The 57,671-nt window shown below is 62.6% G+C and carries 42 protein-coding genes and 4 pseudogenes (1 of these 46 running past the window's edge); 30 read left to right on the forward strand and 16 right to left on the reverse strand.

Features of this window, described 5'->3' with window-relative positions; genetic code table 11:
* Nucleotides 1-355 precede the first annotated feature (355 nt).
* Nucleotides 356-477 (forward strand): annotated as a pseudogene (locus tag ILT44_RS31010) (IS110 family transposase); the annotation flags it as partial.
* A gap of 350 nt (nucleotides 478-827) precedes the next feature.
* On the opposite strand, the gene ILT44_RS19760 reads toward ILT44_RS31010, so the two are convergent.
* The 4 genes and pseudogenes from ILT44_RS19760 to ILT44_RS19770 all read right to left on the reverse strand — a co-directional run bounded on the left by ILT44_RS19760 (nucleotide 828) and on the right by ILT44_RS19770 (nucleotide 3,001).
* A complete protein-coding gene (locus ILT44_RS19760) occupies nucleotides 828-1,031 on the reverse strand; it encodes a hypothetical protein (RefSeq protein ID WP_204241336.1) in 204 nt (67 codons plus the stop codon).
* A 231-nt stretch (nucleotides 1,032-1,262) separates the two neighbouring features.
* Nucleotides 1,263-1,514, reverse strand: a pseudogene (locus ILT44_RS31015) (IS110 family transposase); the annotation flags it as partial.
* Nucleotides 1,515-1,997: 483 nt separating this feature from the next.
* Nucleotides 1,998-2,588: pseudogene (locus ILT44_RS19765) on the reverse strand (IS110 family transposase); the annotation flags it as partial.
* A 134-nt stretch (nucleotides 2,589-2,722) separates the two neighbouring features.
* Nucleotides 2,723-3,001 carry a LexA family protein gene (locus ILT44_RS19770; RefSeq protein ID WP_204241337.1) on the reverse strand — a complete coding sequence of 93 codons (279 nt, stop codon included), beginning with the start codon at nucleotides 2,999-3,001 and terminating at the stop codon, nucleotides 2,723-2,725.
* Between the two features lie 58 nt (nucleotides 3,002-3,059).
* Here ILT44_RS19770 and ILT44_RS19775 point away from each other — a divergent pair, with 58 nt between their 5' ends.
* On the forward strand, nucleotides 3,060-4,199 hold the full coding sequence (locus ILT44_RS19775) for an IS630 family transposase (RefSeq protein ID WP_204241338.1): 1,140 nt from the start codon (nucleotides 3,060-3,062) through the stop codon (nucleotides 4,197-4,199).
* A 215-nt stretch (nucleotides 4,200-4,414) separates the two neighbouring features.
* Here the strand turns inward: ILT44_RS19775 and ILT44_RS19780 are convergent, their stop codons facing one another.
* From ILT44_RS19780 to ILT44_RS19800, 5 genes and pseudogenes are all read right to left on the reverse strand, one after another.
* Nucleotides 4,415-4,804: a hypothetical protein gene (locus ILT44_RS19780; protein ID WP_204241339.1), complete on the reverse strand. Its 390-nt coding sequence runs from the start codon at nucleotides 4,802-4,804 to the stop codon at nucleotides 4,415-4,417.
* 614 nt (nucleotides 4,805-5,418) lie between these two features.
* Nucleotides 5,419-6,414, reverse strand: a pseudogene (locus tag ILT44_RS19785) (IS110 family RNA-guided transposase).
* An 83-nt stretch (nucleotides 6,415-6,497) separates the two neighbouring features.
* Nucleotides 6,498-6,947: a PACE efflux transporter gene (locus ILT44_RS19790; RefSeq protein ID WP_204241340.1), complete on the reverse strand. Its 450-nt coding sequence runs from the start codon at nucleotides 6,945-6,947 to the stop codon at nucleotides 6,498-6,500.
* Nucleotides 6,948-7,007: 60 nt separating this feature from the next.
* A complete protein-coding gene (folE, locus tag ILT44_RS19795; protein WP_204241341.1) occupies nucleotides 7,008-7,673 on the reverse strand; it encodes a GTP cyclohydrolase I in 666 nt (221 codons plus the stop codon).
* A 26-nt stretch (nucleotides 7,674-7,699) separates the two neighbouring features.
* The gene (locus tag ILT44_RS19800; RefSeq protein ID WP_204241342.1) at nucleotides 7,700-7,885 is read right to left on the reverse strand and encodes a hypothetical protein; all 186 of its coding nucleotides are present in this window, start codon (nucleotides 7,883-7,885) and stop codon (nucleotides 7,700-7,702) included.
* A gap of 1,083 nt (nucleotides 7,886-8,968) precedes the next feature.
* Between ILT44_RS19800 and ILT44_RS19805 the strand changes: the two genes are divergently transcribed.
* A complete protein-coding gene (locus ILT44_RS19805; protein ID WP_204241343.1) occupies nucleotides 8,969-9,274 on the forward strand; it encodes a hypothetical protein in 306 nt (101 codons plus the stop codon).
* Nucleotides 9,275-9,783: 509 nt separating this feature from the next.
* Here ILT44_RS19805 and ILT44_RS19815 read toward each other — a convergent pair.
* Entirely contained in the window at nucleotides 9,784-9,921 is a 138-nt protein-coding gene (locus tag ILT44_RS19815; RefSeq protein ID WP_204241344.1) for a hypothetical protein, read from the reverse strand.
* A 570-nt stretch (nucleotides 9,922-10,491) separates the two neighbouring features.
* Here ILT44_RS19815 and ILT44_RS19820 point away from each other — a divergent pair.
* The 23 genes from ILT44_RS19820 to ILT44_RS19930 all read left to right on the forward strand — a co-directional run bounded on the left by ILT44_RS19820 (nucleotide 10,492) and on the right by ILT44_RS19930 (nucleotide 33,999).
* Nucleotides 10,492-10,677, forward strand: a complete 186-nt coding sequence (locus tag ILT44_RS19820) for a hypothetical protein (protein WP_204241345.1) — start codon at nucleotides 10,492-10,494, stop codon at nucleotides 10,675-10,677.
* Between the two features lie 389 nt (nucleotides 10,678-11,066).
* Entirely contained in the window at nucleotides 11,067-11,387 is a 321-nt protein-coding gene (locus ILT44_RS19825; protein ID WP_204241346.1) for a hypothetical protein, read from the forward strand.
* A gap of 579 nt (nucleotides 11,388-11,966) precedes the next feature.
* A complete protein-coding gene (locus ILT44_RS19830) occupies nucleotides 11,967-12,341 on the forward strand; it encodes a hypothetical protein (RefSeq protein ID WP_204241347.1) in 375 nt (124 codons plus the stop codon).
* A gap of 1,064 nt (nucleotides 12,342-13,405) precedes the next feature.
* Nucleotides 13,406-13,885 (forward strand): TlpA family protein disulfide reductase, encoded by a 480-nt coding sequence (locus ILT44_RS19835; RefSeq protein ID WP_204241348.1) that lies wholly within the window; start codon nucleotides 13,406-13,408, stop codon nucleotides 13,883-13,885.
* Nucleotides 13,886-13,904: 19 nt separating this feature from the next.
* Complete coding sequence (locus tag ILT44_RS19840; protein WP_204241349.1) at nucleotides 13,905-14,423, forward strand: copper chaperone PCu(A)C; 519 nt, start codon at nucleotides 13,905-13,907, stop codon at nucleotides 14,421-14,423.
* 389 nt (nucleotides 14,424-14,812) lie between these two features.
* Nucleotides 14,813-15,211 (forward strand): hypothetical protein, encoded by a 399-nt coding sequence (locus ILT44_RS19845; RefSeq protein WP_204241350.1) that lies wholly within the window; start codon nucleotides 14,813-14,815, stop codon nucleotides 15,209-15,211.
* A gap of 1,152 nt (nucleotides 15,212-16,363) precedes the next feature.
* Nucleotides 16,364-17,121, forward strand: a protein-coding gene (locus ILT44_RS19850) for an IS5 family transposase (RefSeq protein ID WP_204241351.1) whose coding sequence is annotated in 2 segments (ribosomal slippage) — nucleotides 16,364-16,697 and nucleotides 16,697-17,121 — 759 coding nt in all. Because the reading frame shifts where the segments join, the coding sequence is not laid out codon by codon here.
* 961 nt (nucleotides 17,122-18,082) lie between these two features.
* Nucleotides 18,083-19,495, forward strand: coding sequence for a sensor histidine kinase (locus ILT44_RS19855; protein WP_204241352.1), 1,413 nt, complete (start codon nucleotides 18,083-18,085; stop codon nucleotides 19,493-19,495).
* A 350-nt stretch (nucleotides 19,496-19,845) separates the two neighbouring features.
* On the forward strand, nucleotides 19,846-21,123 hold the full coding sequence (locus ILT44_RS19860) for a multicopper oxidase domain-containing protein (protein WP_204241353.1): 1,278 nt from the start codon (nucleotides 19,846-19,848) through the stop codon (nucleotides 21,121-21,123).
* Between the two features lie 43 nt (nucleotides 21,124-21,166).
* The gene (locus tag ILT44_RS19865) at nucleotides 21,167-22,360 is read left to right on the forward strand and encodes a multicopper oxidase domain-containing protein (protein ID WP_204241354.1); all 1,194 of its coding nucleotides are present in this window, start codon (nucleotides 21,167-21,169) and stop codon (nucleotides 22,358-22,360) included.
* A gap of 8 nt (nucleotides 22,361-22,368) precedes the next feature.
* Nucleotides 22,369-23,067: an SCO family protein gene (locus ILT44_RS19870; RefSeq protein ID WP_204241355.1), complete on the forward strand. Its 699-nt coding sequence runs from the start codon at nucleotides 22,369-22,371 to the stop codon at nucleotides 23,065-23,067.
* Nucleotides 23,064-23,657 carry an SCO family protein gene (locus ILT44_RS19875; protein WP_204241356.1) on the forward strand — a complete coding sequence of 198 codons (594 nt, stop codon included), beginning with the start codon at nucleotides 23,064-23,066 and terminating at the stop codon, nucleotides 23,655-23,657. The genes ILT44_RS19870 and ILT44_RS19875 overlap by 4 nt, the downstream gene beginning before the upstream one ends.
* An 18-nt stretch (nucleotides 23,658-23,675) precedes the next feature.
* The gene (gene gspG / locus ILT44_RS19880) at nucleotides 23,676-24,221 is read left to right on the forward strand and encodes a type II secretion system major pseudopilin GspG (protein WP_204241357.1); all 546 of its coding nucleotides are present in this window, start codon (nucleotides 23,676-23,678) and stop codon (nucleotides 24,219-24,221) included.
* Nucleotides 24,221-25,318, forward strand: coding sequence for a PilN domain-containing protein (locus tag ILT44_RS19885; protein WP_204241358.1), 1,098 nt, complete (start codon nucleotides 24,221-24,223; stop codon nucleotides 25,316-25,318). Before gspG ends, ILT44_RS19885 begins: the two co-directional genes overlap by 1 nt.
* Nucleotide 25,319: 1 nt before the next feature.
* On the forward strand, nucleotides 25,320-25,874 hold the full coding sequence (gene gspM / locus ILT44_RS19890) for a type II secretion system protein GspM (protein ID WP_204241359.1): 555 nt from the start codon (nucleotides 25,320-25,322) through the stop codon (nucleotides 25,872-25,874).
* Nucleotides 25,875-25,966: 92 nt separating this feature from the next.
* Entirely contained in the window at nucleotides 25,967-26,398 is a 432-nt protein-coding gene (locus ILT44_RS19895) for a SctD/MshK family protein (protein ID WP_204241360.1), read from the forward strand.
* A gap of 173 nt (nucleotides 26,399-26,571) precedes the next feature.
* The gene (gene gspD / locus ILT44_RS19900) at nucleotides 26,572-28,821 is read left to right on the forward strand and encodes a type II secretion system secretin GspD (protein ID WP_204241361.1); all 2,250 of its coding nucleotides are present in this window, start codon (nucleotides 26,572-26,574) and stop codon (nucleotides 28,819-28,821) included.
* A gap of 51 nt (nucleotides 28,822-28,872) precedes the next feature.
* Nucleotides 28,873-30,612: a GspE/PulE family protein gene (locus ILT44_RS19905; protein ID WP_204241362.1), complete on the forward strand. Its 1,740-nt coding sequence runs from the start codon at nucleotides 28,873-28,875 to the stop codon at nucleotides 30,610-30,612.
* A 9-nt stretch (nucleotides 30,613-30,621) separates the two neighbouring features.
* Nucleotides 30,622-31,842, forward strand: coding sequence for a type II secretion system F family protein (locus ILT44_RS19910; RefSeq protein ID WP_204241363.1), 1,221 nt, complete (start codon nucleotides 30,622-30,624; stop codon nucleotides 31,840-31,842).
* Complete coding sequence (locus tag ILT44_RS19915; RefSeq protein ID WP_204241364.1) at nucleotides 31,839-32,282, forward strand: GspH/FimT family pseudopilin; 444 nt, start codon at nucleotides 31,839-31,841, stop codon at nucleotides 32,280-32,282. The genes ILT44_RS19910 and ILT44_RS19915 overlap by 4 nt, the downstream gene beginning before the upstream one ends.
* Nucleotides 32,263-32,691: a prepilin-type N-terminal cleavage/methylation domain-containing protein gene (locus ILT44_RS19920; protein ID WP_204241365.1), complete on the forward strand. Its 429-nt coding sequence runs from the start codon at nucleotides 32,263-32,265 to the stop codon at nucleotides 32,689-32,691. Before ILT44_RS19915 ends, ILT44_RS19920 begins: the two co-directional genes overlap by 20 nt.
* Nucleotides 32,688-33,323 carry a hypothetical protein gene (locus tag ILT44_RS19925; RefSeq protein WP_204241366.1) on the forward strand — a complete coding sequence of 212 codons (636 nt, stop codon included), beginning with the start codon at nucleotides 32,688-32,690 and terminating at the stop codon, nucleotides 33,321-33,323. The genes ILT44_RS19920 and ILT44_RS19925 overlap by 4 nt, the downstream gene beginning before the upstream one ends.
* Before the next feature lie 463 nt (nucleotides 33,324-33,786).
* Nucleotides 33,787-33,999, forward strand: coding sequence for a hypothetical protein (locus tag ILT44_RS19930; protein WP_204241367.1), 213 nt, complete (start codon nucleotides 33,787-33,789; stop codon nucleotides 33,997-33,999).
* A 420-nt stretch (nucleotides 34,000-34,419) separates the two neighbouring features.
* On the opposite strand, the gene ILT44_RS19935 is transcribed toward ILT44_RS19930, so the two are convergent.
* The 3 genes from ILT44_RS19935 to ILT44_RS19945 all read right to left on the reverse strand — a co-directional run bounded on the left by ILT44_RS19935 (nucleotide 34,420) and on the right by ILT44_RS19945 (nucleotide 36,707).
* Nucleotides 34,420-34,950, reverse strand: coding sequence for a prepilin peptidase (locus ILT44_RS19935; protein ID WP_204241368.1), 531 nt, complete (start codon nucleotides 34,948-34,950; stop codon nucleotides 34,420-34,422).
* A 26-nt stretch (nucleotides 34,951-34,976) separates the two neighbouring features.
* Nucleotides 34,977-35,972 (reverse strand): type II secretion system protein GspK, encoded by a 996-nt coding sequence (locus ILT44_RS19940; protein ID WP_204241369.1) that lies wholly within the window; start codon nucleotides 35,970-35,972, stop codon nucleotides 34,977-34,979.
* A 63-nt stretch (nucleotides 35,973-36,035) separates the two neighbouring features.
* Complete coding sequence (locus tag ILT44_RS19945) at nucleotides 36,036-36,707, reverse strand: LuxR C-terminal-related transcriptional regulator (RefSeq protein WP_204241370.1); 672 nt, start codon at nucleotides 36,705-36,707, stop codon at nucleotides 36,036-36,038.
* A 1,347-nt stretch (nucleotides 36,708-38,054) separates the two neighbouring features.
* On the opposite strand from ILT44_RS19945, the gene ILT44_RS19950 reads away from it, so the two are divergent.
* The 3 genes from ILT44_RS19950 (at nucleotide 38,055) to ILT44_RS19960 (ending at nucleotide 42,442) form a co-directional block, all read left to right on the forward strand.
* A complete protein-coding gene (locus tag ILT44_RS19950) occupies nucleotides 38,055-39,902 on the forward strand; it encodes a type I secretion system permease/ATPase (RefSeq protein WP_204241371.1) in 1,848 nt (615 codons plus the stop codon).
* Nucleotides 39,899-41,209, forward strand: a complete 1,311-nt coding sequence (locus ILT44_RS19955) for an HlyD family type I secretion periplasmic adaptor subunit (protein WP_204241372.1) — start codon at nucleotides 39,899-39,901, stop codon at nucleotides 41,207-41,209. Before ILT44_RS19950 ends, ILT44_RS19955 begins: the two co-directional genes overlap by 4 nt.
* Before the next feature lie 783 nt (nucleotides 41,210-41,992).
* Nucleotides 41,993-42,442, forward strand: coding sequence for a MarR family winged helix-turn-helix transcriptional regulator (locus tag ILT44_RS19960; protein ID WP_204241373.1), 450 nt, complete (start codon nucleotides 41,993-41,995; stop codon nucleotides 42,440-42,442).
* On the opposite strand, the gene ILT44_RS19965 is transcribed toward ILT44_RS19960, so the two are convergent.
* The 3 genes from ILT44_RS19965 to ILT44_RS19975 all read right to left on the reverse strand — a co-directional run bounded on the left by ILT44_RS19965 (nucleotide 42,439) and on the right by ILT44_RS19975 (nucleotide 45,936).
* Nucleotides 42,439-42,807, reverse strand: a complete 369-nt coding sequence (locus tag ILT44_RS19965) for a response regulator (protein ID WP_204241374.1) — start codon at nucleotides 42,805-42,807, stop codon at nucleotides 42,439-42,441. The genes ILT44_RS19960 and ILT44_RS19965 overlap by 4 nt on opposite strands.
* Complete coding sequence (locus ILT44_RS19970) at nucleotides 42,782-45,130, reverse strand: ATP-binding protein (RefSeq protein ID WP_204241375.1); 2,349 nt, start codon at nucleotides 45,128-45,130, stop codon at nucleotides 42,782-42,784. Before ILT44_RS19970 ends, ILT44_RS19965 begins: the two co-directional genes overlap by 26 nt.
* Nucleotides 45,131-45,726: 596 nt before the next feature.
* Nucleotides 45,727-45,936 (reverse strand): hypothetical protein, encoded by a 210-nt coding sequence (locus tag ILT44_RS19975; protein WP_204241376.1) that lies wholly within the window; start codon nucleotides 45,934-45,936, stop codon nucleotides 45,727-45,729.
* A gap of 224 nt (nucleotides 45,937-46,160) precedes the next feature.
* Between ILT44_RS19975 and ILT44_RS19980 the strand changes: the two genes are divergently transcribed.
* Nucleotides 46,161-57,671, forward strand: part of the annotated coding region (locus ILT44_RS19980; protein ID WP_307826591.1) for a hypothetical protein (this coding region is incomplete at its 3' end). 3,914 nt of the annotated region lie beyond the right edge of the window; 11,511 of its 15,425 annotated nt are in view.

Here is a 57,671-nt window from a genome sequence, read left to right on the forward strand (position 1 = left end):
ACCTGCATGTCATTGCTCTGGTCTGTATTATGCTACGACAGGCCGTAAACTACATCGCGGTCCATAACAGCCTCTAGGTTGGCGTGTCATTCACGGATCGCAAGTCAGAAAAGGTTGGCCGCGTGCACAGCAACCCCGTAGTTCCAGTAAATGGCAGTATGTAGCTGCTCTGTAACAGGCACGTATAATTTACTTTGGCCGTTCAAAGACAGGTGCAACGGGCTCATTGTGTATCAGCCCGATCGAGGTGGGGTTGTTCCGTTCTCCGCACCGCCTCGGCTGAGGTTCAAGAACTCCCTTGGCCAGAGGCACAGGCGCCCTAAATCCTGCGAATGGCAGGTGGAGGTCACGTTCCAGGACGCCCGGCCGCATCCGTAAGATCAATGCCGTTGCCCTCGCCCGCAAACTTCTGGTGGCCTTGTGGCGGTATCTCACCACCGGTGTGGTGCCGAGGGAGCCCGGCTCAAGGCTGTCTGACCAAGGTTCGGCCGGCGCATCAGCATAGGATGCACCGGTCGGGCGGGTGGTGTGTGACCGGAGCTCGACAGGACTTGCTGCCGTCGCTAAAGATGGGTCCCACCTCCTCAAGCCGGCTTGCCTGAATGACGCATTATGGTCAGGGACAGCTGTTCCGCCGGTTACGAGCGGAAGACGCGAGCAACATGCTCGCCTTGCCCAGCTTCCCCACCCGACTGCTGCATCCCACAAGAGGGATTGTGATGGCACTTGACCTTTCGCCTCATACGAGTCGGGCAAAAGCATCCGCTGCCTCGGACGGTGGGTTAGACAACGGCCGCGGCAACGAACGGAGGCGTCACTGACAGATGTCAGGCAGCCACAGACAGGCTGCCCAGCATTGATTCAACGGCTGCATCCGATTTTTGCAGTTGCAGCTGGGAATGGAGCATAATGGCCTCACGGGCGTAGAGCCGGAACTCCTCCTTGATGTTTTCGGGTGCTTGCTCCCATGACTGACCATCGTCTTTGGCGTCATAGAACGCACGAGCAACATTCTCAACTTGAGAGATCATTTAGTGCCCCTACCGTTAGCGCAGATTTGCTCTGCTTCAGCCATGATTGTACTGGCTATTTTTTTGGAAAATGACTTTACGAAGGAGGATGAACGCCTTCGCGAACAAGCTTATACGGCCAAGATTTGGAGATTCGCGATGATCCAAAAGGGGTAATTATAAAGGGGTATGGTGCCATCCTGCAGTGGTGGAGCTCGCTATGACCGGGTTCAGGCCCTGTGTGGTGATGGGGGGCCGGCCCATCGCTTCATACAGCGCTCCAGCGTCAGCTGCATCGTTCTTCCCACGTTTTTCGTAAGCTTTGATGTATTGCGGTGGGATAAGCTTCACCACATCTCTCCATGTGCTCAGTAATCTGGCCAGGTAATGAGATCCACCATATGTCTCGATCTTGATAACTGTTGGAGCCAAGCTCTCGAAGCACTGGATTATTTCCTTGCGCTGCAGCTTCTTGCACAGGATCGGCTCCTGGGCAGCGTTTACAGAACGCTGTGCGGTTGGCCGCCACCATGGGCCTACTGACCGTCAAGGAGCGGCGCCGCGAGTGCCGGATGAATCTCCTGAACGTGGTCTGACTCATGGCCAGGGAATGGCAGCTCTGGGTAAACCGGGGAGGGCGGAGGAACAGCTCCCAAGGATCTCGCGGTATAGGTTACGAAAATCAGACCTCACGGACAAAAGACTCAAGAGAGAAGGAGAAAACGGCATTTGGACTTGCATCGAAAAAGATACTGCAGGCGAATTCAATATTGCCACACCGTTTGCAACCGGAGGGCTGACCCGCAGCGCTCAGACGCAGAGCGCCGACTGCCCATTCCGGAAGCTTAGCAGCCGCCTCGGCAGCCCTGAATCGAATTGCGCAAGGCACTGCTCGCGATAGGGGGCAGGCCCATTCCATCTGATGATCCAGCAAGCCATCGGACGTGTTGTACCGATTGCAATTTCGCTCCCGTGCCCGGAGGGAAACAGCACGGCGCGATGCAACCTGGCAAACTCCGTCTGCAGAGCCTCTCTGGCCCGCAACTTCGCCTCGGCGATCTTCACCAGCATCGCATGACCGGCGATCAGTGTGCGCACCCGGGCGGCGAACCGGCCCTTGCTGATCTCGCCGATCTTCAGGCCGAAGCCGCGCAGCAGCCCACGCAGGCTGAGTTCGACATCACGCATCTTGGCCTGCAGCTGCTCGCGGGCCGTGAGCAGCGCCCGCAGTTCCTGCGCCGGTGGCGACTTACCGTGGACACGTCGGAACCAGCCCATGCGCAGCAGCTGGGCGATGCCCCGCGCATTGCGGCGGTCGGTCTTGACGATCATGGCCGAGAGCGCCGCCTTAACATGCCGGGTCTCCAGCAGCACGACCTCAAACCCCGCCTGCATAAGGCCGGCATGCAGCCACTGAGAAAGTGGGCCGGCCTCCAGGCCGACGCGGGTGAGCGGCAAGTTCAGACTGACCAGAAAGGCCGTCAGTGCCTCTAGCTCACTGGCGACCTTCGCCTCACGGATGATCTGTCCTGAGGCATCGAGGATGCAGATGCTGCTCAGTTCCAACGACACATCAATTCCGGCATACTAGTCCATGGCTGTCCCTCATGATGCTTGGCGCCGATCCGCTCGGACCCCGGTTCAACACACATCACTCTGAGGGACAGCCACCCCGTTCCGCTACTGCGTCAGCGGCAGGCCCATTACGGCATCTAGATCCTCGGCCCAGAGGATTTGACGGGTTGGGGATGGCGGAGGAGGGGCAGGCCTTCAGGGGCGACCAGCACCTCGATGCTTCGCGCCACTCCGGGCTGACGGCGGATCAAGCCGGCCCGTTCCAAGGTCAGGATCATCTGGTGCACGGAAGGCGGAGTGACCTGGAAATGGCGCTGCATGTCGGTCTCGGCCGGGGGGCGGCCATGAACGCGCGTGTAGGCATCGATGAAGGCCAGGTATTGGCCCTGCCGGTCGGTAAATCTTTGTTCGCGCATTGGCCACACGCTCGATTCAGGGGCTGATTCAGCTGGGCCTCTCATGCGGGAGGCCGAGATGAACATATGCTACCGGGTCGAGCTGAGCGAGGCCGAGCGCGCCGAACTCCAGACGATGCTTAGCGGCGGCAAGCCTGCGACCCGCAAGCTCAAGCGAGCGCAGATCCTGTTGGCGGCCGATGCCGGGGTGCCAGACGAGACGATTGCCCAGAGTGTCGCGGTGGGCGGCTCGACCGTGTATCGCACCAAGCGCCGCTTCGTGGAGGGCAACCTGGAGCGGGCCCTCAGTGAGGAACCCCGTCCCGGCGCCGCCCGCAAGCTCTCAGGCCCGGAGGAGGCGCTGCTGGTGGCGACCGCCTGCGCGAGGCCGCCCGCGGGCCGTGCCCGCTGGACGCTGGAACTCCTGGCCGGCGAGATCGTGCGGCTTACCCAACATGAGAGCCTGTCGCGGGAGACGGTGCGCCGGCGTCTGGCTGACAATGCGCTCAAGCCGTGGCAGCAGAAGATGTGGTGCGTGCCCAAGATTGATGGCGAATACGTCGCCCGCATGGAGGACGTGCGTGATCTCTACGCCGAGCCGTCCGATCCGCAGCACCCGGTGGTGTGCTTCGATGAGAGCCCGGTCCAACTCATCGGTGAGACGCGCCCGCCGCTCCCGGCCACGCCCGGGCAGATCGAGCGGGTTGATTATGAGTATCGCCGCTGCGGCACGGTGAACCTGTTCGTATTCTTGGATGCGCATCGACCCTGGCGCAAAGTGAACGTCACGGATCGCCGGACGGCAAAGGACTTTGCTGTGTGCATGCGCGAGCTGGTGGAACTCCACTATCCGCAGGCCGAGCGGATCCGGGTGGTGATGGACAATCTATCGACGCACACGCCCGGGTCGCTCTATGAGGCCTTTCCGGCTTCGGAAGCGCATCGCCTCCTGCAGCGGCTGGAATTCCACTTCACCCCCAAGCACGCGAGCCGGTTGAACATGGTCGAGATTGAGATCGGGGTGCTCAAGGGCCAGTGCCTGGACCGGCGGATCGACACGCGCGAGGGGCTTGAGCGGGAAATCGCTGCCTGGGAGCGCGAGCGTAACGCCGGCGGCGCACGCATTACCTGGATGTTCACGACCGAAAAGGCCCGGGTCAAAATGAGCCGTGCCTATCCTAAACTCGCCCCTCTCGAGCCACTCGCCAAAAGGTCATAATCACTGTGCCGAGGATCTAGTTACCTCAATAGCCCACGAGCTTTGGGGAGGGCCCATTACAGACTGTCATTCTTGGTCGCTAGAGGGCGAAGTACCTCCAGCCCCAAGATTGCCGCCAATGCGGTTAGGGAGCGCCCGCAAAGGGACATCCTGAAGCGAAGACGACCTCTATCGAGAGCCAGCTTTAGGAAGGACCCAACAGAGCCGGAGCCGCATTAGATGTCAGTGCGGTCTTGAGATTTGAGCGGCTGCATCGCGGTGTTCTTCGGGATTCTGTACACATCGAGAAACCTACCAGTGGCGGGTCCGCCGATCCCAAAGCCTATCGGCTCTTCCTCGGTTTGGGTCGCAAGAGACAGGTCAGGCATGGTATCAACGATAGCGGCTTGAATCTGATCTATTGCCGCTTGCGAATGCAGAGAAAACCGAAGATGGACATGTGAGCCCTCAGCTTCGGCATCCAATGACCAGTGCTTGCCACGCAAGAGCCCAGACTGATCAAGACTGTCGCTTACATCTGCTAGGAACTTTGCTGCTGATTCAACAGGAACAGTGACTGTGATCGGGAAGGGATGCTCAGTCGTTGCGTCAACCAGAACTACCAAGAGACACTCCACACAAGGTACTCTGGCAAATAGCTAATCCGTGTGAAATCGCAGGCAAGGTAAGTAGAACTGATGAGCCCTAACCATAGAGGAGGCCCAGAGCGTCGCTAAGGGGGTAGGGCAGGTGGTTAGTGGGTGAACAACTAAGTGATCAGCGAGGCCACGGACCGAGCCGAAACGCTGATGAGGGCAGTCAACATGGGGTAATCGCGGCAGCGAGTCACCATGGATCTGCAGTCACGCTCATGGAAGCCGGTGGGGCCGGCCAACTCCCCTCGGCTGAGGTGTTTCTATTTAGTGACACGCAGTTCCCGACCAGCATGTGTGGACGGCGCCTGCGTGGCAAGGGGATTTTTAGCGTTTTGACGATCTGGTCTTGGGCAGCCATGTGTCCGGCCTTGTTATGCGGCCTACCTAACCGCGGGCCTTGATGAAGTTCGCGGATCAGGTCCCCAACATTTATGCTGCTTCGGAGCGCAACGGCCTATCACGGGTTTGTCTGATCCTCGGCTCGACCGGTCCGTCATCACACCATCACCTCCACCAACCTTGCAAACTTCTCATCCCGCTTCAGAGGCAGTTTATGCAGCCACTGCGGTTGGAGCCCGATAGCCCTAGTTACCCTGCAAAACGGCCCAAGCGACCCGGGCCAATTTGTTGGCGATTGCAATCTTGACGATGCCAGCGGGGCGGCGAGCCAGGAGCGCGTTGATCCATCCCGCAGCCGCTGAGGCATTGCCGCGGGCATGCCGCAGGAGTGTCGTGGCCCCGAGCACCAGAAGCCGGCGCAGATAACGATCGCCTTGTTTGGAGATGTGCCCCAGCCGCACCTTGCCGCCTGTCCCGCTCTGGCGTGGCACCAGCCCAATCCAGGCGGCCGAGCGGCGGCCCGAGTGGAAAGAGTTCGGATCCGAAATGGTGGCTGCAAGCGCGCTGGCCGTGATGATGCCGACGCCGGGGATCGTCTCGAAGCGCTGGCTCACCTCATTCGTGCGATGCCAGACCAGGATCTCCTGCTCGGCCTCAGCAACCCGGACTTGGGCCTCCTCGAGTTGGGCGATGATCAGGCGCACACACCGCCATGCCAGCTCCGGCAAGGCAGCCCCTCGTACCTTCTCGGCCACTTCCCTGAGCTTGGGAACGCTCGGCAGCCCTTGAGGAGCAATGATGCCGTATTCGGCCAGATGACCCCGCAGAGCATTGACCAGCATGGTCCGCTTCCGCACGAGCAGCTCGCGAGTGCGGTGGAGCATCAGCACGGCCTGCTGCTCTGGGCTTTTGATGGCCACATAGCGCATGGTCGGGCGGGTCACGGCCTCGCAAATACCCGCAGCATCAAGCGCATCGCTTTTGCCGCGTTTGATATAGGGCTTCACGTAGGCTGCGGGCATGAGCCGAACCTCGTGCCCAAGGGCCGCCAACTCTCGCGCCCAGAAGTGGGCGCTGGAGCAGGCTTCCATCCCAATTAGGCAGGGCGGCAAGCGTCGGAAGAAGCCGATGAGCTCACCGCGGCGGAGCTGCCGGCGGATCAGAACCTGTCATGCATCATCAATGCCGTGGACCTGAAAGACGTGCTTGGCAATGTCAAGGCCGATTACAGTAACTTGCATTGGAGCGGCTACCTGTCTGGCGCTGAGGCAATCACCCTACCCCATAGGGCACTGCCGGGGGCAGGAGCCGTTCACTCCATCATTTATGGAACTACATGGCTTGTTCGAACGGGCTCCTGCCAGGCCGGCAGGGGGAATGCAAGGTCGTAAGCCCAGTTGAAGACAAACGTGTAGACCACGTAGAAAACGGCAAAAGCCACATCCATCGTGAGGGCGAGCAGAAGACCTATGCCAAGGTACCATGCAATGAAGGGGGTCAGGATGGCCATCAGCCCTGCCTCGAACAGAACAGCATGCAGAACTCGGGCCGGAATACTCTTGCGCGTTCCGCCGGTCACGCGCTGCATGGCGATGTCAAAGATGAGATTGTAGACGTAGTTCCAGACCGTTGCGATGGTGGCGCCAGCGACCCCGACAACACCGATGTCGGTCATGGGTATGCCAAAGACCCAGGCCCCGAAGGGGACGACAAGGGCAAGGCCGATGAGTTCAAAGCTGATGGTGTGACGGATCCGGTCACCGGTCGTGCGCATACTTAAAATCAATCTCCAGCAGCCATCATATCCGTGTTTGGATCAGCAGGCTTATTCTGCTCATGCACGATCCAGCGTGGCGCATTCCTGCAGGAACTGCTGCTTGAGTTCAGGGCTGCTGGCCATCTCGCCCCAGCAATAGGTGTTGACCATGCGGCTGAGGTGGCTGGCGCGCACGCCGCGCTGGGTCTTGCACATGTGCACGGCGCTGATGCGCACGGCCAGCCCACGCGGCTGGGTCATGTCCATGATGTATTGGCCGATCTGCTTGACCAGTTCCTCCTGGATCTGCAGGCGTGAGGCGAAGTAGTTCACGATCCGATCATACTTGGACAGGCCGATGATCTTGCCGTCAGCAGGGGGCAGGATGCCGATGTAAGCCTGGCCATAGATCGGCATCAGATGGTGCGCGCACATGGAGCGCAGCTCGATGGGGCCGGTGACAATCAGCTGATCGTAGGCCTGGGCGTTATCGAACTCCGTAATGCGCGGCGGGGCCGTGTAGCGGCCCTCCAGGAGTTCTTCCACGAACATCCTGGCCACCCGCTGGGGCGTTTCACGGGTGTTGTGGTCGTTCAGGTGGTCGATGCGCAGGATGTCGAACAGCTCCTCCAGCTTCCGGGCGGCCGCCACGCTCATAGCCTCGCGCTCGGCCTCGGTCAGCGGCTGGTCGAGAGCCTCGTTGCACTTGCGTGCGAGGTTCAGATCACGCGAATGGAAGTTCATCATGCCCCTGCAGATTGATGTTGTGTTTAGTTTGAACGGTCGATGAGATGGGTAGCCAGGAGAGCGAGGGTCAGCCCACCCAAGATCAGAACCAGGACCAGGATGATGCGGGTTATCTTCTCGTGGCGCGCCAGCCGGGCATCGATGGCTTCCAGGCGTCGTTGCTTCGCCTGGTCCTGCTTTGCCTTGTCAGAATAGTCATAGGCGTTCATCTAGGCCCCCATAGATGAGGTTTTTATCCTCCGCTGCTCTACCAGCCTCCTGCAGTCATGGGAAGATGATCCGCGGAGCGCGCGTCGAATTGCGCTCAGGTGCCTTTTTGATAAGCGGCTGAGCCTCGGGTGACTGCCGTTGACGCCACTCGGCACCAGGCGCGAAATCAAAGCCTTTGATGGTTGAGCGGGGTGCTTGGACCCCCGAGGCTGCCCGTCGCTCCCCGCAGGCAAGGCCTCGGATCCCACGAGGCCTTCGCCATATCTGGGCGCAAATTTCGCAGAAGGCCATGCATGGAACCGCTTTGAAGCAGCTACGGAATTCTTACTTTAGTCGTTGCAGGATGCGTGCGCCGGGCGTGTTGCGTATTAGCTCGATCTAATGCGGAGTCGCCCCTCCGCTGACGCCCTGGCTGAGATCCGTGTACTCCCTTGGCCGGAGCGTGCTATTGTGGCCGTCGGCGAATGTCCGAGGAGCCTCTACCGAGCCAAGCCTCACACCAGCATCTAGGCCTAAGAGGGTTCGGTCGAACCGCCGTGCCTATGCTGCCCTGCAAGGCTCCGCGAGCGCCAAGGCTCCTAACTTTGGGCCGCTGGACGCAGCGGCCTTTCCTGCCCCGCAAAAGAAACGACGGATTCGCACGCCACTCAGCATGGAATGTAAGTAGAAGTTTACGACAACCAAGAAAAAGCGCCTGTCCGAAGAGGGCGCTTTAAGTTTTTGGATCCGCAGGGGCAACTACGGTTCAAAGGGTCGCGAATACGGTCATAAGACCGGGCGCGCCCTTTTTTGTGGGCGCTCTCGGACGATCACGGGCGCGCGCGTGAAAACCGCAGCGCGGTTTCGCACAAGCCGCAGTATCGAACGCGATTTGAAGTGTTCGGACAGTGTTCCGGCCGCCTTATCGAACGCTGTAACGCCTATTCAGTAAAACGAGCTCCCGAGAGACCGTCGGCGCCGGCGAATGTACTGACGATAACTATCCGGCCGAGCCAAGCAATCCCCCATTGAAAATCGTCCTCGGATTGACCTGATCGGGCCAACAGCCTCAAGTTTGGACGACGAATGAGGATCCGATCAAAATGACTGACTCCCGCTGGCTCCAATGTGTAACGCCGGCTCCTGGCGATTTCTCAATTCGAGACCGCTTCGTCGATTTACACATGGCGGCGGGAGCTCTCGAGGGCTGTGCCCTGTTCTACAGGACAAGTGACGACGGCGAGTCCGAGATCTTCCTGCTAACGCCACCGGCTGCGAGGTTTGCTTCGATGCTGCCGGGCAAGTGGGAACAGGCCGACAACCCAACGCAGTACGGGTGGAACCTGCTTGTCGCCGCCGGCGATCCGTTTAAGCGGTTCGGCATCTCGAGCCCACGCGATCTCCGCTGAAAGGTCAGGGAAAGGCTCGCTCGATCGCGGGGGACAGGCCTCCGGCGAGGGAGCTTTTTCGTGGGGGGAGAGGCCGGGAACGGCACCGTCCCCGACCTCTCGCGCCTGGTCAGGAGTAGGGATCGCTGCTGCCAGGCTTGAGGACCATAACCCCGGCAGCGGCGGAAAGAAATCCTCCATGAGGATGACGGTGAGGGAGCTTTTTGTGGGCTATCGAGAAGACAAAGCCCCTCACGGTCGGGTAGGAGGGGCGTAAGGCAAAGAAAAAGCGCCCCGCAAGGGAGCGCTTTGAAGGTGCCGGCCGCAGGGGCAGAAGAGGCCGGTGGTGCACATCAATACACTCGTGCCGCTTCGGTTCCGTTAAGGATGAACCTTTTTGCTGGAGCCGTGCTTCACACCTCGATGCGGACGGCGATGCGATCGCGTGCGAGTGGTCGTGGCGGAATTGGTTTCGATAAAGGCCCTCTCGATCGCGGAAAACAGGCCGCCAGCGGTCGGCTGAAGCGATCTTACCGGAAGGCCACAACAGCTGTTGGGTACCAGATCCGCGTCAGGACTGGCGCCGCAATGATGCCGGCGATGAGTGCAAGGGCCGCTGCGATCAGTCCCAGTCGTCCGTAACGAGCGATCAGATCACGGCGTTTCATACGGCACCTCACGGCCGCGCAGGGGGCAGAGCGTGCGCAGGGATCGGGAAAAAGCCAGGGGGTGCCCTTGCGGAGGGAGAGGTCGGGAACCTCAGTACTCTCGCCCTCTCCCCGCCTGGTTCAGGAGCAGGGGGCAGCACCAGCGCCGAGCCAAAAGACCATAGCCGTCTGCACATCGCTCCACAGCTGGGCAACCGCTGTACCCCGGCGGAGATCATTATTTTCCTAAAGTGTCCTCGACGATCCTTGGGTTGCAATTCAACAGGGCTAGCAGGATCCGAGCGGGTCCCGACAGCCGCTCGGATCGAGCAGGAGGAGAGGCCCGCAACGCCACTATCAGGCCCCTCCCAGTCTGGTCCGCGGACAACGCGGTCAGGAGCCGCCGCACCTCTAGGCGGACAAACCATAGCTGGCTTTGCACCGTCCTACAGCAGGAGCTGGTCGAGATCCATGCCGACGAAATTGGAGCAGGACAGGCACTCGAGGCGGTAGCACAGGCCAAGCGGCGGCGCGGCTATCAGGACCTCTGATCGCCAAGGAATAGCCCCATTGGGTGAGTAGCCCAAGACTATGGATGAAGAGAACATTCAAACTCTCGATGTGGCGGGCGAGGAGACGATTGGACTAGCCCATAAGGCCATTGAGCAGACCCGCGCCGCAATCGCCCGCTCGCAGGCTTTGAGCCAAGCCGAAGCCGACCTCGCACCGGCCATTGGGCAGATCGCCGAGGAACACGGCACTCCTGCTGACGAGTGATCAGGAAAACCATGAGTGGCGTCTGGTCTCCAATCAGCGCCGCACCGCGTGACGGCACGCCGATGATCCTCTGGATGGCCGAGGATGATGCTCCGTCTATTCTCCCGCTGACCGTGGGGTTCTGGACAATCAACCCGAAGGCAGGGATCGGGTACAGGCAGATCTTCGGAGATCCCCCACGCTTTTGCTCCGACAGACAAATCCGTGGGTGGAAGCCGCTTCTACGGGTTCACGCAGCCGACAAGCAGTTTCCTATCCGGTAGACGCTCCCAGGTAAGGTCCGACGATAGGTCATGAGACGGTCCGACATTGGTCCGATGCTGATGCCCAGTTTCTGTGCAAGGCTGTGCTTTGGTATTTCCTCCATAAGACCCCATAAGAGAAGACTCATGAGCGACAAGTTTCCTCAAGAAGAACTAACCGTCCTCATGGTCAAGCAGATCTATGGGATCCAGAAAACGCTTAACATCCTGAAGATTGGCGGTGCCTTCATTCTAATGACTGTGGCGTTCGACTATCTCGCGCATATGGGCTGGTTTGGACGGGAGTTCTACTTGAAGGCGATCCGCATGGACTACACGCCGATGATATCGGCCTCCATAACGATGCCTATGAGCGGTCCCATCGAACTTGCGGCCCTGACCCCTCGTGCGGACAAGGGCGGAACGCAGGCCTCCTCATCCAGCTGTACCCCGAATCAGGGTCCATAACGACCATGCTCCGTGGAAGGCTGTTTGAAGTGTGATCGAGAGGGAGCTGTTCGGGGCCGCGCGCCTCTGTGGGCACATCGGCACAAGGGAACGGCAATACAGGGAGCAGGGACGGGTCAAATCTCCGGAATGTCAGGGGGGCAGTCTGGGAGAATGGACATGGGACCGGAGCCCAAGGGAGATTGCTGCCAGGGTAGGGATTGACCGCACGACGGCACATCATGCATTGCGGATATTCTGGTCTACGGACTGCCTCCTGTGTCTGAGATTTGCAACGATCTCATTCCGGCACAGCGTTGCCGTAAAGGGGCAGTCCACCCCACCACTGGGGCGGCCTGAGGCTTGATCCTCATGCCAGCTCCAGGCCTGGGGAACTGACCAAACCTTTCGTTGTTGCTCAGGTCTTTCGGCCGCTACGGCCATCCGCCATTGAACATTGCCATAGGGGTGTTTGACGAGGTCAGAAAGCATCCAGGATGCTCTTTCGGGTAGGAGCTCTAATCATCAGGATAGCAGTCCTAGCCCCCCGTACGGCCAAGGTTAGTGTATCTCCTCCCAAATCAATTCACGGAGGGCAGAATGCAGCCACAAGACCTTCTACCACTCGAAGGCTTCAGACAACTTGCGGTTCGGAGCATCCTGGAGGAATTCGGCGGGCGCCACCCTACGATGCTTGAAATATCGAGCATTCCTGACTCACAACTGCTCAAGCTACCAGGGTTCGGGCCATCAACCATCGGCAGAATACGCTCATTATTGAATGGTGAGCAAAACGATATCAACTTGTCACTAAAGAACACCTATGAAGATTTACTCTATGAACTTGATAGACTACTAGAAAATGTCACCAAATCTCAAATGGACCATTATCAACATCAGAAACGGATGATTGATAAGATGCAAAGGATCCTTGTTGGATTGCGGGCTCGAAGCTCCTCCCTCAAACAACTATGAACTTCAGGCCCACGAAGCAGAACTCGAAACGAGCCTGTCATCATCGCCTCTCCACGCCTGAGAGCATAGCCTCAGGGCCGGGAAGGACGAAATCTGCAGGGGGCTCGCCTGCCTCTCAGGCTGCCCCAGCAAGCAGGAAAACCTTGCCCTTTTTTGAGGCGCTCCTGCCTCACTGCTCTGAAGGGTGATGTAAGGTGTCCAGGGCATTTGTGATCGTTTTGAACCCCTAAGCACGAACGCCTTTAATGGCGATACTAAAGCTTCTGCCTTATCCCCCCTGAGTTGGCACGCCGCTATCGGCGTGCGTGAAAAATAGGAGGATCAGAAACGCGATAGTTCGTCCTGATCCTCCCGAGGTAGCGAACGATGACACATCCAGGGGCGCAGGATGACCTCGGTCGCAAAGAGACTATTGCTCTCTTGCTGGCCTCTGCCTTCCTCCAAAGGTCGCAGCGTGATACGGCCTAAAGTCCTAAATGTACGATCTTACAACCGATGGTGCATTCCTGCCGCTCGGTAGGATGAATGCCCATTGGACCGGGCTCTCCGTGCCCGCGCCAGACGCTTGGTCCAGTTCTCAGGTGCTCCAGCAGCGTCAATCGAGCCTGAGGCTTCTTTCAGAGCGCTGCGATTTCAGTCGTATGGCTGGGGCCAATTGGAAGCGCCGCGATTTTGGCAGTCCGGAAGGAGGTCATTGCTGTCGCCTTCGGATGAGCTTTCGGCTACCTCATCCCAACACAACTCCAAGCCTGACCTGATTGATGCCCACATCGTCGTTTCACAACGTCCTGGGCGCTGAGGTCAACTGTGAATGGCCCAAGGTCTGACCCAAACCAGACCATAGGTCCGATTTGCTCCGGGCCAGTTTGCAGTATTGCTCAATGGCAATGATGACCCCGCTTCTCAATCGTGATGACATGTCATTCTTCTCATTCTTCATTGCTTGTATTCTTGGGATCCGAAGGCCAGGTTCGGGAGCGAGCACCCGGCGCGTGATCCTAACCGTGCTCAGCCTTGTAGTCGGGCCTTATTCTGCCGCTGCAGCGGAGATCCCCGCACGTCTAATGATGCACGAGGTGCCGCGTGGCCTTCCGGAGATCTCGTTCAAGGACAATGCTGGACGATCACTCACACTGGCTGATCTTCGCGGCAGTGTTGTTGTCCTGAACGTCTGGGCAACTTGGTGCTCCCCCTGCCGGGAGGAGATGCCGACACTTGACCATCTCCAGGCCAAGTTTGATCCCAGAGACGTTGCCGTGGTTGCCCTGTCCGTCGACCGGAGCGGGCTCGGTCTAGCGCGCAAGTTCTTCGACGAGATTGGTGTAAGGCACCTTAGCCCATACAACGATGGAAGTGCCAGAGCCTTGCGCGAGCTGGGCCTCGTTGGTCTGCCGGGTACCTTAGTGATCGATCGGACCGGGCGGGAGATCGGTCGCCTCTTGGGAAGCGCGGAGTGGGACGGGCACGAAACTGTCGAGTTCCTGAAGACTCAAGTCAAACGGAGGCCGCAGAACGTTACCTTGGAGCAAGGAGAGGCCCAGTGACCATATTGGAGGGAGTATCATGAAGATTATCAGTCCTGCCACACTGTACACCATCCTCCTGACCGTCTTGGCAATGGGCAGTTCCCAAAGCGCGTCCGCGCAGGCAGCCGGGTCCGATACCTACCGCATCGGTGCTATCGTGGTCGAGGCGCCTTGGTCTCGAGAGGCGCCGGGAGGCGTGAAGCGGGCCGTTGGCTATATGCGCATCACCAACACCGGCCAGAATCCGGACCGCCTCGTGGGCGGGACTGCAGCGACCACGGGGCGTCTTGAGGTTCATCAATCAACGACCTCTGACGGATTGACCCAGATGCAAGCGATCAAGGATGGTCTCGTAATCGGGCCGGGAGAAACGGTCGAACTGAAGCCAGGCGCCATGCACGGAATGCTCGTGGATCTTCCGCGGGGACCGAAAGCCGGTGAGATCATCAAAGGCACGCTCATGTTCGAGAAGGCTGGCGCTATAGAGATTGAGTACCAAGTCGGCAGCGTCGGTATTCGTCATGCACCGACAGCGGCCGCGAGCCACCATCACTAAAGGGAACGGTGGTTGCTTGGCAATTGGCCTCAAGCCAGACCCTAGGCTTGATGCTGGAGAGAGTGAGACCTGACATGGAGCCAGAGGGTAGGCGAGGCCGGTTTCCGTCTGTCTTGGCTGCAATACACCGGTTCACGAAGGTTAGTGACCGGCTGAATCTGGGACAAGAGTTATGTCCATTGACGCTCTGTTAGCCCATCGTTGTTACCGCCTCGAGAATGCAGGCATCGGCAGCCCATCTCTCTTCCGCGGCAGCGGAGTTCGACGCCAGGCTTCTGGTTTGCGAGCGACCACATGTTTGGCGGTCTTCCGAAATGAAGTCCGATGGGTCTCCGCGGGAACATATCAAGCTTGGCCGCGTTCCTGCCTTGAGTGTAAGGGAAACTATTATGAGCACTCGCGTTGTGGCTACACTCGCTGGCCTGATCAGCTCAACGGTCCTGATGGCTGGCCCGCTCGGCGTGTACGCAGCGGATCTGGCGGACGGGTATCGCCCGGTTCTGCCCAAGGCGAGTGCCTATCGCGCGGCTCGCACGATCTGCGTCGGAGAGCATGGTCCTGATGCACCGCCTTATGGGTTCGGCTGTTTGGATCACTGGGTCAAAGTGAAAAGCACCCATGAATTAGTTCAGGACAACGGGTACGCCTATACGGTGACAGAAGAAACCATCCGTCGCCGCTATCCCCCGCAAGTCTATGTCCCGGACTATGAAGTACTGAACCCTTATGAGAGCGGCTATGCAGTCTTTGGGCAGAGGTTATTTCTTGGCTGCTCCCTTTGCGACTAGGTTGCGCTCATGGAGCCGGCAAGACTTTTGAGGGTTCTTCCAGGGCATGGGATAGATCGGTCGCGTCCTTGATTGGGGAATGATCGGACGGGCAAGATTTGAACCTGCGCCCTCGATCCTTCATGCGGTAGGCCGGGTCGCCAGGCGCGCGACCGCAGCACTTCAGCCAGAAACCAGTTAGCGACGACTGGCAGCGCGATCGTGTCAGGCTCACGCAGCCTTTGCCAGCTTGGATATCAATTCCGGATCTCCTTCGCCTTCTCAGTGACGGTTGCCGAAGTGATGCGGCCCTCAAGGATCTCTTGGGCCCCAAAAGCGTAAAACCATCTGTCCGAAGCCTGAGCATCCATTCGATCATGACGGACGAGGTTCGCAACCATGCACGAAATTATTGACTAGCGCCTGGAAATCGGGAGAGCGATACCGCGCGGCGGCAGCCTTATTCAAAAGAAGAACGTCCCAGCCGCGGAGGGGCCACCTCGGCTGGGGTGCTACGGTGTCTGAGCCCACCGCTTCGGGCTGGTACGCAACGCACCCCGGGGTCGGACTTATGAAACAGAAGGTTAAGGATCCGTTTTGCTGATTGTGATCAGCTGCTGGTGCCTGAAAAGCCGGTACCGTATTGGGCGCGTAAATCCTCAACTGCATCATGAAGGGGCATTCGCCTCGTTTGATGGCGAGAAAGGATGTCCCGCCTCACAAAATTCTTGAGGTCGTCCTCAGCGGAACTCTTGTCGAGCCATTCCAGTTCGAGGGCAGTTCTCCGGTCCATGCTCTCCAGAGCGTCCAGAAGAGAATGCAATGTCGCTTGCGTCTCCCGCGGAACGCTTAGTGAGTATGCATCCGTCTCGGTCTCTGTTGGAAGCTTACGTTTATGTTGCATGACATCCCCCTTGTAGTGGGAGGCAATTTGGCCTCATATTCATTGATTGATCATCATCAATGCACGCTTTCCCATCCGCAGCAATTCTCATGAGAGCGGCTAATACTTCATGACTATTCTTGGATGAGGCGGGGGCCTGGCCTCGGCAGGGCTGGATTGGTGCTGTCCCGAGTTTTCGCTGGGACATGGTCTGCATTAGCTTCCTAGGCTCAGGACCTATTAATTTGGGCTGAGTTGTGATTCAGAGCCTCCGTTTGAGGAGGCTCTGAATGGGTGATCTGTTTCTGCTCAGTGAGCGCCAGATGGTGCGGATCTCTCCTCACTTCCCGCTGGCTCATGGGGTTCCGCGGGTGGACGACCGGCGGGTGGTGAGCGGGATCGTGTATGTCATTCGCAATGGTCTGCAGTGGAAGGACGCCCCGAAGGCATACGGGCCCCACAAGACGCTCTACAACCGGTTCATGCGCTGGAGCAGGCTGGGTGTATTCGACCGGATCTTCGCCGCTCTGGCGGGTGAGGGTCCCAAGCCCGTGCGGATCATGATCGATGCTACCCACCTGAAGGCACACCGGACTGCGGCGAGCCTGCTCAAAAAGGGGATGTTCCCCGTCGTATCGGGCGCACGAAAGGTGGCCTGAACTCCAAGCTCCATGCCGTCTGCGATGGCGCCGGCAAGCCGATCATCCTGCTGCTGTCGGAAGGTCAGATGAGCGACCATAAGGGCGCTCGGCTCATCCTGGGAGCGCTGCCGACGGACTCCACCCTGATTGTCGACCGAGGCTACGACAGCAACTGGCTCCAGGAGGCTCTTGCCGAGAAGGACATCACGCCCTGCATTCCGCCGACCAACAGCAGCAAGGTGCCGATTGCCTATGACAAGGCGCTGTATCGGCAACGGCACAAGGTCGAGAACATGTTCGCCAAGCTCAAAGATTGGCGCCGGATCGCGACCCGCTATGACCGCTGCGCCCACACCTTCTTCTCAGCCGTCTGCATCGCAGCGGCCGTCGCCTTCTACCTCAGTTAACGAGTCCTGAGCCTAGCAAGCCCTCGAAAGCGTAGGTGGATTGACGAAGTCGTTGCCTCGCACTTCGCCATGTCGGCTGATGAGCTGAAGCAAATGGAGTAATCGATATCGTGAGTATACTTCAACAGGCGAACCACATCATTGCGCAGCAGCATAATAATCATAGTCGTATTGCGACTTTGGATTGCCGCCCATTACGATATCGTCCTGAGTTGGTGCTCTTTCGTTGGATTTTGTTCGAAATGCACGACAGGAAGGCCTCACAAGCTGCGTGAGAGCAAAGTCATACAGGGACGTGCTAGAACTTAGGTCTTTGGCCCTCCATCTCGCCAAGGGAACGGCGTGGGCGTTATTAGATCATAAGGATGATTGGGTCCTCTCCTAATGATCGATAGGCATCCGTGTGATCTTCAAGATCATTTCTTTGGATGTGCTTGGCAACCTGCCCATTCATGTGCGCCATGAGACACCCTTCAGGCATCACCTCGACTCTTTATCGATCTTGATTGGGATGCGCTGCAGGCGCGCGCAACCGTCGTTTTCCTTGAAAGTCATGCCTACAGGATCGCCGCTCCGACCGCGGAGGTATCTGGTAAATCAGTTATGGACTGGGCTGAGACCATGGATATGAACGTTCCAAGCGCCAGCGGCGACGAACCTGCTTAATGGCTGGCCGGCCAGTGGGCTGGCATCGACAATGAAGGTCCTGTGGTTTTTGCCGTCGCTGGAATGATCATGCCTCGCTTGGAGTACTCCACCAGAGTAGGGCGCTAGGCTTTTATCCATATTGTGGCAGGTCAGGAGCTCAACGTACAGCTTAATGATGCATGGTCAGTTCTGCTCGGCGCCAGGGTTCTTGCAGAAGGATCTGGCTTGGGCTGCATACGACCTAGATCAATGAGAGCTGACCGCGCCGGTCTTTCGGCGGCAGCGGATTGGCCCTGGCCCAAAGGGGGGCGCTGTGAAGGCTTCTAACAATCTCGCCCTGACCCGTGAGTTTACGAAGACCGGATGGACGCGCCATGGCTTGGCTCGGCAATTCGTTCTTGTGGCCGCCGCAGCTCTCCTGATTGCCATGTTCATCTTGGGGAAATGGGTCGCGCAGAAGGTCGAGAACGGTGTGGCGGAGTTCGCAGGGGCCTCCGCTGCCGTCTATATCAATACCTTCATCGCTCCCCATCTGCAGGAGCTCGCTTACCGGGACACTCTGTCGAAAGCCAGCATCGAGGCGCTGAACGGCGCCATGGGGAAGGCCGCGGTCCAGATCCATGTCACTGCCATCAAGGTCTGGAAGCAGGATGGCTTGATCATTTACAGTGATAACACGAGCCTCATTGGCAAGCGGTTCGATCCCAGCGCACAACTGCAACGGGCTTCGAACGGAGTGGTTTCGACGAAGGTCGGCGATCGCCACCATGACGATGATCCTGCAAGCGGCGACGCCACCCCCCTGCAGCTGGCGGTGTACACACCGATTCACGACGTCAACACCGGTGAGATCCTTGCTGTCCTTGAGTTCTATGAGAATGCCGAGGAGCTCAGGGCGCAGCTTTCCCTCGCCGAAACCCAGAGCTGGGGTGTGACGGGCTTGGTGACGTTGGGGATGATGGCAGCCCTATTCTCCATCATCTCGCAGGGGGGCAGGGCCATCGACCATCTGCGCAGCTCGCTGTCCCATCGCATCGAGCAGTTGCGGGAGCTGCTGCGCCAGAATGAGGCTCTGCGCGCCCGCGCCGAGCGTGTCGCGTGGAACGTGGTGGAGGGCAATGATCGGTTTATGCCTCGGATGGCCGCTGACCTGCGCGAGGGGCCGGCGCAGTCGATCACCAGTGTGCTCCTGCACATGAACGCCCTGGAGCGATCAGGGGCGGGTGGAGGTGACCTGGCCCTTATTCGCGGGACGCTGCTGAAAGCTCTCGCTGACATATGGAACATTTCTGCGAGCCTGACGCTGCCGGAGGTCCGAGACCTTCCATTGAAGGACGCCCTGCTGTTCGTGGTTCAGAATCATGAACGCAGAACTCATAGGAAAGTGGAACGCAACCTGTCCGACCAGATGCCCGCGAGCGCTCCACAATTTATCAAGATCTGTGCTGCCCGCTTCATCCAAGTGTGCCTCGACGGCATCGATCAGCACTGCGGGGCGCAAGGTCTACAGGTTTGCGCGGAATACGACGGAACGGCTGTCATTCTCAAAATCACAGGTCAGCGACATAACAGCAGCCAGGTCAGTACAACCGAACAGTCAGTTCAGCTCGGATTGGCCGGCCTCTGGGATCAGATCGAAAGCATTGGCGGCACGATTACGGTGATGAACGAACCTGTCGGAGCCTTGTGCCTCATCGCACGCTTGCCGCTGGCCCTGGGGGTATAAGCGAGTCACCAGGCCGGGAACATTGAGAGCCCGGCTGCTGGACCCGGGGCGACGGCCCTCCTGAGGGCTGCCTTCGCACACCTGATTGGGATCCAAATCGCTGCCAATCCCGTCACGGCCGCCCACCAGGACACCGCGATCCGCCATCGCGCTGCAGTGGGAGGCGTCTGGTTCAGACGGCGATGCACGCCATCCCGCCGGGTTGCGCCCGAAGGGCTCGGGTCCTCTCCGCCAGAGTCGGGCTATAGCCACGCCGGGCTAGGGCCTAAGTCCGAACACCGGTCGGACCATAGTCAGAAGCCCACCTCAGAATCCAAATGTAGGCTCGTCGGAGTACCAAGGTGGGTGTCATGAAACGACGCGACTTTCTCAAATATGGGGCTGCGGGTCTCGCAACAGCCGGTGCAGGCCTTTCACCGTTCGAGGTGCTGGCCCAAGCCCTTCCCGGCACAGCCGAAATCAAACTCGGCATCACTGACGTCGAGACCCGATTGATCGATGGCGACAAGGTTAACATGCTGGCCTTCCGGCTCGATGGCGGAGCAGGTGCCCTCGCCACGGGGAGGGTCCCGGGCCCGGTGCTGCGGGTCAAGGAAGGCAGTCTCGTCAAGATTATCGTGACGAACGACCGTCAGGAAACCCACGGGTTCGAGATCACCGGCATTCCTGGCGCCAAAACAGAAATTGCAGCCGGGAGCACCGCGACGATTGCCTTCCAAGCTCCCATGGCGGGAACCTACATCTATCATGACGGCCATGGAGGCACGCCCCTCTACCGGATCCTCGGCCTGCACGGGATTCTGGTGGTGGAGCCCCTGAATGGGACCACGCCCGCGGGCAGCCGAACCCCCTACAGCCTTGATAAGCTCGCGCCGCAATCGTACGCGGCGGTCAGTGCTCTGTTCGATGCGCTCGGAACGACGGAGCGCTTCCAAGGGGGAGCAGACGGCAAGTGGATGCCGGCACCGTCGAATGCTGAAGCCTCGATTCGGGAAAAGATCTGGATCTGTGCAGGGATCGACCCGAAGTTCAACGCTTTGATCGAACGGGGAAAGCAAATTGCATCGAGTCCCCTGACCGCGAATGTGGTCGACACCTTCGTGCCCCGTTACTTCACGATCAACAACCGCAGCGGATACGACCTGCATGCCGACTACGACGGGCAACTGCCCGTGATTGCGAAGAACTACATCGGCGAGCCGACCCTGTTCCGCATCGTCAATGTTGGTCTGGCCCACCACGCTAACCACTTCCACGGCAACCACCTGATGGAACTGGCCCGTGTGGATCTCAATCCGAAATCGACGACCTACGGCCAGATTATCGTCCCCGATAACATCTTCGAGGTTGATACGACGGCCATGTGGCCGATGCAGAGACGCGATCTTCTGCTTCCCTTCGAGATCCCGCCGGACATTCCGTATCAGATTCCCGTGTCAGGCCCGACCGGCAGCCAGTTCCAGCGCATGGTGAACAAGCAGGCCCAAGAGCCGTTTCCGCTCCGTTACGTGATGCACTGCCACACGGAGATGTCGCAGACCGCAGCCGGCGGCAACTATCCGCAGGGCATGGTCTGCCACTGGGAGGTCCTTGGCGGCCTCGGCGGCCGCGCCAAGGCAACGGGATAATCATCTCCAACGGACTTCATTCCAGCTGTTCAGGGTTAATACGATGACAAGCGCAACGAACACAATAGGCACCGCGACAGCCTTTGGCGGCACCCTCGCGGCTGGGGGAGCCGCCGCCCAGACCATGCCGCCCTTAGGCCCCAATTCGACCGCGGTCCCCGGCCCCGGTGATTTCAACGGTGGCAGCGTCGATTTCACCAGGACTGGCGTCAAAGCCAAAGAGTCGTTCGGGAATTTTGGTTGCGACACTTTTGACGGCAATCCCAACACCCCTGACTGGACGACCGCCAACGCCTACTTCGTGCGCGCGGTTCACAACGTCGATATCACCATGCCTGATGGCAAGAAGGTCCGGTGCTGGGCGTTTGAAGACCCGTTGAAGGCGCCAGGCCGCGAGATTTTTCCGTCACCGCTGATCCGGGTGCAGGAGGGCGACCTCGTACATGTCAAACTCCAGTCCAGCAAGGGAACGCACACGATCCACCATCATGGCATCGAGCCCACCACCTTCAATGATGGTGTGGGCCATGTGTCCTTCGAGGTGAAGGATGATTACGTCTACCAGTACCAGACCCGTCACGCCGGCACTTTTTTCTATCACTGCCACAAGAACACGGTGACGCATTTCGAGATGGGTCTCTATGGACTCCTGATCGTCGACCCGAAGCCGGAGAACGGCCGGGTTCCGGCCTATGCCGGCGGACCGTTCTACGATGTCGAGAAGTTCTGGGTGCTCGACGACATGGACCCACGCTGGCACCAGATCACAAATCTTGATCACGACGTCGGCCTATGCGGTGACGATGCTGGTCTCAATATCTTCGAACCCAAGTACTTCCTGATCAGCGGCACGCCCATGCGGCCGAACACGCTCGTCGACAAGCAGAAGGTCGTTGCTAAGTCAGGCCAAAAGATCCTGATCCGCCTGCTGAATGCGAGCTACTCGGTTCTGCAGATGATGTTCGAAGGTCTGGAGGTGCAGGTGATCTCGGTCGACGGCCACGCCCTCAACAAGCCGTGGAATAAATGGCTCACTATTGCGCCGGGAACGCCGTTCACCCTAGCGACCGCCCAGCGCTACGACATCCTGATCGACACCGCTTCGCCCGCCAATCGGACGAAGACAGGTTACACGCACAAGGTCCATTTCGAGTTCCAGCATTGGATCACCCGCAAGGTCCATAACGCCGGCGACAAGATGTATGAAGGCCGTGCCTTCACCACCATCACGATCTGAGTCTTATCATGTCTCAAAACTCACATCCAGGGCAGCTGGTGCCGGCTCCCACATTCTCCAGGACTGGAGCGGCGCTTGCGCTGACCGTCCTTCTCGGCCTGCTGACGCCAGCCTCCGCCCATGAGGGCCACCATCACGCCGCGGTCGGTGCGATGGAAGCCTCGCCGCAGGTCTATTTCAAGGCGCCGCCGCCGCCCGAGACGCTCGGACGTCCGTTCGAGCTGATGGACCATCACGGTCAGACCGTCACGAACGCATCCTACAAGGGAAAGTGGCTCCTCATCTTCTTCGGGTTCGCCGGATGCCGGGAAGCCTGCCCCACCGGGCTTGTTAACATGGAGGCGGCCTTGGACACGCTTGGCGAGGAGGCCGACCGGGTGCAACCGCTCTTCGTCGACGTCTCGATGGAGGAGCCCGACACCACCGGTCTCGCGCAATTCGTCAGCAATTTTCATCCCAGACTTGTCGGCCTGACCGGCACCAGGGCGCAAACGTTCGCAACCGTCAGGGATTTCAAGATCCGCCGCGAATACGCCATGGCCAATTACAGCAGCAAGGAAACCGGCCCGCGGATCAACCATACCACCTACTTCTACCTCGTGGATCCTGAAGGGGTGACGCGCGCGTTCTTCGATCACACCCTTGCGCCTGAGCGGATGGCTTTGACGATTGGCCTGCACATGAAACGTCGGAGCACTTCGCCATGAGGAAGCGTGGATTAGGCCCCTGGATCTGCCGCGCCGCCGTAATGCTGGCGCTTGGCATGCTGATCCCTCATGAGACGCAGGCCGGCTCCGCCGGTCACGATCAGCCTCCGGTCGGTGTCGTTCTGGATCCCCTGTTCAAGCTGATCGCCCATGACGGCCGGTCGGTCACGCGCTCCGATGTGCGCGGCAAGCCCTTCGTCGTGCTGTTCGGCTACACCAATTGCGATGATGTCTGCCCCACGTCACTGTTCGAGGTTTCGGTTCTCCTGAGCGGGCTGGGCCCGCAAGGTGATCGCCTGCCCGTGCTGTTCGTAACCATCGATCCGGAGAACGACACGCCGCAGCAACTTAAGACATATCTTGAAGCGTTCGACAGCCGGATCATCGGCCTCACGGGGTCGCACGATCAGGTTGCCGCCGTGGCGGCCGCGTTTGCCGCTCCTCTCAATAAGGCGCAGGCCGGAGAGGAAGGCAAGAAGCACCTGTCGCAACTGTTCTTCATGGACCGCTACGGCCTGCTGGCAAGGCCGGTGAACTATACGGCAACAGAAACCGTGGGCGCCGTGGCAAAGCGATTGCTGGCCCAGTAGAGCACCAGAGAGGCAATGATGCGCAACCTGAAGCAGACCACCTTGCGCTTCCTTCGTTGCAGACCGCACCAGGTCGGCAGCATTGGTCGCGCCGGGCGTGCCGGGGACCAATACGGCCGGAGACGATCGGCCCAGGCGGGGTTCACGCTCGTCGAGGTCATCGTCGTCTTGAGCATCATGGGCTTGATCATGGCCTTGGTCGGCCCGCGCGTTCTCGGCTACCTCACGGATTCGAAGGAGAAGATGGCGCGGATCCAGGTCGAGACCCTCTCCAATGCCACGGAGCTGTTCTTCATCGACAATGGCCGATACCCGCTCGAGCCCGAGGGGCTTCAGGCCCTGCTCACGGCCCCGCCATCCCTGCCCACCTGGAGGGGGCCCTATCTGAAGGGCACCTCCGTGCCGACGGATCCGTGGGGACGGCCTTACCGCTACTCCAGTAAGGATCGCGGCCGTAGCTACGTCATCAACATGGAGGGAACTCCTGACCGGGACGACGGACGTGCGCCCAAACGCCTGTCATCGGCCCGACCCCAGGGAAGTGGACAGGGGGGCTCCTACTGATGAGTGGCGCTCGCCAGATCGCGGTCGGTGCCGGAAGCCTCGCAGCCCTGTGGCTGCAGGAGTGGAGGGCGCTCAGCGATAAGATTCCGCTCGGCTCCTCCGCCTCACGCCACTCTGCCCGCCTGGTGATCCGCACGGACAAGGACCTGGTGACGGTCGCGCTGAGACTGCCGGAAGGTGAGGACGTCGCCCTTGATTGCTGCTCGCTGTCGACGTGGAGCCGCGAACGCCTGAGCCTTGCTGCTCAGAAGGCCCAATCGCGCCTTCATGATAAGAAGGTGGTCACGGTCCTGTCCTGCGCGCAGGCCGTCACGGGAGCCCTCATCGTGCCACATCAGGCTCGTTCGCAAGCCGGCGACATCATTCGGGATCATCTCCGGCGCAAGATGCCGATGCCGCTTGAGGATCTTGTGCTGGGTTCCGAGGTCCGCACAGCCGCGCCGGGCAAACTTGAATTGGTCTACCTTGCCGTACCGAGGCGGCAGGTGGAGGACGGTTTGGCACGGCTGTCCCTGCATTCCTCAGACATCCAAGCACTTCAGGCGCCTGCCGGACCCGGTTTGCCGCCCGTCACGGTGCCCTATGGAGAGAGTGCTGTTGGTTCGAAAAACTGGATTCGGCGGGGCGGTGGTCTCCTTGGCCTTGTCGCGCTCCTCGCTCCCCTTGCGGGCTTCGGCGCGCAGGCTTGGCAGCAAAAACTTCTTCTGTCGGACCTGGAAGCGCAGGTTATCAGCGTGAGCGAGCAGGCCCGCGCATCCACGGAGAGGCTCAAGGCAGTCTACAGTCTGGCAGGCGATCTTGAGCGATTGGCAGAGATCGGGACCGTCCCGGGCATGGTGGTGATCTGGGACGAGCTCGCCCGGCTGCTGCCTGACACGAGCTACCTCACAGCGTTTGAGGTCAGGGGCGGCGAGCTTCATGCCGAAGGATTGTCAGCCTCGACGTCGGACCTGATCCAGCGGCTTGAGAGCTCACAGCATTTGCATGCGGTCTCCTTGACGGGACCGATCGTGTTTGATCGCGATCAAGGCAAGGAGCACTTCACGCTCCGGGCCCTGATCCGCAAGCGGCGGTTTCCGATGGCGGAGGGTGGGTAGCATGTCGACTCCGTCTCGATCCTGGGTGCGCCCCGCGGCCTTCTTGGCAGCACACGGGGTTGTGGCGCTGCTCCTCTGCCTTGCGGTGATTGTGCCGAGTATCGGCGTCCTGCAGGAACAGCGGCACAGCATGGAGCAAGGCGCCGTTGCTCTGGAGAGGGCACGCTCGGCCTTGTCCAGAAACGAGGCTGTGGCTGCACTGACCCCCGAGCAGATCGAATCGGTGGCCAGCCGCTACATCCAGGGCGATAGCGAGGGGATGCAGAATGCCGATCTCCTTAATCGGCTCCGGCTCGCGGCGCAGGAGCAGGCCATCAGCCTGAGTTCGGCCACGCCGCTGGCGCCTCGGGAATGGAATGCCCGACGGCTTGTGGGGGCCCGCCTCGAATTCACCGCACCGACAAAGCCCGCCGCCGGATTTCTGGCCGGGCTCGAGGACGGAGCCGCGCTGCTGTTCATCGATCAGGCCAGCCTGTCCCCGAACCCAGACGAGGGCGAGGATGCGCTGACGGTCATGATCGAGGTTTATGGGGTCGCACGATGGACGGAGGGTTAGCGGGAACACGCACGTCCTGGCGGGGCGCTGTCGCACTGTGCGCGATGGTTGCTTTGGCTGGCGGATCGATTCACGTCGCATGGGGAGGGGTAATGGCTCCCCCTCCGGCCGGCCGCCCGCGCCCGGCCGCCCCGCTTGAGGTGTCGATGATCCTGCCTGCCCTTCACGCAGAACGCACGCCGGCGTTCACACCGGAGGCCCTGATCGCCCGGCCTCTGTTCTCGGCGACCCGCAGGCCGCGCGAGGAGATTGAGCCGGCCCCCGAACCGGAGGCGCCGGAGCCTGCAGCTCCGCCGGCCCCTCCCGCGCCGCCATCGTACCTTGTCGATGGTGTGATGGTTTTCGCGGAAACCCGAAAGATCCTGCTTCGGCGGCAGTCGCGCGAGCCGGGACAGTGGTTGAGCCTGGGCGACACGACCCAGGAGGGCTGGACCATCCTGTCAATCCAGGCTGACGAGATTGTCCTGGAGCAGGGGGGGCGGTCCGTGGCGATGTCGCCGCGGACGTGGCGGAGCCTCCGGTGACCCATGGGCAGGCCCTGTGGCGCGCTTGCCTCAGGTTAAGGATGAAAACTGAGACACTCGTAACATCTCTAAAGGGCTATTGTTTGACCATGAAAACTCTGAAAGACTTACTCTGAAAGGAATTCAGAACAGCGGAAGAATTCATAAGAATTAGTTTTGTAGGGGCAACGTTCGTGCAATTTTTTCAGGCCTGTGCAGTCCTGCGCGCTAGGGTCCGGCGCGACTTCCCCGCCGTTGTGGCGGTTGTGACCGCAATCTCGCTGGTCGCGTGCCAGTCCGCCGAGCCGATGAGAGGCTCCGGTTCTCCCCTTCGTCCCGCGGCCGATGATGGCAAGTATCGGCCGTTCGGTCTCTACGCCATGCTGTCGGATCCGACCGGCCCGGCCCCGGCGGAGCAGAGCCGATCCCAACTCGGCACCGGACTTTTTACTGGCGAGCCCAGGGCTGCACATGCCTCGCTGAGGACCGGACGATCCGACGAGGGAGGCAGCTATACCCTCAATCTGGTTGATGCCTCGGTCACCGAAGGAGCTTCTGCGGTGCTGGGCGACGTCTTCGGCGTCAACTACACGGTCGATCCGAAGATCGACAGCCGGATCACCCTTCAAACCACGAAGCCGGTCGATCGGGCGGGCATCGCCGAACTGTTCGAATCCTCCTTAAGGACGATTGGCGCTGCCGTGGTGAAGAACGGCAACGTGTACCGCATCGTCACCGCCGATCAGGCCGCCATGGGATCGGGTACGGGCATGGGGGCGCAGGCCATCGGAAATGTGACGCGTGTCGTGCCCCTCCGCTATGTCGCGGCCACGGAGATGCAGCGCATCCTCGAGCCGATCGCTCCTTATGGGGGCGTGGCCCGTGTCGACGGCTCCCGCAACGGCCTGCTCCTGTCCGGAACGGCCCAGGAGATCGCCACGATGGAGGAGACGATTTCCGTCTTCGATGTAAACGTCATGAAGGGCATGTCGTTCGCGGTCGTCCCCATGCGGGGAGTGGAGCCCGACGCGATCGTCGAGGATCTCAACAAGATGTTCGGAGTGGGGGCCGACAGCCCGATGCAAGGCATGGTGCAATTCATCCCGAACGCACGGCTCAAATCGATGCTGGTGGTCTCCAAACAGCCACAATATCTCCAGGAGGCACAGATCTGGGTGCGCCGGCTTGACGAACAGGCCGTGGGGCCGGAGCGGCAATTCTACACCTATGTGCTGCGCAACCGCCAGGCCAAGGAACTGGTCGAGGTCCTTAACTCGATCTTCGCCGGTAACGGCGACGCCGAGCAGGGCGTGCAGCCCATGCAGGCTGTCCAACGTGCGCCTGTCCGAACGGCGAGCGCAGAAAGCTCCCAGGCAGAGACGGGCGTTGCACCGCCTGATCGGTTCGCGCTGATCTCAGCCAGCGGCGGGCCCCCGAGATCCTTTGAGCCCTTCACAAACGTGCCGTTGGGGGCAGCCGGCGACAGCGCGGCTTTCGGCGCCGGTGGTCCAGGAGGAGGCCGGATCAAAGTCGTTGCAGATCCCGCCCAGAACGCTCTTCTGATTCTCGCAAGCCACGCCGATTACAAGCGGATCGAGCGGATCATCGCCAATCTGGACATCATCCCCAATCAGGTGCTGATCGAAGCCACCATCGCGGAGGTGACCCTCAGCGACGACCTCAAGTTCGGCGTGCGCTGGTTCCTCCAGAATAAGTCCGGCTCCCGGTCCGGCTCCTTCACCGATCTGATTTCCGGTGCCATCGGGGCCGCACATCCGGGCTTCTCGTTCCTCGCCAAGGCGGCTGGCGGTCAGATCACGCTGAACGCGCTCAATCAGATCGGGAACGTGAGAGTTCTCGCCTCACCGAGCCTGATGGTGCTCGATAAGAAAACCGCGACCCTGCAGATCGGCGACCAGGTTCCGGTCATCACGCAGTCGGCGGTGAGCGTCGTGACCCCTGGCGCGCCTGTGGTGAACTCTGTGTCCTACAAGGATACGGGCGTCATTCTCAACATAACGCCGCGGATCAATGAATCGGGGCGTGTCCTGCTCGACATCGAGCAGGAAGTGTCCACCGTGCAAAGAAACACCACGTCGGGCATCGACTCGCCGTCTTTCGGGCAGCGTCGGGTGAAGACCAGCGTGGTGGTCAATGATGGCGAAGGCATCACCCTCGGCGGCCTGATCCATGACAGAGCCACCGACGTCGCCACCCAGGTGCCGGTTCTGGGCGACATCCCGATCTTCGGGAAAGCCTTCCAGCACAAGGACAATATCATCGAGAAAACCGAACTCGTCATCATTCTCACGCCGCGGGTCGTGCGCGATCTAAACGAGGCGCGGGCGGTGACTGAAGAGTATCGGCGCAAAGTTGAGAGTTTCGCACCAACACGCGATCCTGGCCGCCGCCTCATCAACAACGTCAAGCGCGTGCTGGAATAGGCAGCCGGCTCAAGGCCTTGGCCCGGGGGAGGGTGTCGCAAGGACAAGGCGATGACACAGCAGGTTCGAGTAAAAGCCAATGCTCCCGATCCCCATGCAAGCTCCTTCCGGGAGGCCTTCGGCACGTTTCTGCTGTCGTCCGGGCTCCTGGATCGGGCTTCCATCGAGCGGGCGCAGCGGGCCGCATCCACCACGGGGGAGCGCTTCGACCAGGTTTTGACCAAGCTCGGGCTGTTGTCCGAGGGCGATCTCGCGATCAGTCTCGGACACTACCTGAACCTGCCTCTCCATACCCCGGGGGGAGAGCCGCTGCAGCGGCTGCTCGCTGACAAGCTGCCGGCATCCTTCGTGTTGCAAAACCGGATCCTGCCGGTGCGTCTCGATGAGGCGGGGCTGACCCTCGCGGTTGTCGACCCGCTTGATCAGGTGCCGCTCGATGCGGTGCGGTTCGTCACCGACCATGCCATCCGCCATGAGATCATCACGCCGGCCGATTTCGAGCGCGCCGCCGAGGCGCTCTACCGCGAGGCTGGTGGGGGGGCGGCTGAAGGGCCGCCGTCCCAGGGCAGCGAGGACCCGAGCGAACACGACCTGCAGCGGCTGCGCGACAGCGCCAGCGAGGCGCCCGTGATCCGGCTCGTCAACCAGATCATCGCCGACGCGGTGGATGCCCGCGCCTCCGATATTTACATCGAGCCTACGGTGGGAGCCTTGAGCGTGCGCTTCAGGGTCGACGGCCTGCTGCGGGTGGTCCATGAGGTGCCGGCACGCCAGCGCGCCGCCGTCATCTCACGCATCAAGATCCTGGCGCGGCTCGACATCGCCGAGCGCCGCCTGCCCCAGGACGGCCGCGTCAAGCTCGCCATCCGCGGCACCGATATCGACTTCCGGGTGGCGACAATCCCGACGGCTGATGGGGAAACCGTCACGCTGCGCGTGCTCGACCGCAGCCGGGTCAGGCTCGAGTTCCCGGCCCTCGGCTTCGACGATGACCAGATCACGCTGCTCCAGCGGCTGACGGAGCAGCCGAACGGCATTATCCTTGTCACCGGGCCGACCGGCAGCGGCAAGACGACGACGCTGTACACGATGCTCAAGCACGTCAATCAGCCGACGGTGAAGATCTTCACCGTCGAGGATCCGATCGAGTACCAGCTGCAGGGCATCAGCCAGGTTCAGGTTCAGCCGGCGATTGACCTCGATTTTCCAACCTGCCTGCGGGCCATCCTGCGCCATCATCCCGACATGATCCTGATCGGCGAGATCCGCGATACGGAAACCGCCCGGATCGCCGTCCAGGCCTCGCTGACAGGCCATCTCGTGCTCTCGACCCTGCACACGAACAGCGCGTCTGAAACCGTCACCCGTCTCATCGACATGGGGATCGAGCATTTCCTGCTGGGCTCGACCTTGCGCGGCATCATCGCCCAGCGACTTGTGCGCCGCCTGTGCCCGGCCTGTTCGCGCCCGCACGCGGACAGCGATCATCTGACGGCACGTTTGTGCGAGGAGATGCCAGCGCTCCAGTCCCGGGACGCGCCGGACCTGCGCCAGCCCGTCGGCTGCGAACAATGCCAGTCGACCGGCTTTCGCGGACAATTGTCGATTGCCGAGATTGTCATCGTCGATGACGGCGTGCGGAACCTGATCCTGCAGCGCACGCCCGCGGCCGACATCGAGCGCCTCGCGCGCACCAAAGGCTTCATCTCGATGTATGAGGATGGCCTTGCGAAGGTCTGGGCCGGGCTGACCACCATCGAGGAGGTCCTGCGCGTGACCCATGATGTCTAGGAGCCGCCGGTGAAGTTCCGCTTCGAGGCGTTCGATCAAGCCGGGAACATCCTTGAGGGCGAGGTGGAAGCCGCCACCGTTCAGCAGGCGCAGGACCTCGTCCGGTCCCGTGGCATCACGCCCTATGCTATCCGCTCGCCGGGATTGCGCGACCTTCTGTTCCGCGAGGTTCGCTTGGGAGGACAGGGTCAGCCGGCGGCGGATGCGCCACTTGCCCGGTTCTTGCGCGATCTAGCTGTGCTTCTTCAAGCCGGCGTTCCGTTGGATGCCAGCCTGCGCATCGCGTCCACAACCGCCGAGGACCGTTCCATGCGCGAGATCGCCCTCAAACTCCTGGAGGGCGTTCTTGAGGGAGATTCCCTCGCCGAGGTCATGGGCCGAATGGGACGCACGTTCCGGCCCGAATACATGCGCATCGTGCAGGCCGGCGACATCAGCGCCGATCTCGGACGCGCCCTGCAGGACCTGGCGGACCTCCTCGACCGCCGGGTCGAGATCCACCGCAAGATCCGGGCCGCCCTGGCCTATCCGGCGCTGCTGGTGGTGCTTGCGGTCATCTCCCTCGGGATCGTCCTCGGCCTTCTCGTTCCTGCGGTCACGCCGATCTTTGTGGAAAACGGGATGCCGCTGCCGGGGATGCTCGCGGGCATGGAGGCTGTCCGGCAGAACGCGTCATCCATCCTGATCGTGTTCCTGTCCGGCCTGATCTGCGTTGCCCTGGCATTGAGCGTGGTCCGGCGCCGTCCGTCTCTGAGAGTGGCGGTCGACCGGCTTTACCTTCGCCTGCCGCTCGTGGGAGGCATGGCGGGTTTGCGGGAGGCGGCGCGGTTTACCCGGACGCTCGCCACCTTGATCAAGGCTGGTGTTCCGCCGCTCCAGGCTCTTCAGTCCTCCTGTCCGCTGGTCAGGAACGAGCACATGCGTGGACTGCTCGAACAGGCCGTGACCGACGTGCGCGCAGGCGCGACCATTGGGGGCGCTCTCGCCACGTCCGCCGCCCTGCCGGCCGTCGTTCAACAGATGGTGGCCGTCGGAGAGGAGAGCGGACGCCTTCAGGATATGCTGGCCCGGGTCGCCACCATCCTGGAGCGGCAGGAGCAGACCCGGGCGGCGCAGATGCTGGCAGTCCTCACCCCGGCCGTCACGATCCTGGTCGCCGGCATGATCGCCGCGATTATCCTGTCGGTGATGGGAGCGATCCTCTCCCTCAACGATCTGGCTCTTCAATGAGCCGGTCCTCCGCCGATGCCGGATTTACCCTCATCGAGATCCTGGTGATCGTCGCAATCCTCAGCCTCATCCCCGCTCTTGCAAGTCCTTTGCTGCGCAGGCCGCCAGCACCGGCCCGCTTGAAGGCTGACGTCACGCGGCTCGCGGCGGCACTTCGGGTGACCCGTGCGGCCGCTCTGGCGCAGAACCGCGAGATGGACTTCGTGGTCCGGCCCGGGCCCCGCACCTATGCTTCACCCGCCATTCCCGTCTCGTCGCTGGATCCGGCCATTGATGTGGGAATCATCCCGGCGGGGGCCGGGCGCGTCATCCCCCCAGGGACGATCCGGTTCTTCCCGAGCGGACAGTCCACGGGTGGTGAGCTGCGCCTCCGTCTCGATCATGCGGAGGCGCGCCTTCAGGTTATCTGGGCTACCGGTCATGTCGTTGTCCACCCTTAGGAGAGGCGCCGCCAACCGGCGCCGGGCCCAGGGCGGCTATACGCTCTTGGAGTTTCTCGTCGCCTTCACGGTGCTCAGCCTGTTTCTGACGGCAGGACTTGCCGCAGTGGCGGTGGCGCTGCGCAGCGACCAGCAGGCGGCGTTCGTGACGCTGGCGACACCACTGGCTCGTGCGAAGCTGGCAGCGGCGGGCATCGACTTTCCGCTGCGGACCGGCGTCGCCAGGGGGCAGTTCGGAAACGGCTATTTGTGGCGGGCCGAGGTCCGGAACTACCGCTCGGCTGCCATGTACAGGACGGGTTCAATCCATGCCTACTGGGTCGAGGTGACGGTGGACGAGGCCCCGGGCTCGGCCGGACGCTCGCTCTCCCTGGCCACGATCGCGCTGGCGCGCGGGACCCGTCCATGAGCAGGGGGCGGCGCACAGCCTCTGCGCAAGGGGGCTTCGTCCTGGCCGAGGCGCTGCTCTGCGTGATGTTGATCGCGCTGACCATCGCGCTTGTCGGCACAACCCTGACCTTCGGCCGCCGGGTGGCGGATGCCGGACGCGGGCGCGAGCGGATCGCTCAGATGTCGACTGGGCTCCAGGCCCTCAGCGACTGGCTTTCGCGCGCTCTGGCGGTCCACGAGATCGGGGCCGGCGGAGACCGCCGGGTGCTCTTCGAGGGGCAGGCCAGCCGGCTGTCCTTTCTCACTCTCAGCCCGGGCGATGCCCAACCCGGGGGGCTCTTGGCTGTGACCGTGGCGTTCGCCGCCCGCACCACCGGAGGGACGGGCGCCCTTGTGTTTGTGGCCGCGCCGGTTCCGGTCGGCGCGGCCAGCCCTTCGGCGGCCGGGCAGGGCGAACAGGTGCTGGTAGGCCACGTCGTCACAGGCCGGTTCCGCTATTTCGGAGCTCCGGCTGACGGGCAGGCCCCGCAATGGCTGGATCATTGGACGCAAGCATCCCGTTTGCCCGACCTCGTGGCGCTCAATGCAACCCTGGCGGTCGGTCCAAGGCTTCAGACCCTTGATCTGACGTTCCCCGTGTTCGCCCATTAGACCTTTGGTCCTGGCACCTGCTCCGGCGGACCGGGGCGGAAGCGCTCAGGTTCTTCGCCCCGATCCAGCAGATGTCCGCTCCGGCGCTTGCTTCACGGGCGCAGTTCTCAATGACGTTGAGCATCACCATGGTGTCGCGTGGCATCCGGATGGGGCTCAAGCCTTGGCGATGACGGTGACACCGTGAGGAGTGGTCCCTCGACCGCCCGTTGCATCAATCACGTCTCGCCGCGTAGCACGCCACATCAGATATCAAGGTCTTGCGCGGCTGCCTCGCCGATCGGACGCAGGACGCTGGTTCAGACCTCAGCCTCCGACTTTCGCCCGTGGACCGACGAGGGTACCCGGGTTTTCCTGAGACCCCGGAGTTGGATCCGCCCGCGTCTCCGGAACTTGAGGGCTTCGGCGCTCCGGCGCTGCGCCGCCTCATCGGCTGTTCCTAGGGGCACCCGGCAGGTTCGAAATGAAACGTGAAGACTTCACCGCTCTGTATGGCCGTCTTCTGTTCGTGCTTGGGGTTTTGGTGATAGCCTTGGCTTTGATGGCGGAACATGGCATCGGGCCTCCCCCGCCGCAGACCAGGGTCTCGACCGCCATGCTCGCCCCGGAGGCAAGCGCATCAAGCCTCCGCCAGGCGTTCCAGGATATTCAAGCTCTCGCTCCGGGGCATCCATGAACCAGTTTGAGTGGCATTCGCCTCAGGCGCGAGTAGGTTCACCGGACATGACCGCCAGGGACCTTTGGAACGCAACAGGATGTGGGTCTGGGAAGGGTTTTCGCGATTTGGCGCCGACGGTCGTGGGAGCGACCGAGCCCGTCCTTGCTGTCATCCGACTGCTCGCGCAAGAATGCCGTCTGTCGGAAACAATTCTCGCACCACTGCCTCTCGTTCGTGCTGGACGCCTCGCCCTGCGGTGACCAAAGATGGCCGATGCGGACGCGGTTCCTGAGGGTTATGTCAGTCGCGCAGGTGATGTGCGGTGCATGAGTCCAGCCCGACGGACTGTTTGGACGCCTCAACGGGATAAGTATCGGGGTGATCGTGCAGGAGAATCCTGCTTGCGATGTCCGTGCTTCAGGGCAGGGGGCAGCGGCCTCAGGCCTGGCCTGAAAGCAGGACGGTCAACCACGAAGCCAGGGTCTCGGCCACGGGCCCGTCCGCGAGAAGCTGAAAGCCTGCCACCACAGTGGTTCCGAGGGCCAGGAAGGGGCCGAACGGGATGCGGCGGCGGCGATCGAAAGGTCCAGCGATCACTTGCATCCCCAGAACGCAGAGAAGGGCCGAAACAGACGCCGCCAAGAGGGCGGGCGCGAATCCTTCCAAGCCCGTCCAGGTCGCCGCGGCGGCTACGAACTTAACATCGCCCCAGCCAAGGCCATCATAGCCGCGCGAGGCGCGGAACAGCACCTGGACAAGGGCGAGCATTGCGGCGGCCAAGGCCGATGCCGCCAAAGCTGACCTGAGATCGATCACGCCGAGCAACAGAGACGCAGCCAGACCCGTCACGAAGATCGCCGCATTCAGCACATCGGGGATGATCAGAAAACGGATATCGATGACGGTCACCGACAGTGCCAGGGCGAAAAGAACACCAAGTGCGGCGACATGGGCGATCTCGAATGTCATGCCAAATCCCTGTCAGGGCGTTTCGGTCAACATGCCGAAGCACGGGCGATGGGCTGAGCGAGGTCGCGCCGAAACCCGGTGCGCCACTCACGAATGGTGTACCCGTCCGCCACGTCATTGGACAGCTCCACGACGGCCTCCTGCGAGTAGTGGCCTGCCAGCCCCGTCAGCACCTCGCTGCCGACCACAAAGGTCTTGCCGGCCGAAGCCGCAAGATAAGAGGGCGGCAGGCGACCGCCCGCCTCGCTGCGGGACACCGAAGCACCATCGGGCATCACAGCGGCAAGAACAGCCACAGGAGCCACTTCGGCATCAAACCCGAGGCTGCCGGAATGGGCCGTCACGAGCGGCATCATGGCTCGAAACAGGCGCTGGTCCACGCCCGGAACCTGGTCAAACTCGAGGATCGTCCTGAATGCTGTGGCATCCGGGGAAGCAATGCCCCGTGCCCGCTGCGCTGCCGAAGCCGCCTCCCGAAGCTCCAGGATTCCCTTCACCACCAGCGAGCCCGTTCGGACGTCCGGCGACAACCGGCTCAGGACCCTGGCCAGGAGCGCCGGAGCAGCAGTGTTGATATCGATCTTACCGCCTTCGTCCGCGACGGAGATGGCAACCCTCGATCCTCCCAGGGTGCAAAGCACGGGCCTGCCGTCCCGGCCGAAACGCCCTGACGAGGCTGCAGAGGAGGGCTTGGCGAGAAGATCCAGCAGGCCGATGGCGATACCCGCTCTCGCCAGCATCTCCGCGCGCGCTCTTTCGGCAAGGTGTAAGGCCTCAATCGCGCGATACCGGGCTGCGGCAATGTAAGTCACGAACAACAGGGACAGCACGCCGATGGCCCATATCACCGAAACGAGAGCAAACCCATCCTGTGATGTCGCAGGTGGCGCGCCGGCTCCGATCAGAGGCCTCCCCAGGCGTTGGCCGATGGGTGCCTTGTGGTCCACGACCGATGCGCTCGTGAGGCGGATGCGCTGGCTGCAATGTGGCCATCGCTGCCTCTTCAGACCGGTCGCACGCATGGTGCCTCGCCCCGATGATCCATGATGGCGACTGGGTTCCCGCTGGCGTGTCGGCCCCTCCCCCTACTGCCGAACATGCACGCCGGCAGGCATCCGGCCCGCAGCCAGGAGCGCGGCCTCCACGCGATTGCGGACCTGAAGCTTCTGGAGGATGTTCGTGACGTGGTGCTTGATAGTTTTCTCGCTCAAAGCCAGCTTGTTGCCGATTTCCTTGTTGCTGCACCCCTGGACCAGGATCGACAGGATCTCCTCTTCCCGAAGGGTCAGTTCCGCCACGCGGCTGAGGCTTGAGTCCGCCTTGGCTGGACTCGCGTCGGCTCGCATGAGAAGCCTCGCGGCCACACTCGGCGAAACATAATACTCGCCACGTTTGAGCGCGCGCACGGTTTGCACCAGCTCGTATGTGCTGGCTTTCTTCATCAGATAGCCGCGGACGCCCCGTTGGAGGGCGGACGAGACCTGCTCCTCGCTGGCTGTCATGGCTACAGCGAGAATGCTTGCCGCAGGGTACTGGAGAAGAATGTCGCTGATGCTTGCGAGCGCACTGTCCAGGAGAGCCACGTCAACCGCGACCACATGCGGCTCGTACTCTCTCGCAATCCGAATTGCATCTTGAATGGTCTCACCTCGTGCAACCACCTCAATGTCGGTATGCTCCTCAAGCGCGGAGACCATCCCTTCCCGGAATAGCGGATACTCGTCGATCACCGCAACACGGATCTTGGTGTCCATCATCAGCCCCCTTCAGGCCAGTCGCTGGCAAGGCCCCCGCCTCACATCAGTCGTCCGGCACAGTCATTCTTCGGCATCCCGGATGTTCAACCCTTTGTTAAGCTTGCTCGGGCAACCTGGAGTTCAGGATGTGCGAGCTCCAAAGGAAAATCCCACCGGTTTGAAGAACCTGATCCTATTGGGACACATTTTGGGCGTATTTCAAACTGCACCTTTGCGGTATACGGTGCTCGTTAGATTGTCGATTCGGGAGTACTCCCACGGCTGCATCAAGGTCCATCATGGCCTTCCACTCTCTTCCAAGACGCCAATTCTGCTCCTGCGCCAGTCCTCATAGCTCGAACGGGTAGGGTGGCCCGCTCAAGGGGCCGTTGACCGGGTGCCAAGTCCTCAGGACATCATTCCGCATCGGGGCAGGGCTGGAGAGCGGCTCGCGCCCGAGGGCCAGAGCGGCCCTTCGCGAATCAGATCGGCAGCGGTCCTGGGTTGATTGCTCCGCCAGGCGCCAATCCTATTGCACCGATGAACCCTTGGCTGCCAAGCGCGGCTCTCCGGCGAACGGGTCCGAGATGCCGCATCGCTAGCGCATCGTGCGGACCCGGAGGGCCACGTCAGTGAAAAGTGGACCCGGTTTTCCGTACGATGCGCTCATCAAGGAAGGGAGAATCGGATGGATCCCAAAAGTGCAAATCCACTTTTCACGTCCGAGGCTCTAAGTCCCGGGCAGGCTTGGCTCGGCCCCGTCTGGCGCCGAGATGTCTGGTGGTAAGACTTGCAGGGTGTTCGTTGCCGATCCGGACGCGGCCTCAAGGCTCGGACCAAAGTCGGACACGCCTATCGTCCATCTGGCGGTTCCGATCAGACCTCAGGCCGCCCGCCATCGGCCATTGGACAGTAGTTCGGATCCGCTGATGCGGCCACTCTTGATCTCAATGACCCGCATGGCTGGGTCAGGATCGGGGGCGACTATGCAAGACACGACACTTCACTTCAGATGCAGCGGGAGGGGGGCAGGTGACAGGATCGCGCGCCATGCCGGCTCGGCTGACGCCGCACGACCATCCCGGGCCAATACTTGGGACCCCTTCAGGTCGCAAGGCGGTATGACCTCTCCAGCTTTCCGGCCTGCGGACGCCGTCATCGATCGGTGCCGGGTCGGGCCGCGGCAGCATTGCTTCCCCGCCATCGTTTCCGACGCTTGTCGCAGCCGGGCCGTCAGTGCCCCGACAGGCCCAGCCTGAACCAGCGTCGGCGGTTCGCCGGGAGCTTCCGCCCCCAATAGCGCCCGGCGAACCGATCTTTCAACATCCCACAATCGCCGTCCTGGACATCCCTTGTGAGGAGATCCTGATGCCACCTACACCCAAACACCCTCCAAGCATTCTGGCGGCCAGCCGTGGCGCCTTTCTCGGGGTCGCGCTGTTGAGCGGTCTCATCAACGTGCTCTACCTGTCCGGCTCGGTTTTCATGATGGAGGTCTACGACCGCGTCCTGCCGAGCCGCTCTATCCCGACTCTTGTGGGTCTCTCACTGATCGTCGGCGCGCTCTACCTGTTCCAAGGTGTCTTTGAAATGATCCGGGGCCGCATCCTGGCCCGGGTCGGCGCGGCGGTCGATGAGGATCTCAGCCAGGCCGTGTTCCAGAGCCAGCTGGCCGCTCCCTTGAGGACCCGAGTCGACGGCGACGGGCAGCAGCCCCTGCGAGACCTCGACCAGATCCGGGCCTTCCTGGCCGGAGGCGGCCCCTCCGCCCTGTTCGATCTGCCCTGGATGCCGCTTTATCTCGTCATCTGCTTTGCCTTCCACCCCTGGATCGGCTGGCTGGCCGTGGGCGGCGCCGCGCTGCTGGTGACCTTCACCGTGCTCACCGACATCCTGACCCGGTCCGCCTCGAAGGCGGCCGTCGGCGCCGCCGTGGCCCGGAACAGCATCGCCGAGGGGGCCCGTCGCAATGCAGAGGTGGTGCACGCAATGGGCATGGCCAAACGGATCGGGAACCGCTGGGGCGAGGCGAACGCCCAGTATCTCGCCCATCAACAGCGCGCGTCCGATGTGGCTGGCGGGTTCGGTGCCGCCTCCAAGGTGTTCCGCATGCTGCTTCAATCCGCCGTCCTGGCGGTCGGCGCCTATCTCGTCATTGATGGCCGCGCCACGGGCGGCATCATGATCGCCTCATCGATCCTGACCTCGCGGGCGCTGGCTCCAGTCGATCTGGCGATTGCCAACTGGAAAGGCTTCGTCAGCGCGCGCCAAGGGTGGCGCCGACTCAAGGATCAGCTGGCCAAGACGGCTTCCGCCGAGGAGCCGCTGCGGCTGCCGGCCCCGAGGGCGCTCCTGTCGGTGGAGCAGGCCGGGACCGGCGCTCCCGGCTCGCAGCGCTTTGCCATCCAGGACGTGGCGTTTCAGCTCCAGGCCGGCAGCGGGCTCGGCATCATAGGCCCCAGCGCCTCGGGCAAGTCGTCGCTCGCGCGCATGATCGTCGGGGTATGGCCGACCTGGCGCGGCAAGGTGCGCCTCGATGGCGCTGCCCTGGAGCAATGGGGTCCGGAGGAGCTCGGTCGCTACATCGGCTACCTGCCACAGGACGTGGAGCTGTTCGCCGGCACGGTCACGCACAACATCAGCCGGTTCGATCCTCAGTCCGATGCGGAGGCCGTCGTGGCGGCCGCCAAGGCAGCCAATGTGCACGAGATGATCCTGCGCTTACCCGAAGGCTATGAAACCCAGGTCGGCGACGCGGGCGCGGCGCTGTCGGGCGGTCAACGCCAGCGCATCGCCCTGGCCCGGGCGCTTTACGGCGATCCTTTCCTGGTGGTCCTGGACGAGCCGAACTCGAATCTCGACCACGAGGGTGAGCAGGCGCTCACGGCAGCCATCCAGAGCGTTCGGGCGCGAGGCGGCATCGTTGTCGTGATCGCGCATCGCCCGAGCGCGCTGGCCAATGTCGATCTCGTGCTGGTGATGGCCGAGGGCAAGGTCCAGAGCCTCGGACCCAAGGAGGAGATCCTGGGCAAGGTGCTGCGTCCGGTCGCCGGCTCCCCCATCGCCCAGCCTGCGTCCCCCGCCGGCGAGCCGGCACGCTGGCCCGGCCGGCGCGCCGAGAGCGCTTCCTCGGCCAGTGCGGCCGGTACCACGGCCGCGGCGATGCCCTCGGTCGCCGGTTTGAAAGTCACTCCCGGTCTAGGAGTTGCCTCATGAGCAAGTCAGCAAAACCCAATGCGCGCCAATCGATCCGCCGCCATACGCGGCTGGGACTTGCGGCCGCGATCGCCCTGGTCGGAGGGCTCGGAGGATGGGCGGCTCTCACGAAACTGTCCGGGGCCGTGGTCGCCGCCGGGGCAGTGGTGGTCGACAGCCACGTCAAGAAGGTTCAGCATCCCACCGGCGGCGTCGTCGGTGAGATCCTGGCGCGGGACGGCGACCGGGTCCGCACAGGCGACGTGGTGGTTCGCCTGGACGAAACGGTGGCCAAGGCCAATCTCGCCATGGTCAGCAAAAGCCTGGACGAATCGGCGGCCCGCCGGGCGCGGCTGGAAGCCGAGCGGGATGGGCGCGATGCCCTGGTGTTCCCCGAAACCCTGCAGCAGCGCCGATCCGAGCCGGAACTGGGCAGTCTGCTGGCCGGGGAACTGCGGCTCTTCGACAGCCGGCGGGAGGCGCGCGGCGGGCTGAAGGCCCAGCTCGGTGAGCGCGTAGCCCAGCTGCGCGAGCAGATCGACGGCCTCAAGCTCCAGGCCTCCGCCAAGGGCGACGAGATCCAGCTGATCCAGGACGAGCTCGCCGGCGTGGAGCAGCTCTGGAAGAAGAACCTGGTGCCGATCACGCGCGTGACCGCGCTCAAGCGCGAGGAGACGCGCCTGAAAGGCGAGCGCGGTCAGCTGATCTCGGAGATGGCGCAGGCCAAGGGGAGGATCAGCGAAACGACGCTGCAGGTCCTGCAGATCGACCAGGACCTCAGGAGCGAGGTGTCCAAGGAACTGCGCGAAGTGCAGGCAAGGGCAGCCGAGCTCGTCGAGCGTCAGGTGGCGGCCCTCGACCAGCTGAAGCGGATCGACATCCGCGCGCCGCAGGACGGGGTGGTGCACCAGTCGGTGGTGCACACCGTGGGCGGCGTGATCAATGCGGGAGAGCCGCTGATGTTGGTCGTTCCGGAATCGGACGATCTCTCGATCGAGGTCAAGGTGGCGCCGCAGGACATCGATCAGCTTCAGCAGGGCCAGGACACGATGCTGCGCCTGTCGGCCTTCAATCAGCGCACCACGCCGGAGCTGAAGGGTCGGGTGAGCCTGATCGCCGCCGACCGGGTCACGGATCAACGCAGCGGGCTTGAATACTACCCGGTGCGCATCGCGTTCGCGGACGGGGAGCGGGACAAGCTGGGCGCAGTGCGTCTGATGCCGGGCATGCCCGTGGAAAGCTTCATCCAAACCCACGACCGCACCGTGTTCTCCTACCTGACCAAGCCTTTGGCTGACCATCTCAACCGCGCCTTCCGGGAGGAGTAGCCGCGCGATTGCGGCCGGAGCGGTTTTGACGCTGCGCGACCAGCGCGTTTCACGCAAAGCGGCCGGCGTACCCTCCAGCACGGAGCATCGGCAGAGCGTTGGCTCGTGCGGATTGGACCCAAGTGTGCTGGAGGAGCGGAGCGAGTCCTTCCCGCCCCGTAGCGCCTCCACTGCGGCTCGAATCCGGGGCTGGTCCGGTCGGGGACACGAGAACCGGGTTCCCGCATGACGACAGGACCGAGGGATCCGACCATCGCCGTGAAGGGCAGGTTGATCCCCGTCCGCGCACCGGCGCCGGGGCGAGGTCAGGCCGACCGGCACGGTGTTTCCTGGGTTTTCTGACGCCATCGGCCAGCACCGGTGACAGGAGGGTGCCACTGTCCCGACGGCGGACTGAGGCTGCCCGATGACCGCAGGGGATGGCCTGTGCAGAGCGCGGGCCGGGCCTCACGCTGGCAATCCACGGGAGGCGAGGGTGCGGGGGAGCACCAGGCTGGTCAGATCTGTCGGTTGCCCGCGATATTGCGGACATTGACGGGTCGCTTCTGACAGGCCTGTTCGCCGCCGCGAGCCGCACGACGCCGGGGGGATGATAGACGGTTCAGATCGCTGGCCAGCGCCACGGCTCATCGTCATCGCCATATGTTGATTCCCGACGCATCGGCGGCCTTGGCCGCCGGATCTGGTTTGCATCGCCCCAAAAAGGGGAGGATGAGCGTGGTGGCCCTGTTGGCTTTCCTGGACCGCGGGGATAACGATGCGGCACCCGAAACCGAGGTCGCCTTGCCAACACGACGCATGATCCCAGCGGCGGCCCTTGCGCGCCTTCTCGACCAGACCTCGCGGTCACTGCACTCGCTCGGCTTTGCGGCGGACCTGTTCCCGGCGCAGTGGGCGGCCCTGCGCTACTTCGCGTGGGCTGAGCCCGCCCAGCGGACGGCGAGCGCGCTGGCCCGTTTTCAGGGCCTGGCTGTCGGGCCGGTGACGAGAACCGTGCGCACCCTGATCGCCAAGGGCTATGTCGAAAACGTCGAGGGACGGGAGCGCGGCCGCACGCGCCAGGTCGAGCTGACGGCGGCCGGGCGCGCCCTGCTGGCCGAAGATCCCTTCAAACTGCTGTCGCAAGCCATCGGGGAACTCGACGGGCCGCAGCGGCTTGCCCTTGCGAGCGCCCTGGAACACATCCTGCGCCGCCTGCAGGCGGCGCCCGCCGACGAAGGCACGGATGATTAGGGCTTCTGCCCCTCAATCGCGGCGATCAGCTGGGCCTCGTCAAACGGCTTCACGTAGACTCTCTCAGCGCCCCAGATCTCGGCCAACGACGTCGCCGTCTCGATGGTCATGCGGGGACCGCCACCGGTCATGGCAAAGACCCGCATGTCAGGCCGCTCGCTCCTGATCCGTTTGATCAGCGAAATCCCGTCGAGGCCCGGCATCCAGATGTCGGTCACCACCACGTCGAAAGTGCCGCAGGCGAGAATGTCCAGAGCCTGCTGGCCGTTCTCGGCAACCGTCGTCGCAAACCCGGCCGCATTCAGTGCGATGCGGATCGACTCGCGCACGCCAAGCACGTCATCGATGATCAAAACCCGTCGCAAGCTGTCCATCCCCGCTGGCTTTCCCTGTCGCTGTTCCTGGCTTTCCCGGAAATGTGATGACGATCTTCGTGCCCCGGCCCGGCTCCGACAGGATGTCGATGGATGCGCCCCACCCCGTGACGATCCCGTACACCACCGGCAGGCCGAGGCCTGTTCCGCTGCCCGGATCCTTGGTCGTAAAGAACGGCTCAAGCGCATGCCGGCGTGTTTTTGGGTCCATGCCCGCGCCGTTGTCGGCGACGCATAGCACGGCCCCTGTCTCTTTCCCAGAGGCGGACAGTGAGATCCCGATGTGACCGGACCCGTGCAGAGCGTGGACCGCGTTGCTGACCAGGTTGCCCATGACCTGGAGCACTTCACCGGTCGGAACCGTGATGTCCTCGACCGGGTCCATCCTCAGGTCGAGCGTGACAGCCGCGGGTATGATTGGGCGCACCGCTTCAACGGCCTTCGCGAGAGCCTCTCTTAAGGGTGCGACCGGGCTCTGCTGCGGTGCCGGATGCGCTGTGGCCAGGATACTGGCGACGATTTCCTGGGCGCGCAGCCCGGCATCCTCGACGATCCCCATCTGGTATCGGCGTTCGTCGCGCGGGTCGAGGCCTCCGCGGATCCGCCGGGTCAGGTTGATGATCGGATGGAGCAGGTTGTTGATCTCATGGGCGACACCTCCTGCGAGCTGGCCGAGCGCCGCCATCTTCTGCTGCTGCACGTGCCGCTCGCGCAAAAGGACCTCCCGTGACACGTCGCTGAAGACGCCGCGATGACCGGTGTAGCGGCCGTCAAGATCGCAAGCGGGAGCTCCGCTGAAGGCAAGATAGCGGGTGGCCCCTGACGGATCGCGCAGGGCCAGCACGACCGAACGGAAGGCGCGACGCCCGCGCAGCGCCTCCTCCAGGGCGGCGAGGCCGTCCTGATCCGGCGGCTGCGCAAGCCTGCGCAGGCCTGCGATGAGATCCGATCCGGTCGCAAGCTTCAGTTCCTCGTTGTCGAGCCGCCCCGTCAGGTAGGTCAGCCGCCCTGCCGCGTCGCTCTCCCAGAAGCTGTCGGAGGCGCTGTCGGCGAAACTGCGGAAGCGCGCCTCACTCGATTGCGTCGCCAGCAGAAGGCCTCGCTCGCGGGCCTGAAGATCAAGGGAGACGACGATGCCGAAGATCAGGAGCGAGAGCCCCGCGCCCCAGTAGACCGCGTTCACCAGCGCCGCATCAGGACCCATCGCGCCTCCGGCGTCGAGGGACAGGCGCGCCATGCCACCGCCTATTGCAGGAAGCCAGCACAGGAGGAAGGCTCCGGCCCGCCGCCATTCGTGGCGCATCATCACCACAGCCAGGACCACGCCCGCCGCCAGAGAGGCGAGCCCGATATAGGAGGAGTAGAGGCGGATCACGCGTATGTTCGTCAGCATCTCGACGACGACGAGAGCCGCGCACCCGGCGATCAGCCCGACGGCCACCCGAGTGGCCCTGTACAGGCCTGGCCGGTGCACCCGCATCTTCAGGTAGCATGCCTCGAACCACAGCCAGGCCGCGAAGACGAGCAGCGAACTGGCAAGGGAGACGATCCGGGAGAGGTCGAACGCGCCCGGCAGTAGGGCCGTTTCGAGAATGGCCCGGTCGGCCGCGACATAGGCCACGAAAGTGAGGACGAGCAGGCTCAGCCGGAGGAGGGCCCCGTCCTTGAGCATCGCGCCGATGGCAAAGACATAGGCGAACAGAGCGGCGAGAGCACCGATAAGGGCGCCGAAGGCCAAGGCCTGCTGTCCGTAGGTTGCCGTATAGGCGCTTTCCGTCTCCAGCCAAAGCAGGGCGCGCATGGACGACGTGGTCTCGATGCGAAGGTAGACCGTCCGTCCGGCCAGCTGGGGGCCATCTATATTAAAAGCGGGATATCGCAGGAGAGGCTCACCCTCGGCATGGTCGGCCCTCCGGTTCCATTCGAGCGAGTGCCATCCCGCGGCGTCCGGGACGAAAAGCACCGCCCGGGAAATGCGCGATTCGTGCAGCGACAGGACCCAGCCTGGGGCGGAACCGAGGACCGGGACCGTCAGCCGGAGCCACAGCGCGGCGTGGGGGCTTGGGCTCACACCGCGGTTGGCCGCGCGACCGTTAGCCTGGACGAAGAGCGAGCCATCGGCGGCGACCGCATCGACCGACAGCCGGCCGGTGGGATCGACGAAGTGGTCGGCGGTCGAGCCGACGAAGATCCTCTCAGGTCCTGCTGGTTCGGCCGACGCCGGGCTGGAGCCGACATTGACAGCCAGAAGCAGCACTAGGATCCTGAGCAGCGCATGGACCGGGGTCTGCCGTGGCCAGAGTCTGAATCTCATTGTGCAACCTAAGACGCAAGGGCCGGCAACCTTACGCGAGGGGGCAGACCCACGCCTAGGTGGCATCCCTCAGGCCAGGTGTCCAGCGCCCACGCGCGCGAAGAGATTTCCGGGAAAGGCGCATGGGACTTGTTGTCTTGGCCGGCATCCAGGGCTCCTGTTGTTCCTACCACAATCGCAACCGGGCCAGGGTGCTTTCGTCGCCAGGATGATGGGACCTGTCAGAGCCGGGCAGTCGGGCGTTCGGGCGCCCATGGTGGCGGGACACCCGAGCCCGCACCAGTTTAGACCCTGATCCGGCTTCCCTTAAACTTACGGCTCAGTGAGCCACTTTTCTCTTGCGCGGAGAAGCGGAGTATTCCATTGATAGAACAAGTTCGGCTCGGCCGGATTACCCACCCGGCATAGCCCGGGGTTCCGGAGCGGCAGTGCCGCCTCCGCACCTTCAAGATCTGAGCGCACATGTACCAGGGATGGTGTTCCGGCGTTTGCAGGTGCCGCACCTGCCGTTCCGGTCCCTGACGCAATGGACGCCGTCAATTGAGGCGTGGGCTTCCCAGTCCGGGCCTGTCGGGGGCATTCGTGAATTCATTCTTTCACAGCGGCGCGCCGGGAACGGCGCCGGCCGAGTTGCGGGCGGCGCAGGCCGTGGGACTGGTCCGCATGTATTTCCCAAAGTCCGTTGGGCGCGCATGCTCCTGGCCGCAGGGATGCGCCAGGCAGCCTTTCCGACGCCGCAGATTCTCGCCGTCCGTCAGGCGAGGGGCAGAGCATTCCGATACCCGCTGGAAGGCTTCCCGGCTCACGGCCGCTCACGGTCTTCGAATGCTTCGCGCGTCGTTCCACCCGCTCTTTGCGCGTCCCAGCGCACCACGTCCGGTGAGGTCCGCGCAAGCGCTCGTCCAGGGCCGTGTGTCCTGAAAATCACACGTCTTTCACGATTTCACGCCGGCCTGAGTTCTACCCCTAAAGGGTTATCCATAAAGGCGGGGGCGTCAGGTACCAATAGTGTCAAAATTCGGGGGCTTCCGTGGCTATTTTCAACATCGTTAATGCATTTGGTTTCTCTCCGTTCAATTTCTTCCCCGGCGCGGGTGTGAGCGAGGGCGAGGCCACCTCCACCAGCAAGACCTACACCTTCCTGGCCAGCAATGGTCAGATGCGGACCGTGCTGGTGACAGGAACCGCCGGTGCGGCGGGAGCCATCGATGCGATCCACAGCGTCACTCTTCTCGACGGCTCAACCGTCCTTGCAGAATTCACCGAAGTTGCGGACGTCCCCCTGAGCGTGTTCGAGAGCGCCTGGCTTGTTGAAACCGGCACCCCCAATGATGTCTTTTCCCTGCTTCTCGGCGAGGGCTCTGTCATCAATGCGGGCTACGGCGACGACCGCCTGGTGGGCAGCCTCGGCGACGATGTCTTCAATGGCAACGGCGACGGCGTCAACACCATCGATTACGCCGATTACTCGAACGATCCGGCGCGCACGCGGGGGATCAGCGTTGATCTCGCCAACGGAGATCCTTCCGACGCAACGGGTGTGGTCCATACCGTCGATGACGCCGGCAGCATCGTTGAGACGGACATCCTGCATTCCGTCAGCGGTGTCTACGCCACCCGCTTCGACGACACGCTTGTCGGCGACAACCGGCAGAACGACTTCTACGCCGGCCTTGGCAACGACACCATCGATGGCGGCGGCGACACCGATTACCTCATCTACAACGCCGAGCCCCGGACGACCGGGATCAAGGTTGAATTCACGTCCGCGGCCGGCGGCACGGTGACGGGAGAGGGAGGCTCCGAGACCGACACCTTCTCCGGGATCGAAGCCGTCTACGGCACGGCTCATGCCGACCAGTTCAAGGGCGCGGAGGGCTTCCAGCGGTTCCGTGGCTTTGCCGGCAATGACACCTTCGACGGGGGCACAGGCAATGACGAGGTCGACTACCGCAACGATGCCGCCGTCGGCGGCAGCGGCGTCGTCGTGGACCTGTCGGTTGTCGACGCGAACGGCTATGTGACGGCGCAGGGCGCCAATGGCGACCAGGACAAGCTCATCAACATCGAATGGCTGCGCGGCAGCCGGAACGCCGATACGCTCGGCGGCACCGACGCCGCCAACCGCCTGCGCGGCGATGCCGGCGACGACACGCTGATCGGGCGGGGCGGCAACGACACCCTTGATGGCGGCGCCGGCTTCGACCTCGTGGATTATTCGCGCGACGGGCGTACCGTCGGCGTCACCATCGACCTGGTCCAGGGCCAGGCCTGGAACGGCTTGTCGGAGACCGCGCCTGCGACCGGTGAGGTCGATACCCTGATCGCAATCGAGGACGCGATCGGAACGGCCCATGACGACCGTTTCATCGGGACGGATTCCGGCGAGGAATCGTTCATCGGCGGTCTTGGAAATGACACCGTCAGCGGCGGCACCGGCCTGACGCCTGAAGGGTATCGCGCCGTCGATGCCCTGAACTATCACCGCGGCTACAACGCCGAGATCACCTCGAAGGGCATCACCGTCACCTTCTCCCAGGAGGTCGAGGGATCCGGAACGGTCACTTTCAACGACGGCAATGGCGGGATCAACGCCGCTGCCGGCACCGACACCTTCGACGGGATCGAGCGGGTCCGCGGTACGGCCGGTGACGACACCTTCATCGGCGGCGCGGGCTTCCAGAGCTTCCGCGGTCTTGCCGGCAACGACACCTTCGATGGCGGCGACGGCTTCGATCAGGTCGATTACCGCCGTGATGCCGGCACCGGCAACACCAATGGCGTTTCCGTCGATCTTCAGACGGGAATCGCGACGGGTGCCAGCGGCGACACCGACACGCTGATCAACATCGAGGAGGTCCGCGGCACTGCGAACGCTGACACGCTCACCGGTGACGATCTCTCCAACAACCTCTTCGGCGAGGAGGGCAACGATAACATCGACGGCGGTGGCGGCTCCGACTATCTGCAGGGAGGCCTCGGCAATGATACAATCATCGACCGGGAGGGCGCGAACTACCTGGATGGCGGCGAAGGCGATGACATCCTCGACGCCGCTGACGTCCAAGCTCCCTTCGTGACCACCGAGACCGCCGCAGGCTATCTGACAGCGGGCAATACCCTGATCAATGGTCTCGGTGGCCCGGCCGGGTTCGGCGAGAACATGCTGGCGCAGGGAGACGACAACGTCTCGGAACTCATCGATCTCACCAGCGTGTTCGGTGCGCAGGGGCTGAACTTCTTCGGTCGCACCGTGACCAGCTTCGCGGTTGCAACCAACGGCTTCATCACCTTCGACGCTGCGACGTCCTATCCGTGGGATGCACCCTACATTGCCGCCTATCAATACGATGGGGTGACCTGGAACACACCCGCCGAGCCTACTCCTGGCGGTAATTCGACGGGCTCCGGCCGCGTCTGGTGGCACCTCGATCCCGAAAACCACGTGATCACGATCACGTGGGACGACACATCGGACTACACGACCCCTGAAAATCGCAATGCCTTCCAGTTGCAGCTGATCGGCAATACCAATGGCACCGGCGATTTCAACGTCGTCGTCCGGCATGAGACCGTCGAAAGCTTCGGCTCGGTGAGCTACGACAACGGGGTGGGCGCCACCGGCAGCATTCCTGTGCCCAGCAACGATCCGCGCCTGCTCGACGAGACCGTGGGCAACACTGGCATTGTCGGTGTCAACGTGCTTGAGGTCCGCCGCGAGTGGCAGGGGGACAACCTGTCTGGCGGCGACGGCAATGACGTCCTTTTGGGAGGCTCGGGCAACGACCAACTCGAAGGCGGAAGCGGCGCCGACACGCTCGACGGCGGCGCCTCGCAGGATACGGCCACGTACTGGTCCGCCATGTCCGGAGTTGTGGCGGATCTCTCCGACGGCTCCAACAACCAGGGCGACGCCGCAGGCGACGTCTACCTCAACATCGAGAACCTCGACGGCACCCATTACAACGACACGTTGCGTGGTGATGAGGCTGCCAACTTCATTTTCGCTGGCGATGGTGATGACCTTGTCGAAGGCAAGGGCGGTGATGACCATCTGAACGGCTGGATGGGCAATGACACCCTGCTGGGCGGTGAGGGCAACGACGAGTTCCAGGACAGCGAGGGCGCGAACGTCATCGACGGCGGCGCCGGCGACGATGCGGTCTACGGGGTCGGCGAGGGAACAGGCGCGGACACGCTGACCGGCGGAGCCGGGCGGGATACCTATCATTTCTCCTGGACCCCGGATGCCGCCGTCGATGTGATCGCCGACTTCGCGGCCGGACCCGGCGGCGACCTGATCTCCCTCGATAACCTTTGGAACCTCATCGACTACTACGGAGGCGACAGCCCCTTCATCAGCGGCCACCTGCGCATCATTCAGGATGGCGCCGATGCCGTCCTGCAAATCAACCAGGATGCCCTAGGCGACGACTGGGTAGACGCGCTTAGGCTTCAGAATGTCCAAAGCACGACTCTTGCCGCCGACAACTTCAATCCCCGATACTCACCGGATGGCACCGGTCAAATTATTATCGGCGACGCGTCCGGCGAGGAACTGTTCGGCACCCCGGAAAACGACACTGTTGATGGTGCAGGCGGCGACGACTTCCTTTTCGGCGGCAGCGGCCATGACAGCATTATCGGGGGACAAGGCAACGACAATCTCGAAGGCGGCTCCGGCAACGACACACTGAATGGCGGCGACGGGGACGACACACTCAGCGACTACTCCGGCACGAACGTCATGGATGGTGGCGCCGGCGCGGACACTTTCTACAACGTATCATCGTCGGGTTCGGGTACCGATACCCTGTCCGGTGGCGAGGGTCTGGACCGCTATTCCCTGAACTGGTCGAGCGGCGATGCCGCGGACGTCATCACCGACTTCCAGACCGGACCGGGTGGCGACGTCGTCAGCATCTACAACGTGCTTCCCTTCGATCTGCCGTTCGACGCAAGCCCCTTTGCGAGCGGCCACCTGCGCTTGATCCAGGATGGTGCGGATTCCATCCTCCAAGTGTCGGAGACGGCGGTTGAAGAGGTCGTCTGGACCACGGCTCTGCGCTTCAGCAATGTCAATGTCGATGCATTCACGAGGGACAACTTCGAGCCGAGCTTCTCGCCGACAGGCGAGGGCGAGAACTGGTCGGGCACCGTCGACGCGGATTATCATTCCGGAACCGCTGATAACGATATCCTCGACGGTCAGGACGGGAATGACAACCTGCACGGCTCGGGCGGCCACGACTCCGTCATGGGCGGCGCCGGCAGCGACAACATCTCTGGCGGTTCAGGTAACGACACGCTCCTGGGCGGCGAGGGTGATGATTTTCTGAACGACGTGCAGGGCTCGAACGTCCTTGATGGCGGTGCGGGCAACGACATGTTCTCCGGCGTATCCTTCGGCACCGGCGCCGATACGCTCACTGGTGGAGAAGGTCAGGATATCTACTATCTGAACCCCGGCTTCTGGGAGGTCGGTGGTACGTATGTCGCCGACACGATCACTGACTTCGCATCGGGCGCGAGCGGCGACCGGATCGATCTGACCAGCACGCTGTCGAACCTCTCAGGCTATACCTGGGGCGATAATCCGTTCACCACAGGTTACCTGCGCTTTGAGCAGCGCGGTGCGGATTCCGTCCTGCAGATGGATCAGGACGGCGCCGGCGCGGACAACGGCTGGATCGATCTGCTCGTTCTGAAGAACGTCACGGCGGACAGCCTCACCGTCGACAATTTCATGCCGGGTTTCCCCCTCACGGAAGAAGGTGAAACCATCATCGGCCAGGACGGCGTGGATGACTCCTTCACGGGAACGGCAGCCAACGACACCATCAGCGGATTGAGCGGCAGCGACACTCTCTATGGTCAGTCCGGCAATGACATCCTCGATGGCGGTGCCAATGCCGACTACCTCTCGGGCGACAACGGCAATGATCTCGTCCAGGGTGGCACAGGCAATGATACCACCTACGGTGGCGCCGGCGATGATACGCTCCAGGGCGGCGAAGGTGACGACATCCTGGACGACTGGGAGGGCGTCAACGTCCAGGATGGCGGTGCGGGCAACGACACGTTCCGGGACGTATCCTACGGCAGTGGCGCCGACACGCTCACCGGCGGCGAGGGCCAGGACACCTATGTCTTGAACGCCTATTACTGGGCCCCCGATGCGCAGTATGTGGCCGACACCATCACCGACTTCACGGCCGGTGAGAACGGCGACCGGATCGATCTCAATGGCGTCCTTGGCAGCCTGACGGGCTATTCCTGGAGCGAAAATCCGTTCACCACGGGCTTCCTGCAGGTCGTGCAGCGGGGCGAGGATGCGGTCCTCCAGATGGACCGCGATGCAGGCGGTGTCGAGCGGGTCTGGGTTGATCTGCTGGTTCTGAAGAACATAACAGCCGGAGATCTCTCTGCCGACAACTTCGTACCGAACTATTCCATCGACGGACGCGGCAAAGTGATCAATGGTGCTGACGGTGTCGATGACTCGCTTACGGGTACCGTCGACAACGATACTATCAGCGGATTGAGCGGCAGCGACGTCGTTTGGGCTGACGCGGGCCACGACTCGGTCTCGGGCGGCGAGGGCAATGACAGCCTCTACGGCCAATCCGGCAACGACACCTTGGATGGTGGTGCCGACAACGATTACCTTTCCAGTGACAGCGGCAACGATGTCATTCTGGGCGGTGCCGGGGACGATGCTCTCTACGGTGGAGCAGGCGACGACACGCTGCAGGGCGGTGATGGCAATGACATCCTCGGCGATTCTGACGGTACGAACGTTCAGGACGGCGGCGCTGGCGACGACATCTTCCAATCCGTGGCATCCGGCACCGGTGCCGACACGCTCACCGGAGGAGAAGGGCAGGACACCTATTACCTGAGCCCGAACTACTGGGTTTCTGAGTCCACCTATGTGGCCGACACTGTCACGGACTTCACGCCGGGCGCAGGCGGCGACCGGATCGACCTGAGCAACGCGTTCTACAGCCTGTCCAGCTACAACTGGAGCGACAATCCGTTCACCACCGGTTATCTCCGCTTCGACCAGCGCGGAACGGACGCCGTGCTGCAGATCGACAGGGACGGAGCCGGCACAGGCAATGATTGGGTTGACCTGCTCATTCTGAAGAATGTGACGGTTGGCAGCCTCACCTCCGACAACTTCGTGCCCGGCTTCTCCCTCACTGATGAGGGAGATGTCATCGATGGCACTGAAGGCGGAGATTCCCTGACGGGAACCACGAACAGCGACACCATCAGCGGGCTCGCCGGCAACGACTATCTTTATGGCCAATCCGGGAATGACACCCTCGACGGTGGCGCGGATGCCGACTACCTGACTGGCGAAAACGGCAACGATTTCGTCCGGGGCGGCACTGGAAACGACACCCTCTATGGCGGCGCGGGCGACGACAGGCTCGAAGGCGGCGCGGGCGACGACACCCTGAACGATTACCAGGGCCCCAACGTCCAGGATGGCGGCGAGGGCAACGACACGTTCCAGAACGTCTCCTATGGCACCGGTGCCGACACCCTGACGGGCGGCGAGGGCCAGGACACGTATCAGCTGAGCCTCTCATGGGGAGCGGCTGATCTGGTCGCCGACACCATCACCGACTTTGCCGCAGGCACGAGCGGGGACAGGATCGATCTGACCTATGCTCTCCAGTACCTGACGGGCTATGCCTGGGGTGAGAATCCGTTCACCACAGGATACCTGCGTCTTGAGCAGCGTGATGGCGACACCGTGCTGCAGATCGACCGCGATGGCACCGGAGCGGATCAAAACTGGCTCGATGTGCTCGTTCTGCGAAACGTGGTCGCGGGCGACCTCACGGCCGACAACTTCGTGCCGAGCTATTCCCATACGGGTGAGGGCGAGGTCATCGAAGGCGCGGATGACGCCGGTGACAATCTCACCGGAACCGCAAGCAACGACACCATCTCCGGGCTTGGCGGCAACGACGTTCTCTGGGGCGATGCCGGCCATGACTCGATGCTTGGCGGCGAAGGTTCCGATCAGCTTTATGGTCAGTCCGGCCACGACACGCTGGATGGCGGCGCGGATGCCGACTATCTCTCTGGCGACGGCGGCAACGATCTGGTTCAGGGCGGGCTCGGCAGCGACAGCCTCTATGGCGGAGCGGGTGGCGACACTCTGCAGGGCGGCGAGGATGACGACACCCTGAACGACTACGAGGGCGCGAATGTCCTCGACGGCGGAGCCGGCAACGACACCTTCCAGAACGTGGCCTATGGCGATGGCGCCGACACCCTCACGGGCGGCGAAGGCCAGGACACCTATGTCCTGAGCCCGGTGTACTGGGTGGCCGATGCCACGTACGTGGCCGATACCATCACCGACTTCGCGACCGGCACGGCCGGCGACAGGATCGACCTGACGAACGCGCTCTACAACATGACGGGCTACGTCTGGGGCGAGAATCCGTTCACCACAGGATACCTGCGCCTTGAGCAGCGTGGCGCCGATGCTGTGCTGCAGACGGACCGGGACGGTGCCGGCACGGAGCGGATCCCCGTCGACCTGCTGGTTTTAAAGAACGTGACAGTTGAGGATCTGGTGGCCGGCAACTTCGTGCCGCCTCACTCCCCGGCCGGCGAGGTCAACGTCATCGATGGTGCGGACGGTGTTAATGATTATCTCACGGGTACGGTTGCGGCCGACGCGATCTCCGGATTCAGCGGCGACGACACGGTCTATGCGGGATCTGGCCACGACTCCGTCCTGGGCGGCGAAGGGAACGACAGCCTCCATGGCCAGTCCGGCAACGACACGCTCTCGGGTGGAGAGGGCAACGACACCCTGAACGACCATGAGGGCGCGAACGTTCAGGATGGTGGCGTGGGCAACGACACGTTCTGGAATGTGTCCTACGGTACCGGCGCCGATACCCTCTCTGGCGGCGATGGTCAGGACACCTACCATGTGTCCTGGTATCCAGGATCTGCGGCGGATGTGATCACCGACTTCACGGCAGGTGCCTCAGGCGACCAGCTCGACCTGAGCGGGCTCCTCAGCTACGTGCAGGGTTATGCCTATGGCACGAATCCGTTCCTCACGGGTCACGTGAGGCTTGAGGCCCGGGATGGCAAGACAATCCTCCAGATCGATCAGGACGGCAGCGGCACCGATCAGGGATGGATCGACGTCCTCGTCCTGGAGGGCGTGCAGCCTGCGGATTTGACGGTGGACAATTTCAGCCCGAGCTATTCGCCCGACGGCAAAGGCAGGCTGATCGTCGGCACAGTGGATGGTGAGGCGCTCTATGGGACCCTGAGTGCCGACACCATCGAGGCCGGTGACGGCAACGACTCGGTCTACGGCGACCAGGGCAACGACTCGATCACTGGCGGCGCGGGCGCCGATGGGCTCTACGGCCAGGCGGGTGACGACACGCTGCTTGGTGGTGCGGACAACGACTATCTATCCGACGGCGAGGGCGACAACTTCCTCGCAGGCGAGGACGGCGATGACCAGGTCCACGGATCCGGCACCCTGTCCGGCGGCGAAGGCAATGATTACGTCACCGGCACCGGTCAATTGTCCGGCGACGCGGGCAACGACACCCTCGCCGGATCCGGGACGCTGGACGGAGGCCTCGGCGACGACACGGTCTCGGTGCTGAACGGCACCGGCCTCGGAGGCGAGGGCAACGACACCCTCACCGGCACCTATTCTGGTTATGAGTCGGGGGTGGAACTCCTCGACGGTGGCGCCGGCGACGACACGCTGGACGGGCGCGCGGGCGATGACACGCTGCTGGGCGGCGATGGTCAGGACACCGTCTTGGCCGGGGCGGGCTCCGACAGCATCGATGGCGGCGCAGGCTACGATACCGTCGAGCTCTCGGGCCGCAGAGCGGATTACACGGTCATCACGGTCGACGGCGTCACGACCATTGTCGACAACCGCGCCGGATCACCGGATGGCACCGATATCTTGAGGAACGTCGAGCTCCTCCGCTTCACCGACAGCGAGGAGGCCGTCGGCGTCAATCCCGGCGCCACGATTGACGGCACGGAGGCCGATGACAGGCTCAGCGGCGGCACCGGCAACGACATCATCCGCGGCAAGGCCGGCTTCGACCACCTCAGCGGCGGCTTCGGTGCGGATCACATCACCGGTGACGGCGGCAACGACGTCCTCGCTGGAAACTCGGGGGGCGATACCCTCGAAGGCGGAGAGGGCGACGATTCCCTCAACGGCGGCAGCGGCTCCGATCTTCTCATCGGCGGGGACGATGCCGACCGGCTCGACGGTGGCGCCCACGACGATACGCTTCTGGGCGGCACCGGCGACGACGTCCTGACCGATGCCGACGGCTCGAACCTGCTGCAGGGTGACGCCGGCAACGACCGGCTCAGCGGCATAGGCACGCTGTCGGGCGGCGAGGGCCTCGACACGATCGACGGCTCCGGTCTGCTCCAAGGTGATGGTGGGGACGACACCATCATCGGTTCGGGCACGCTCGATGGCGGCGCAGGCAGTGACGTGCTCCACGTCCGCTATGGCAGCACGGGTTTCGGTGGTGCCGGCGATGACCAACTCATGGGGTGGCTGCCCGGCTGGTGGGGTGATGGCGACCAGACGCTCGATGGTGGCACCGGCAACGACCTGATCGATGGCGGCTACGGCGAGGATGTGCTCCTCGGCGGCGCAGACAGCGACACGGTTCACGGCGGTGACGGACACGACAGCCTCGCCGGCGGCACAGGTGACGACACCCTGACCGGCGGCACAGGCGACGACACCATCGACGGCGGGCCCGGATACGACGTCGCGACGTTCTCAGGAGCCCGTGACCACTACTCCGTGATCAACGATGGCAGCGGGGGCTATCTGGTCGTGCACAACCGGGGAGGCGACGGAACGGATCGTCTCTCCGACATCAGCGTGATGCGGTTCACCGATGTCGATTTCGAACCCTCCGTTGCCCTGGCAGGTGCGATCAGCACGGGAACGTCCGGAGCGGATGTCCTCGAGGGAACAGCGTTCGACGACAGCATCACGGGCGCGGAAGGCGACGACGTCCTCGCCGGAGGCAGCGGGCACGACCGGGTCGACGGCGGTGAGGGATCAGACACGATTGCCGGCGATGCTGGGAATGACGTGCTCACGGGTGGTGACGGCGGCGACACGATCTCCGGCGGCGAGGGCGACGACCAGGTCGATGGTCAAGTTGGCGCCGACAGCATCGATGCCGGCGACGGCCGCGACACCGTCACGGGCGGCGCAGGTGACGATATCGTCGACGGCGGCCTTGGCAACGACGTGATCACGGACCACGACGGCAACAACCTCCTGCGCGGTGGAGACGGCACTGACACGATCGCGGGCAACGGCACCCTGCAGGGTGGCGAGGGCGCCGACACGATCAGCGGATCCGGTCTCCTTCAGGGTGACGCCGGGGATGACCAACTCGTCGGCTCGGGCAGGCTTGAGGGCGGCGACGGCAACGACCTCCTGAACGTCGGCGCAGACGGCGTCGGCATCGGCGGCGACGGTGACGACCGGATCTCTACTTATTACTGGTCCGGCAACGAACTGCTCGACGGCGGGTCTGGCGCCGACTCGATTGATGGCTACTGGGGCGACGACACGCTGCTCGGCGGCTCCGGCGATGACACGCTTGCCGGCGGTGCCGGGAACGACATGATCTACGGTGGCTCCGGCTACGACAAGACCGTGTTCTCCGGAGCAAAGGCCGACTACACCATCATCAAGAATGAAAATGGCACCTATACCGTCACGGACACCCGGTCCGGTACGCCGGACGGCACGGACACGCTCGTGGGCGTCGAGCTTGCGGTGTTCAATGACGGCGAGCTGGCCCTGGATCCGAGCCCCAATGCCGGCTTCACCCTGACGGGATCCGAAGCCGACGACATTCTCGTCGGTGATAGCGGCAACGACACCCTCCAGGGTCGCGGCGGCAACGACCGCCTCTCCGGCGACGATGCCGATGACCGGATCTCCGGCGAGGCCGGCAATGATGTGCTCAACGGCGATTCCGGGGCGGATACCCTGGACGGCGGCGAAGGCCTTGATCACCTCTATGGTGGTGACGGAAGCGACCGGCTTCTCGGGCAGGCCGACGATGACACCCTTGAGGGCGGGCACGGTGCCGACACGCTCCTCGGCGGCGACGGCCATGACGTCCTGAGCGATCACAGCGGTGCCAACCTGCTTCAGGGCGAAGCGGGCGATGACAGCCTCTTCGGCAACGGCACGCTCGAGGGCGGTCTCGGATCCGACTATCTGTCGGGCACCGGTGTGCTGTCCGGCGGCGAGGGTGACGACACGGTCACCGGCACCGGAAGCCTGTCGGGTGATGCAGGTCACGACCGGATTTCAGGTTACGGCACCCTGTCCGGAGGTGACGGGAACGACACCCTCCACGTCGGGCACGGCGGCACCGGCACCGGCGGGATCGGCGACGACACGCTCGTCGGCTGGGATGGGTACCACGTCTATGACGGCGATCAGAACCTCGCCGGC

Source organism: Microvirga arvi (assembly GCF_016892765.1).
GTDB lineage: Bacteria > Pseudomonadota > Alphaproteobacteria > Rhizobiales > Beijerinckiaceae > Microvirga > Microvirga arvi.

What these genes read in the sequence shown, in the direction of transcription:
- ILT44_RS19760 (WP_204241336.1), bottom strand. Translation starts at nt 1,031, where the DNA reads ATGATCTCTCAAGTTGAGAATGTTGCTCGTGCGTTCTATGACGCCAAA.
- ILT44_RS19770 (WP_204241337.1), bottom strand. Translation starts at nt 3,001, where the DNA reads ATGCGCGAACAAAGATTTACCGACCGGCAGGGCCAATACCTGGCCTTC.
- ILT44_RS19775 (WP_204241338.1), top strand. Translation starts at nt 3,060, where the DNA reads ATGAACATATGCTACCGGGTCGAGCTGAGCGAGGCCGAGCGCGCCGAA.
- ILT44_RS19790 (WP_204241340.1), bottom strand. Translation starts at nt 6,947, where the DNA reads ATGCGCACGACCGGTGACCGGATCCGTCACACCATCAGCTTTGAACTC.
- folE (WP_204241341.1), bottom strand. Translation starts at nt 7,673, where the DNA reads ATGAACTTCCATTCGCGTGATCTGAACCTCGCACGCAAGTGCAACGAG.
- ILT44_RS19800 (WP_204241342.1), bottom strand. Translation starts at nt 7,885, where the DNA reads ATGAACGCCTATGACTATTCTGACAAGGCAAAGCAGGACCAGGCGAAG.
- ILT44_RS19805 (WP_204241343.1), top strand. Translation starts at nt 8,969, where the DNA reads ATGACTGACTCCCGCTGGCTCCAATGTGTAACGCCGGCTCCTGGCGAT.
- ILT44_RS19815 (WP_204241344.1), bottom strand. Translation starts at nt 9,921, where the DNA reads ATGAAACGCCGTGATCTGATCGCTCGTTACGGACGACTGGGACTGATC.
- ILT44_RS19820 (WP_204241345.1), top strand. Translation starts at nt 10,492, where the DNA reads ATGGATGAAGAGAACATTCAAACTCTCGATGTGGCGGGCGAGGAGACG.
- ILT44_RS19825 (WP_204241346.1), top strand. Translation starts at nt 11,067, where the DNA reads ATGAGCGACAAGTTTCCTCAAGAAGAACTAACCGTCCTCATGGTCAAG.
- ILT44_RS19830 (WP_204241347.1), top strand. Translation starts at nt 11,967, where the DNA reads ATGCAGCCACAAGACCTTCTACCACTCGAAGGCTTCAGACAACTTGCG.
- ILT44_RS19835 (WP_204241348.1), top strand. Translation starts at nt 13,406, where the DNA reads ATGATGCACGAGGTGCCGCGTGGCCTTCCGGAGATCTCGTTCAAGGAC.
- ILT44_RS19840 (WP_204241349.1), top strand. Translation starts at nt 13,905, where the DNA reads ATGAAGATTATCAGTCCTGCCACACTGTACACCATCCTCCTGACCGTC.
- ILT44_RS19845 (WP_204241350.1), top strand. Translation starts at nt 14,813, where the DNA reads ATGAGCACTCGCGTTGTGGCTACACTCGCTGGCCTGATCAGCTCAACG.
- ILT44_RS19860 (WP_204241353.1), top strand. Translation starts at nt 19,846, where the DNA reads ATGAAACGACGCGACTTTCTCAAATATGGGGCTGCGGGTCTCGCAACA.
- ILT44_RS19865 (WP_204241354.1), top strand. Translation starts at nt 21,167, where the DNA reads ATGACAAGCGCAACGAACACAATAGGCACCGCGACAGCCTTTGGCGGC.
- ILT44_RS19870 (WP_204241355.1), top strand. Translation starts at nt 22,369, where the DNA reads ATGTCTCAAAACTCACATCCAGGGCAGCTGGTGCCGGCTCCCACATTC.
- ILT44_RS19875 (WP_204241356.1), top strand. Translation starts at nt 23,064, where the DNA reads ATGAGGAAGCGTGGATTAGGCCCCTGGATCTGCCGCGCCGCCGTAATG.
- gspG (WP_204241357.1), top strand. Translation starts at nt 23,676, where the DNA reads ATGCGCAACCTGAAGCAGACCACCTTGCGCTTCCTTCGTTGCAGACCG.
- ILT44_RS19885 (WP_204241358.1), top strand. Translation starts at nt 24,221, where the DNA reads ATGAGTGGCGCTCGCCAGATCGCGGTCGGTGCCGGAAGCCTCGCAGCC.
- gspM (WP_204241359.1), top strand. Translation starts at nt 25,320, where the DNA reads ATGTCGACTCCGTCTCGATCCTGGGTGCGCCCCGCGGCCTTCTTGGCA.
- ILT44_RS19895 (WP_204241360.1), top strand. Translation starts at nt 25,967, where the DNA reads ATGGCTCCCCCTCCGGCCGGCCGCCCGCGCCCGGCCGCCCCGCTTGAG.
- ILT44_RS19905 (WP_204241362.1), top strand. Translation starts at nt 28,873, where the DNA reads ATGACACAGCAGGTTCGAGTAAAAGCCAATGCTCCCGATCCCCATGCA.
- ILT44_RS19915 (WP_204241364.1), top strand. Translation starts at nt 31,839, where the DNA reads ATGAGCCGGTCCTCCGCCGATGCCGGATTTACCCTCATCGAGATCCTG.
- ILT44_RS19920 (WP_204241365.1), top strand. Translation starts at nt 32,263, where the DNA reads ATGTCGTTGTCCACCCTTAGGAGAGGCGCCGCCAACCGGCGCCGGGCC.
- ILT44_RS19925 (WP_204241366.1), top strand. Translation starts at nt 32,688, where the DNA reads ATGAGCAGGGGGCGGCGCACAGCCTCTGCGCAAGGGGGCTTCGTCCTG.
- ILT44_RS19930 (WP_204241367.1), top strand. Translation starts at nt 33,787, where the DNA reads ATGAAACGTGAAGACTTCACCGCTCTGTATGGCCGTCTTCTGTTCGTG.
- ILT44_RS19935 (WP_204241368.1), bottom strand. Translation starts at nt 34,950, where the DNA reads ATGACATTCGAGATCGCCCATGTCGCCGCACTTGGTGTTCTTTTCGCC.
- ILT44_RS19940 (WP_204241369.1), bottom strand. Translation starts at nt 35,972, where the DNA reads ATGCGTGCGACCGGTCTGAAGAGGCAGCGATGGCCACATTGCAGCCAG.
- ILT44_RS19945 (WP_204241370.1), bottom strand. Translation starts at nt 36,707, where the DNA reads ATGATGGACACCAAGATCCGTGTTGCGGTGATCGACGAGTATCCGCTA.
- ILT44_RS19950 (WP_204241371.1), top strand. Translation starts at nt 38,055, where the DNA reads ATGCCACCTACACCCAAACACCCTCCAAGCATTCTGGCGGCCAGCCGT.
- ILT44_RS19955 (WP_204241372.1), top strand. Translation starts at nt 39,899, where the DNA reads ATGAGCAAGTCAGCAAAACCCAATGCGCGCCAATCGATCCGCCGCCAT.
- ILT44_RS19970 (WP_204241375.1), bottom strand. Translation starts at nt 45,130, where the DNA reads ATGAGATTCAGACTCTGGCCACGGCAGACCCCGGTCCATGCGCTGCTC.